The sequence below is a fragment of the Vibrio sp. 10N.247.311.12 genome (assembly GCF_041467515.1).
In the GTDB taxonomy this organism is placed as follows: domain Bacteria; phylum Pseudomonadota; class Gammaproteobacteria; order Enterobacterales; family Vibrionaceae; genus Vibrio; species Vibrio crassostreae_C.
In genome coordinates this window covers 1-57,192 of the sequence record NZ_JBFSUV010000038.1, presented here as the reverse complement: position 1 = coordinate 57,192, position 57,192 = coordinate 1, and the positions used below count along the sequence as shown (strand labels likewise).

The 57,192-nt window shown below is 44.9% G+C and carries 55 protein-coding genes and 1 riboswitch; of the genes, 38 read left to right on the top strand and 17 right to left on the bottom strand.

The window, feature by feature from the left end; translation table 11 throughout:
• Positions 1 to 419: 419 nt before the first annotated feature.
• The 4 genes from AB6E30_RS16520 to hemC are packed head-to-tail and all read right to left on the bottom strand — an operon-like array spanning position 420 to position 4,516.
• On the bottom strand, positions 420 to 1,601 hold the full coding sequence (locus tag AB6E30_RS16520) for a heme biosynthesis protein HemY (protein WP_017063752.1): 1,182 nt from the start codon (positions 1,599 to 1,601) through the stop codon (positions 420 to 422).
• Positions 1,601 to 2,827: a uroporphyrinogen-III C-methyltransferase gene (locus tag AB6E30_RS16515; RefSeq protein WP_017061006.1), complete on the bottom strand. Its 1,227-nt coding sequence runs from the start codon at positions 2,825 to 2,827 to the stop codon at positions 1,601 to 1,603. Before AB6E30_RS16515 ends, AB6E30_RS16520 begins: the two co-directional genes overlap by 1 nt.
• Before the next feature lie 19 nt (positions 2,828 to 2,846).
• Positions 2,847 to 3,575, bottom strand: a complete 729-nt coding sequence (locus AB6E30_RS16510) for a uroporphyrinogen-III synthase (RefSeq protein ID WP_017061007.1) — start codon at positions 3,573 to 3,575, stop codon at positions 2,847 to 2,849.
• Between the two features lie 2 nt (positions 3,576 to 3,577).
• Positions 3,578 to 4,516: a hydroxymethylbilane synthase gene (gene hemC / locus AB6E30_RS16505; protein WP_017061008.1), complete on the bottom strand. Its 939-nt coding sequence runs from the start codon at positions 4,514 to 4,516 to the stop codon at positions 3,578 to 3,580.
• 344 nt (positions 4,517 to 4,860) lie between these two features.
• Here hemC and AB6E30_RS16500 point away from each other — a divergent pair, with 344 nt between their 5' ends.
• The gene (locus tag AB6E30_RS16500; RefSeq protein WP_017066755.1) at positions 4,861 to 7,389 is read left to right on the top strand and encodes a class I adenylate cyclase; all 2,529 of its coding nucleotides are present in this window, start codon (positions 4,861 to 4,863) and stop codon (positions 7,387 to 7,389) included.
• 71 nt (positions 7,390 to 7,460) lie between these two features.
• Here AB6E30_RS16500 and cyaY read toward each other — a convergent pair whose 3' ends face one another.
• Positions 7,461 to 7,775, bottom strand: coding sequence for an iron donor protein CyaY (gene cyaY, locus AB6E30_RS16495; RefSeq protein WP_017061010.1), 315 nt, complete (start codon positions 7,773 to 7,775; stop codon positions 7,461 to 7,463).
• A gap of 75 nt (positions 7,776 to 7,850) precedes the next feature.
• On the opposite strand from cyaY, the gene lptM reads away from it, so the two are divergent.
• The 8 genes from lptM (at position 7,851) to AB6E30_RS16455 (ending at position 17,821) form a co-directional block, all read left to right on the top strand.
• A complete protein-coding gene (lptM, locus tag AB6E30_RS22520) occupies positions 7,851 to 7,967 on the top strand; it encodes an LPS translocon maturation chaperone LptM (protein WP_017063757.1) in 117 nt (38 codons plus the stop codon).
• Positions 7,968 to 8,009: 42 nt separating this feature from the next.
• Positions 8,010 to 9,263, top strand: a complete 1,254-nt coding sequence (lysA, locus tag AB6E30_RS16485) for a diaminopimelate decarboxylase (protein ID WP_017061012.1) — start codon at positions 8,010 to 8,012, stop codon at positions 9,261 to 9,263.
• 11 nt (positions 9,264 to 9,274) lie between these two features.
• Positions 9,275 to 10,105 carry a diaminopimelate epimerase gene (gene dapF, locus AB6E30_RS16480; protein ID WP_017061013.1) on the top strand — a complete coding sequence of 277 codons (831 nt, stop codon included), beginning with the start codon at positions 9,275 to 9,277 and terminating at the stop codon, positions 10,103 to 10,105.
• Between the two features lie 44 nt (positions 10,106 to 10,149).
• Positions 10,150 to 10,848: a DUF484 family protein gene (locus AB6E30_RS16475; protein WP_017061014.1), complete on the top strand. Its 699-nt coding sequence runs from the start codon at positions 10,150 to 10,152 to the stop codon at positions 10,846 to 10,848.
• Positions 10,817 to 11,749: a tyrosine recombinase XerC gene (xerC, locus tag AB6E30_RS16470; protein WP_017061015.1), complete on the top strand. Its 933-nt coding sequence runs from the start codon at positions 10,817 to 10,819 to the stop codon at positions 11,747 to 11,749. The genes AB6E30_RS16475 and xerC overlap by 32 nt, the downstream gene beginning before the upstream one ends.
• A gap of 15 nt (positions 11,750 to 11,764) precedes the next feature.
• On the top strand, positions 11,765 to 12,481 hold the full coding sequence (gene yigB / locus AB6E30_RS16465) for a 5-amino-6-(5-phospho-D-ribitylamino)uracil phosphatase YigB (protein ID WP_050649035.1): 717 nt from the start codon (positions 11,765 to 11,767) through the stop codon (positions 12,479 to 12,481).
• 168 nt (positions 12,482 to 12,649) lie between these two features.
• A complete protein-coding gene (locus AB6E30_RS16460) occupies positions 12,650 to 15,148 on the top strand; it encodes an EAL domain-containing protein (protein WP_372104450.1) in 2,499 nt (832 codons plus the stop codon).
• Between the two features lie 192 nt (positions 15,149 to 15,340).
• The gene (locus tag AB6E30_RS16455; protein ID WP_372104447.1) at positions 15,341 to 17,821 is read left to right on the top strand and encodes an EAL domain-containing protein; all 2,481 of its coding nucleotides are present in this window, start codon (positions 15,341 to 15,343) and stop codon (positions 17,819 to 17,821) included.
• 145 nt (positions 17,822 to 17,966) lie between these two features.
• Here the strand turns inward: AB6E30_RS16455 and AB6E30_RS16450 are convergent, their stop codons facing one another.
• Both AB6E30_RS16450 and AB6E30_RS16445 read right to left on the bottom strand, forming a co-directional pair.
• Complete coding sequence (locus AB6E30_RS16450; protein ID WP_372104445.1) at positions 17,967 to 18,563, bottom strand: tRNA-uridine aminocarboxypropyltransferase; 597 nt, start codon at positions 18,561 to 18,563, stop codon at positions 17,967 to 17,969.
• Between the two features lie 2 nt (positions 18,564 to 18,565).
• Positions 18,566 to 20,110: a COG3650 family protein gene (locus AB6E30_RS16445; protein WP_372104442.1), complete on the bottom strand. Its 1,545-nt coding sequence runs from the start codon at positions 20,108 to 20,110 to the stop codon at positions 18,566 to 18,568.
• A 39-nt stretch (positions 20,111 to 20,149) separates the two neighbouring features.
• Between AB6E30_RS16445 and AB6E30_RS16440 the strand changes: the two genes are divergently transcribed.
• Positions 20,150 to 20,617, top strand: a complete 468-nt coding sequence (locus AB6E30_RS16440) for an EVE domain-containing protein (protein WP_017061021.1) — start codon at positions 20,150 to 20,152, stop codon at positions 20,615 to 20,617.
• 87 nt (positions 20,618 to 20,704) lie between these two features.
• Here AB6E30_RS16440 and AB6E30_RS16435 read toward each other — a convergent pair whose 3' ends face one another.
• Together AB6E30_RS16435 and AB6E30_RS16430 are read right to left on the bottom strand one after the other, a co-directional pair.
• Complete coding sequence (locus AB6E30_RS16435; RefSeq protein WP_372104439.1) at positions 20,705 to 21,532, bottom strand: Cof-type HAD-IIB family hydrolase; 828 nt, start codon at positions 21,530 to 21,532, stop codon at positions 20,705 to 20,707.
• A gap of 182 nt (positions 21,533 to 21,714) precedes the next feature.
• Positions 21,715 to 22,695, bottom strand: coding sequence for an alpha/beta fold hydrolase (locus tag AB6E30_RS16430; RefSeq protein ID WP_017061023.1), 981 nt, complete (start codon positions 22,693 to 22,695; stop codon positions 21,715 to 21,717).
• Between the two features lie 81 nt (positions 22,696 to 22,776).
• Here AB6E30_RS16430 and rhtB point away from each other — a divergent pair, with 81 nt between their 5' ends.
• From rhtB to AB6E30_RS16395, 7 genes are all read left to right on the top strand, one after another.
• Entirely contained in the window at positions 22,777 to 23,394 is a 618-nt protein-coding gene (gene rhtB / locus AB6E30_RS16425) for a homoserine/homoserine lactone efflux protein (protein WP_017061024.1), read from the top strand.
• Positions 23,395 to 23,439: 45 nt separating this feature from the next.
• Positions 23,440 to 24,660 carry an EAL and HDOD domain-containing protein gene (locus AB6E30_RS16420; protein ID WP_372104435.1) on the top strand — a complete coding sequence of 407 codons (1,221 nt, stop codon included), beginning with the start codon at positions 23,440 to 23,442 and terminating at the stop codon, positions 24,658 to 24,660.
• Between the two features lie 99 nt (positions 24,661 to 24,759).
• Complete coding sequence (locus AB6E30_RS16415) at positions 24,760 to 25,101, top strand: metalloregulator ArsR/SmtB family transcription factor (protein WP_017063763.1); 342 nt, start codon at positions 24,760 to 24,762, stop codon at positions 25,099 to 25,101.
• Between the two features lie 173 nt (positions 25,102 to 25,274).
• Positions 25,275 to 26,276 carry an ArsJ-associated glyceraldehyde-3-phosphate dehydrogenase gene (locus AB6E30_RS16410; protein WP_017061027.1) on the top strand — a complete coding sequence of 334 codons (1,002 nt, stop codon included), beginning with the start codon at positions 25,275 to 25,277 and terminating at the stop codon, positions 26,274 to 26,276.
• Positions 26,277 to 26,297: 21 nt separating this feature from the next.
• The gene (locus tag AB6E30_RS16405; protein ID WP_017061028.1) at positions 26,298 to 26,789 is read left to right on the top strand and encodes a cyclin-dependent kinase inhibitor 3 family protein; all 492 of its coding nucleotides are present in this window, start codon (positions 26,298 to 26,300) and stop codon (positions 26,787 to 26,789) included.
• Positions 26,790 to 26,885: 96 nt separating this feature from the next.
• Complete coding sequence (gene arsJ / locus AB6E30_RS16400; RefSeq protein WP_029235838.1) at positions 26,886 to 28,106, top strand: organoarsenical effux MFS transporter ArsJ; 1,221 nt, start codon at positions 26,886 to 26,888, stop codon at positions 28,104 to 28,106.
• 169 nt (positions 28,107 to 28,275) lie between these two features.
• On the top strand, positions 28,276 to 29,289 hold the full coding sequence (locus AB6E30_RS16395) for an acyltransferase (RefSeq protein ID WP_372104432.1): 1,014 nt from the start codon (positions 28,276 to 28,278) through the stop codon (positions 29,287 to 29,289).
• A 60-nt stretch (positions 29,290 to 29,349) separates the two neighbouring features.
• Here the strand turns inward: AB6E30_RS16395 and AB6E30_RS16390 are convergent, their stop codons facing one another.
• Positions 29,350 to 29,679, bottom strand: a complete 330-nt coding sequence (locus AB6E30_RS16390; RefSeq protein ID WP_017061032.1) for a DUF2500 domain-containing protein — start codon at positions 29,677 to 29,679, stop codon at positions 29,350 to 29,352.
• 244 nt (positions 29,680 to 29,923) lie between these two features.
• Between AB6E30_RS16390 and AB6E30_RS16385 the strand changes: the two genes are divergently transcribed.
• The 4 genes from AB6E30_RS16385 to AB6E30_RS16370 all read left to right on the top strand — a co-directional run bounded on the left by AB6E30_RS16385 (position 29,924) and on the right by AB6E30_RS16370 (position 32,964).
• Positions 29,924 to 30,298: a DUF4145 domain-containing protein gene (locus tag AB6E30_RS16385; RefSeq protein ID WP_372104429.1), complete on the top strand. Its 375-nt coding sequence runs from the start codon at positions 29,924 to 29,926 to the stop codon at positions 30,296 to 30,298.
• A 927-nt stretch (positions 30,299 to 31,225) separates the two neighbouring features.
• The gene (locus AB6E30_RS16380) at positions 31,226 to 31,846 is read left to right on the top strand and encodes a lysoplasmalogenase (protein WP_017061033.1); all 621 of its coding nucleotides are present in this window, start codon (positions 31,226 to 31,228) and stop codon (positions 31,844 to 31,846) included.
• A gap of 90 nt (positions 31,847 to 31,936) precedes the next feature.
• On the top strand, positions 31,937 to 32,173 hold the full coding sequence (locus tag AB6E30_RS16375; protein ID WP_017066763.1) for a YecH family metal-binding protein: 237 nt from the start codon (positions 31,937 to 31,939) through the stop codon (positions 32,171 to 32,173).
• Between the two features lie 206 nt (positions 32,174 to 32,379).
• Positions 32,380 to 32,964, top strand: a complete 585-nt coding sequence (locus AB6E30_RS16370; protein WP_102321185.1) for a YhgN family NAAT transporter — start codon at positions 32,380 to 32,382, stop codon at positions 32,962 to 32,964.
• A 117-nt stretch (positions 32,965 to 33,081) separates the two neighbouring features.
• On the opposite strand, the gene AB6E30_RS16365 is transcribed toward AB6E30_RS16370, so the two are convergent.
• Together AB6E30_RS16365 and rsmD are read right to left on the bottom strand one after the other, a co-directional pair.
• Complete coding sequence (locus tag AB6E30_RS16365; RefSeq protein WP_016784000.1) at positions 33,082 to 33,348, bottom strand: DUF1145 domain-containing protein; 267 nt, start codon at positions 33,346 to 33,348, stop codon at positions 33,082 to 33,084.
• Between the two features lie 10 nt (positions 33,349 to 33,358).
• Complete coding sequence (gene rsmD, locus AB6E30_RS16360) at positions 33,359 to 33,961, bottom strand: 16S rRNA (guanine(966)-N(2))-methyltransferase RsmD (protein WP_372104426.1); 603 nt, start codon at positions 33,959 to 33,961, stop codon at positions 33,359 to 33,361.
• 230 nt (positions 33,962 to 34,191) lie between these two features.
• Between rsmD and ftsY the strand changes: the two genes are divergently transcribed.
• The 6 genes from ftsY to glpG all read left to right on the top strand — a co-directional run bounded on the left by ftsY (position 34,192) and on the right by glpG (position 39,844).
• Positions 34,192 to 35,436: a signal recognition particle-docking protein FtsY gene (gene ftsY / locus AB6E30_RS16355; protein WP_102321184.1), complete on the top strand. Its 1,245-nt coding sequence runs from the start codon at positions 34,192 to 34,194 to the stop codon at positions 35,434 to 35,436.
• A 78-nt stretch (positions 35,437 to 35,514) separates the two neighbouring features.
• A complete protein-coding gene (gene ftsE / locus AB6E30_RS16350; protein WP_004736585.1) occupies positions 35,515 to 36,192 on the top strand; it encodes a cell division ATP-binding protein FtsE in 678 nt (225 codons plus the stop codon).
• Complete coding sequence (gene ftsX, locus AB6E30_RS16345) at positions 36,179 to 37,147, top strand: permease-like cell division protein FtsX (protein WP_372104423.1); 969 nt, start codon at positions 36,179 to 36,181, stop codon at positions 37,145 to 37,147. The genes ftsE and ftsX overlap by 14 nt, the downstream gene beginning before the upstream one ends.
• A gap of 177 nt (positions 37,148 to 37,324) precedes the next feature.
• Complete coding sequence (rpoH, locus tag AB6E30_RS16340) at positions 37,325 to 38,182, top strand: RNA polymerase sigma factor RpoH (protein ID WP_017055518.1); 858 nt, start codon at positions 37,325 to 37,327, stop codon at positions 38,180 to 38,182.
• A gap of 440 nt (positions 38,183 to 38,622) precedes the next feature.
• Positions 38,623 to 38,943, top strand: a complete 321-nt coding sequence (gene glpE, locus AB6E30_RS16335) for a thiosulfate sulfurtransferase GlpE (RefSeq protein WP_017061039.1) — start codon at positions 38,623 to 38,625, stop codon at positions 38,941 to 38,943.
• A gap of 58 nt (positions 38,944 to 39,001) precedes the next feature.
• The gene (glpG, locus tag AB6E30_RS16330; RefSeq protein ID WP_017063770.1) at positions 39,002 to 39,844 is read left to right on the top strand and encodes a rhomboid family intramembrane serine protease GlpG; all 843 of its coding nucleotides are present in this window, start codon (positions 39,002 to 39,004) and stop codon (positions 39,842 to 39,844) included.
• A gap of 87 nt (positions 39,845 to 39,931) precedes the next feature.
• On the opposite strand, the gene AB6E30_RS16325 is transcribed toward glpG, so the two are convergent.
• A complete protein-coding gene (locus AB6E30_RS16325) occupies positions 39,932 to 40,339 on the bottom strand; it encodes a flagellar basal body-associated protein FliL (protein WP_372104420.1) in 408 nt (135 codons plus the stop codon).
• 162 nt (positions 40,340 to 40,501) lie between these two features.
• On the opposite strand from AB6E30_RS16325, the gene AB6E30_RS16320 reads away from it, so the two are divergent.
• Positions 40,502 to 41,044, top strand: coding sequence for a chorismate lyase (locus tag AB6E30_RS16320; RefSeq protein ID WP_164091128.1), 543 nt, complete (start codon positions 40,502 to 40,504; stop codon positions 41,042 to 41,044).
• On the top strand, positions 41,045 to 41,899 hold the full coding sequence (ubiA, locus tag AB6E30_RS16315; RefSeq protein ID WP_017061043.1) for a 4-hydroxybenzoate octaprenyltransferase: 855 nt from the start codon (positions 41,045 to 41,047) through the stop codon (positions 41,897 to 41,899).
• Between the two features lie 103 nt (positions 41,900 to 42,002).
• On the opposite strand, the gene plsB is transcribed toward ubiA, so the two are convergent.
• Positions 42,003 to 44,426: a glycerol-3-phosphate 1-O-acyltransferase PlsB gene (gene plsB, locus AB6E30_RS16310; protein WP_017071790.1), complete on the bottom strand. Its 2,424-nt coding sequence runs from the start codon at positions 44,424 to 44,426 to the stop codon at positions 42,003 to 42,005.
• 220 nt (positions 44,427 to 44,646) lie between these two features.
• On the opposite strand from plsB, the gene AB6E30_RS16305 reads away from it, so the two are divergent.
• From AB6E30_RS16305 to dinF, 4 genes are all read left to right on the top strand, one after another.
• Entirely contained in the window at positions 44,647 to 45,009 is a 363-nt protein-coding gene (locus AB6E30_RS16305; RefSeq protein ID WP_017061045.1) for a diacylglycerol kinase, read from the top strand.
• 94 nt (positions 45,010 to 45,103) lie between these two features.
• Positions 45,104 to 45,724, top strand: a complete 621-nt coding sequence (gene lexA / locus AB6E30_RS16300) for a transcriptional repressor LexA (protein WP_019820514.1) — start codon at positions 45,104 to 45,106, stop codon at positions 45,722 to 45,724.
• Positions 45,725 to 45,821: 97 nt separating this feature from the next.
• Positions 45,822 to 46,700 carry a class I SAM-dependent methyltransferase gene (locus tag AB6E30_RS16295; protein ID WP_372104418.1) on the top strand — a complete coding sequence of 293 codons (879 nt, stop codon included), beginning with the start codon at positions 45,822 to 45,824 and terminating at the stop codon, positions 46,698 to 46,700.
• A gap of 117 nt (positions 46,701 to 46,817) precedes the next feature.
• Positions 46,818 to 48,173 carry an MATE family efflux transporter DinF gene (dinF, locus tag AB6E30_RS16290; protein WP_017061047.1) on the top strand — a complete coding sequence of 452 codons (1,356 nt, stop codon included), beginning with the start codon at positions 46,818 to 46,820 and terminating at the stop codon, positions 48,171 to 48,173.
• A 183-nt stretch (positions 48,174 to 48,356) separates the two neighbouring features.
• Here the strand turns inward: dinF and sthA are convergent, their stop codons facing one another.
• Positions 48,357 to 49,757 (bottom strand): Si-specific NAD(P)(+) transhydrogenase, encoded by a 1,401-nt coding sequence (gene sthA / locus AB6E30_RS16285; protein ID WP_017061048.1) that lies wholly within the window; start codon positions 49,755 to 49,757, stop codon positions 48,357 to 48,359.
• Between the two features lie 327 nt (positions 49,758 to 50,084).
• Between sthA and fabR the strand changes: the two genes are divergently transcribed.
• The gene (fabR, locus tag AB6E30_RS16280) at positions 50,085 to 50,726 is read left to right on the top strand and encodes an HTH-type transcriptional repressor FabR (RefSeq protein WP_010438693.1); all 642 of its coding nucleotides are present in this window, start codon (positions 50,085 to 50,087) and stop codon (positions 50,724 to 50,726) included.
• Complete coding sequence (locus AB6E30_RS16275; RefSeq protein ID WP_017061049.1) at positions 50,726 to 51,097, top strand: YijD family membrane protein; 372 nt, start codon at positions 50,726 to 50,728, stop codon at positions 51,095 to 51,097. Before fabR ends, AB6E30_RS16275 begins: the two co-directional genes overlap by 1 nt.
• An 80-nt stretch (positions 51,098 to 51,177) precedes the next feature.
• Here AB6E30_RS16275 and trmA read toward each other — a convergent pair whose 3' ends face one another.
• Positions 51,178 to 52,287 carry a tRNA (uridine(54)-C5)-methyltransferase TrmA gene (trmA, locus tag AB6E30_RS16270; RefSeq protein WP_017061050.1) on the bottom strand — a complete coding sequence of 370 codons (1,110 nt, stop codon included), beginning with the start codon at positions 52,285 to 52,287 and terminating at the stop codon, positions 51,178 to 51,180.
• Positions 52,288 to 52,441: 154 nt separating this feature from the next.
• A riboswitch (cobalamin riboswitch) is annotated at positions 52,442 to 52,647 on the top strand.
• Between the two features lie 39 nt (positions 52,648 to 52,686).
• Between trmA and btuB the strand changes: the two genes are divergently transcribed.
• The 3 genes from btuB to murI are packed head-to-tail and all read left to right on the top strand — an operon-like array spanning position 52,687 to position 56,085.
• Complete coding sequence (gene btuB, locus AB6E30_RS16265; protein WP_017070283.1) at positions 52,687 to 54,504, top strand: TonB-dependent vitamin B12 receptor; 1,818 nt, start codon at positions 52,687 to 52,689, stop codon at positions 54,502 to 54,504.
• Positions 54,505 to 54,552: 48 nt separating this feature from the next.
• Positions 54,553 to 55,218, top strand: a complete 666-nt coding sequence (locus AB6E30_RS16260; protein ID WP_136977508.1) for an adenine nucleotide alpha hydrolase — start codon at positions 54,553 to 54,555, stop codon at positions 55,216 to 55,218.
• 60 nt (positions 55,219 to 55,278) lie between these two features.
• Positions 55,279 to 56,085, top strand: a complete 807-nt coding sequence (murI, locus tag AB6E30_RS16255; RefSeq protein WP_017061053.1) for a glutamate racemase — start codon at positions 55,279 to 55,281, stop codon at positions 56,083 to 56,085.
• Here murI and AB6E30_RS16250 read toward each other — a convergent pair.
• Complete coding sequence (locus tag AB6E30_RS16250) at positions 56,048 to 56,500, bottom strand: RNA-binding protein (protein WP_017061054.1); 453 nt, start codon at positions 56,498 to 56,500, stop codon at positions 56,048 to 56,050. The genes murI and AB6E30_RS16250 overlap by 38 nt on opposite strands.
• Between the last annotated feature and the right edge of the window lie 692 nt (positions 56,501 to 57,192).

The following is a 57,192-nucleotide window of genomic DNA, read 5'->3' as shown; positions in this document are numbered from 1 at the left end:
GACTACTTCTTCTTGAAGATAAAAGCGGCTTTCCCCGGAAAGCCGCGATGAACCTATTTAATTGTTAATTCAACGTGACTTTAAGTGGGCATCTGTCTGCGGGTAAATATCTTTAAGCGCCTTCTCTCAAGCTGATCTCCATTTGTTCTTGAACTTCAAGGTATCACTTTTCTCTATGACTCCTCTCGAACCTCTTATAAGGACTTGTTTATAAGAATGGTAAAACTACGTACAGACACAACTAAAGTCGTTCTCCGTGTGTTTGAGAAGCCCAGTTGAGCAATTTCATGGTTAGTTGGTATTGGGCAGGTAAGGGTTCGATGAGTTTGGTTTATAGCTATTGTAGAAGTTATCTATGGATAAGTAACAGATACAAAAAAGCCGATGCTAGGCATCGGCTTAGTTTGAGACACTTTAAATTAAGCTGGTTGAACTAGAGCGAGCGCTTTACGAGAAACCTCGTGAGCTGCTTTCGTTAAGTTTTGCTTCTCTAGTGCGTCAGATAGGTATCCGTAATCTGAAACATTTGAACGAAGTGCTAGGGCTTTTTCGAAGTGGCTTTGTGCTTCCGCCCACTTCTGCTCTCTTAAGTAGAACTGAGCCAGCGCGCTGTGTGCTTCGGCATTACCACTGTCTTTACTGATTGCACGTTCTAGCATGACCACTACTGGGTGGTGATCGGCTAGATTCAACTCTGGAAGCAACATGTAGAGTTCATTTGACCCACTCTTTGCAATGTTCTCTTTGATCACAGTGAAGGCTTCTGAGTCAGCTTTGCGAGCGATAAGTTGCTTCACAAAGCAGGATACAAGGTGCGAACTTTGTTTCTGTTTTCTTGAAAGCTTGTTCCAATGGCTGATTAAACCTTCGCTACCTTGCTGTTGTGCCACATCATGAAGTAGCCCACATTGTGCTTTCTGTTCTAATTCACGTTGCTCATCAGCTGTTAGAAGTTTGTTCTTAACTAATTTAGGAGTTAACTCTAGCAATGGCTGCCATAACTTCAGTTGCAAGTAAGTGGCTTTTAACAGGCCAAGTACAGCAGTGTTATTAGGGTATGTGCCTTTTAGGGTCGAAAGTGTATCGAATGCAGCTTCGTAGTTTGACTCGCTGATTTGCTGTTTAGCTTTAGTTAGCTCAACCGCTAGTAGAGAGTCGTCCTGTTGGCTAGCAAGCTCGATGTACTTATCTCGCTCACTTGTATTACCTTGTTCGTGTGCCGCTTGAGAAGCGACTAAATAACAAAGTAGAGGCATGTCGTGATGGTTAGCCCAACGAGTTACTTTCTTCTCAGCGCCTTTCCAGTCACCTTCAAGTAGCTTGATAATGCCTTCATTGGTATAACGACGAGAACGTTTCAGCTTACGAACACTGAACCAGTTCCAAGTTGTCGAGCTTGCGTACATAAGCTTTTTAAATAGGTACTCTAAGCCGAATAGAGCCGCTAGAAGAGCAATGACAAAGATAACCAGTGTTGTCACGCTCATCTCAATAGTCTTATTCGCAATTGAGATCAGAACGTAGCCTTGTTGACCAGAGAACTGAGTACCAACAATTAACCCAGCACCTAGAACGAGAAAAAGAAAAATCCAACGAATCATTATTTTTCCTCCGTGGTCATAACGGTGACTTCACGACGTAGGCGCTCACGTATCACATCTGACAACTCATTTTGAGATTCAAGCTTTACAGGGTATTTCACAGAGATGTTCTGTTCACTTAGCTGTTTAATCGCTTTCTCAAATTCAATCACTGAGTTGTTATCTTGGTTTAGATACGCTTTCGACCACTCGCTAGCGGTATTAAGAGCTGCGCTATAGAGTTCACCTTGTTCTTTGTAGACGGCGCGAATCGCGGTTTCTAATTTACCTTTGATGTTTTCACGCAGGTAGAAGTGTTGTTCAGGAGAGAGTAGAGGGATAACTTCGCCATCACGACTACGGAAGGTAATGAAGTTTTCTGAGAAGTCTTTCATCGACGTCATCAGGTTGTTCTGCCAATCATTAATATCTTGCGATACCGCTTTTTTCTCAACAACCGCAGCTTCCGGAAGAATCGCATTGGCAAGCGGCAGTGTATCGACTTGCTGTTGCAAGCTTGTGATACGCAGAACTAAGCCGTCACGGTCGATCAGAGGAATAGTGCGAAGCTTGGTAATGTCATTGGTCATTGATTGACGCAGTGACACTAAGCTCGGGTCATTCAGTGCTGCGATACGTTGATCGGCGCTTTCCATTAACTTGGTTGCGCTAACGGCATCATGCTCGAGGAACAGTTTACGTCCTGCTAGTTTCACAAGGTAATCGGCTTCGGCAAGTAACCAGTCATTCGGGCGGCGACCTTTCACGTCAGCCACTGCTAACTGCAGGCTTTGAATGCTCTTCTGCTGTTGAGATTGCACGACCTGAGTTTTCTCCACCGCGTGTGAGGCTTCCTGGATAGTCTCTTGCTTGATGGTTTGTAGGTCTTTATTTACCGCAGATTGGGTATTTTGAAGTTGTGCTTGAAGAGCGGCTATTTGAGCCGAGTATTCAGCGCTCTTTTGCTGCATTTGAAATGCGATACCGCCACTGAAGATAATTGAAATAGCGATCGCAATAGCGCCTAGTTTGACACCGCGCTTACCTTGCTTTTCTGCTTTCTCTATTTGCTCTTTATGCTCAGCTTGAGGCTGCTCATTTTTAGCGGTATTTGAAGCAGAGGCATCAAGCTTCTGTTCAGGTTGTTTTGTCTCTGTAGAGTCAGCTTTTTCGTTTTCAACAACTACTGGCTGAGTATCTTGTTTCTTTTCAGGTTCAATATGCTCATTATTTTTTTTGCTTGTCATGCTTATTTCCTGTTTCTAGCTAGGGCCGGAGAGCAGCCAGTAATATTTGGTTCGTAGCACTGTGAGTATTGGTCACATTCGAGAAGCCGAGTTGTTGTGCTCGTTCTACAATGCGCTGGCTTGGGACAAATAGATGTCTTGTTGAAAGCCAAGCCAAATACTCATCAGGGGTAATTGAGCAGAGATACTCCAATTGTTCCTGACTAGTGATGACAACTTTGGACGTTTTTTTGTTTATCCATGTTTGATAGGTATTGTGGTCGCTAATAGGAATATATTCTCTACGGTAGGTCTCACAATAAGAGACTTGTGCACCTCGATTGAGTAGAGAATCCCTAATGAGCTCACGCCCACCATTGCCACGTAGTATCAAAATGGACTTATTTTCTACGCCATTAAGTTCAGTAAGTTTAAGAAGATGTTCACTATCACTAACTTGAGGATAGTTTACTTTTTGTTTACAGACTTTGCTTAAAACGTGCGCAGTTTTTTGACCAACGCCAAGATAAAGCGGCGAAGTAGGCCAAATGGATGAGGTTTTTGAAAGGATGCTTTGGGCAGCCGCCACGGCGTGGTGACTGACTGCAATAATGATATCGCTGTTATTAAGCTGGGTGCTTAAATCCGCAGAGTTGGGATTATCCACGATACGAATCAGCGGATGATGGATTGCTTGAACCCCTTCATCCGCTAGTTGTTGGCAAAGCGATTGTCCCTCTGAACCGGGACGAGTCACCAACACTGTCATGATTATTCTTGGTCAACGTAGAGCTTGGTTAAGATTTCTCTCGCGCCATCATCCAGCAATTGATTTGCCAGAGTCACGCCAAGTGCTTCTGCATCTTTGCGAGGGCCAGAGATCTCACCACGAACCATCTTAGAACCGTCCGGTTCACCAACTAATGCACGTAGCCAGATGTTTTCGCCATCTAATAATGAGTAGCTGCCGATAGGAACCTGACAGCCACCTTCTAGGGTAAGGTTCATTGCACGTTCGCACAGTACACGATCAGCCGTGTCTTTATGATTCAGTGGTTCAAGGAGTTTAATCAGACGCTCGTCATCAAGGCGACACTCAATACCAACAGCGCCTTGGCCAACAGCAGGGAGAGACTGCTCTGGTTCGATGAAGCTACGAATACGCTCTTCTAGCTCTAGACGTTTAAGACCTGCAGCAGCCAGTACGATCGCATCGTATTGACCATCATCGAGTTTACCTAGACGAGTACCAACGTTGCCGCGCAGCTCTTTGATAATCAGATCTGGGCGGTATTCTAACAGTTGGCATTGGCGACGCAGACTGCACGTACCCACGACAGCACCTTGTGGGAGTTCGTCGATGTTGTTGTAAGTGTTTGATACGAAAGCGTCACGCGGATCTTCGCGCTCACAAATTGTTACCAGACCTAGACCTTCAGGGAAGTCGACAGGTACATCTTTCATTGAGTGAACCGCTAGGTCAGCACGACCTTCTAGCATGGCTACTTCAAGTTCTTTAACGAACAGTCCTTTACCACCCACTTTAGCAAGCGGAGTGTCTAGGATGATGTCACCTTTGGTCACCATAGTTACCAACTCAACCTCTAAACCAGGGTGAGCAGCTTGCAGTGCATCCCTTACAAAGTATGCCTGCCAAAGGGCAAGAGGGCTTTTTCTGGTCGCGATACGGATTGGTGCTGAATTTGTCATGGTGTTTCCGATATAGGTTCTGTAATAGCCTAATCCTACCATTATGAGGCGAGAATTCTTACTGTTTGATCATTCCATACTTTGATAGCTGAGAGATTTTCATGAGTTCACCAAAATAGTGTGATTAGTATCTCATTTGAAACATGGGCTATTATTAGAAATAGTCAATAAAGAGGACACTACGGCGCCGTGAGTTTAACTTTCTGTCATCAAGGAATTGACCAGTATGACGGGTTCCTTTGCTTTACCATTAAGGGTAAAAGTGTTAAATTGATCACGTTTTGTTGCTCCTTTCGTTCAGTAACTAAACAGAACTGCACTTAACCTCAAACCAAGGACTTACCTTGCAGGCTTACACTCAAACTTTGATTCAACGATTAGACAATCTAAATCAGCAGCGCATTGATCGTGCGTTGGCGTTGATGAATGTGCAAGGCCAGCGAGTATTCAACCTTATTCCCGCACTGCTTCACTTCAATCACCCGATGATGCCTGGTTATTATGACCAACAAGTTCCTTTTGGAATTCGTAGCTTCACGCTTAATGAATTCCAAAAGCAATTTGTCTCTGATACCGAATTAACGCTGGGTGGCAAACTCACCGAGACGGATGAACCAGCAATCCTTGGCTTGTACACCATGGGTAGTACTTCTTCTATTGGTCAAAGCACTTCAAGTGATCTTGATATCTGGGTGTGTGTTTCCCCGGATATGGATGGCGCCTCTCGCGATAGCCTAACCAACAAGTGTCTCTTGATTACCGATTGGGCTGAAACCTTGGGAGTAGAAGCGAACTTCTTCTTGATGGATGAAGAGCGTTTCCGTTCGAACCATTCAGAAGAGATGACCGGCGATAACTGTGGTTCTTCACAGCACTTATTATTGCTTGATGAGTTTTATCGCTCTGCGGTTCGTTTGGCTGGTCAGCGTTTGTTGTGGCAAATCATTCCGCCAGAAATGGAAGAGTGTTACGACGAGTATGTTCAAGGTTTGTGTCAGGATGGCTATCTTGATTGCTCGCAGTGGATCGATTTCGGCAAGCTGAATCGCATTCCCGCTGAAGAGTACTTTGGTTCAAACCTGTGGCAGCTCTATAAGAGTATCGACTCACCGTATAAATCGGTTTTGAAGGCGATCCTGTTAGAAGCCTATTCATGGGAATACCCAAACACCCAACTGCTGAGTATTGATACCAAGCGTCGCTTCTTCGCGGATGAACCGGATCTGTATGGCATGGATAGTTACTATCTGATGCTTGAGAAGGTAACGCGCTACCTAGAGCGTATTAACGACCATACTCGATTGGACTTGGTGAGGCGCTGTTTTTATCTTAAGACCCACGAGAAGTTGTCACGAGATGCGGGCATTGGCTCCGTTGCGTGGCGTCGTGAAGCCTTAACCGAGATGACTAAATCTTGGAATTGGGGACATGAAACCATTGCTGAGCTCGATAACCGCCGTAACTGGAAGGTTGAGCAGGTTAAAGTGGTGCACCATGCACTGCTTGATGCCTTGATGCTGAGCTATCGTAATCTGATTCAATTTGCGCGTCGTAACGACATCACTTCGGCAATCAGTCCACAAGATATCAGCATCTTGGCACGTAAGCTTTACGCTGCGTTTGAGGTCTTGCCGGGCAAAGTGACGCTACTGAACCCGCAAATCTCTCCAGACCTGCACGAACCAGATTTGAGCTTCATCGAAGTTCGTCAGGGTCAGTCGAATAAAGCCGGTTGGTACTTGTATAAGCAGCCACTGGTTGCACACCGCATTCTTGGTCAGCCTTCTCTAGAGCACCATGAGTACTTGAGTAAGTTGGTAGCATGGTCGTTTTTTAATGGCTTGATTACCGAGTCGACACGTTTGCACTCTGTGGTACGTGACGCTCACATCGATATCGATAAGTTCTATCAAATGGTGAGCGACCTGCGTAATACGTTTTCTTTGCGTAAGCGTCGCCCAAGTATGCAAGCACTGGCGAGCCCGTGTGAGATAAGCCAGCTAGCGATGTTCATCAACTTTGAAAATGACCCGACGTCTGAATTAAGTGGTCGTGCATTAAAAGTGGACCTCAAGAACGCCGATATCTTCAGCTTTGGTGAGGAAGGTAAGAGCTTAGTCGGCAGTGTCGACTTAGTTTATCGTAACTCTTGGCATGAAGTACGTACGCTGCATTTCCAAGGTGATACGGCAATGCTGGATGCGCTGAAGACGGTACTTGGCAAAATGCACCAAGATGCTTTACCGCCAGAATCGGTTGATGTGTTCTGTTACAGCAAAAACCTGCGTGGTGTGATGCGTAACATGGTGTATCAACTGCTTGCTGAGTGTATCGACTTACGATTGAAACCGATTGAACCAGAGAAGCGCCGCCGTTTTAAGGCTATTCGTTTAGCTAATAAGATGTTTGGTCTGTTCTTCGAACGTCGTGGTGTGTCGGTACAGATGTTGGAAAACTCGGTCGATTTCTACCGTAGCATCTCAACCAATAAGCTCAAAGGCTCACCTTTACTGATGCTCGATAAAGAGCAAGAGTATCAGCTACCAGAAGTGGTGGATGGTTTTGCGAGTGAGGGCTTGATTCAGTTCTTTTTCGAAGATACCGACAAAGGCTTCAATATTTATGTATTGGACGAGTCGAACCAAGTTGAGGTCTACCACCAGTACAGCGGTGAAAAAGATGAGATGATCGCGAGCGTGAATTCTTTCTACACATCGGTAAAAGATGAGTCGAAGATGTCGTCTAAGTTGATTAACTTTAACCTACCTCAGTACTACCAAATCGTTCATCCTGAAGAAGGCAATTCTTACGTTGTGCCTTATCGTAACGATGCAACTCTAGCTTCTCGGAGCTCAAAGATAGTTAACATCTAGTCTTACTAAGACTGATTGATATTAAAAAAGGAGTGATTGATTCACTCCTTTTTAGTTTTGCTTACAAATGATTAGACCCAATCGATCGCTTCACCTGCGTGCTTCACGCATTCTTCTTTAACCATCTCAAACAGCTCCATGCCCGTCTTTGAACATGTCCACTTGTCGTCAACTAGCTTGAAGTGAAAGCCACCAGATTTAGACGCTAACCAGATTTCTTTCATTGGTTCTTGGCGGTTAATGATGATTTGGCTGCGGTTCTCAAACTCCAGCGTCATCACGTTACCAGTCACTTCGTAATCAATATCTGCCTCTGATTCATCGATAGCTTCTTCGATGTTTTGCATCTGTATATCGACCAGCTGATGAAATTCAGTCTCGTTCATCCTTTCTATCCTATTGCTTTTCCTGAGTGTGGTGCGATTATAGGGGGCATTGAGTTAATAATCACGATATGCAAAATGAAAAAATTAATTGCTGCTCTATTTATGATGTCCGTTATTGGACTTTCTGGTTGTGGTCAAACGGGTCCTTTGTACGATCCTGATGAAGTTCAGCAAACCGAACAATCACAATAAGTGAAAACACGCAGAAATCGTTATTTATAAGGGATAAGAACTTTGGATTACTTCAACTATCAGGAAGATGGCCAGCTTTGGGCTGAGGACGTCGCACTTTCACAACTAGCAGAGCAATATGGTACACCGCTGTATGTATATTCTCGTGCAACATTAGAACGCCACTGGAATGCGTTTGATTCATCGGTTGGTGAGCATCCGCACTTGGTGTGTTATGCCGTTAAAGCTAACTCAAACCTTGGCGTGTTGAATACTTTGGCTCGTTTGGGCTCAGGTTTCGATATCGTTTCTGGCGGTGAGCTAGAGCGTGTGGTTGCTGCCGGTGGCGATCCAGCAAAAGTTGTATTCTCTGGTGTCGGTAAAACAGCCGCTGAAATGAAGCGTGCGCTTGAGTTGAACATTAAGTGTTTCAACGTAGAGTCAGAACCAGAACTAGAGCGACTGAATAAAGTGGCTGGTGAGCTTGGTGTTAAAGCGCCGATTTCACTGCGTATCAACCCAGACGTTGATGCGAACACTCACCCTTATATCTCTACAGGTCTGCGTGATAACAAGTTTGGTATCGCTTTCGACCGTGCTCCTGCTGTTTATGAGTTTGCAAAAACACTCGATAACTTGTCTATCCATGGTATTGATTGCCACATTGGTTCTCAGTTAACGGATATCGAACCTTTCATCGATGCAACCGATCGCCTGCTTGCGCTGATCGACCAGCTACGTGCTAACGGTATCAACATCAAACACCTTGATGTCGGTGGCGGCTTGGGTGTGGTTTATCGTGATGAATTACCACCACAGCCTTCTGACTACGCGAAAGCCTTATTGGCTCGCTTAGACAATCATTCTGATCTAGAGCTGATTTTCGAGCCTGGAAGAGCGATTGCTGCTAACGCTGGTGTATTATTAACGAAAGTCGAGTTCCTCAAGCCAACAGAGCACAAGAACTTTGCCATCATCGATGCAGCAATGAACGACCTAATGCGCCCAGCACTTTACCAAGCTTGGCAGGATATTGTTCCTGTGAGCCCTCGTCAGGGTGAAGCCGTGACTTACGATTTGGTTGGCCCAATTTGTGAGACAGGCGATTTCCTAGGTAAAGATCGTGACCTTGTGCTTGAAGAAGGTGATCTGCTAGCAGTTCGTTCAGCGGGCGCTTATGGCTTCGCGATGTCATCTAACTACAACACTCGTTCGCGTGCGGCTGAAGTGATGGTGGATGGCGATAAAACTCACTTGGTTCGTCAGCGTGAAGAGCTTACGAGTCTGTGGGAACTTGAAAACATTCTTCCGGAGTAATTTTAAGCGTTATGCACTTCCACTTTTCTAAAATGCATGGTTTGGGCAATGATTTCATGGTCGTGGACTGCATTACTCAAAATATTTTCTTTTCTCCAGATTTGATCCGTCGTTTGGCGGATCGTCACACTGGCGTGGGCTTTGATCAGCTACTTGTGGTTGAGGCTCCCTATGATCCAGAAACTGATTTCCATTACCGCATATTCAATGCAGATGGCAGTGAAGTGGAGCAGTGTGGCAATGGTGCGCGTTGTTTTGCACGATTCGTTCGCATGAAAGGCTTAACGAATAAGTACAGCATCAACGTGAGTACCAAGAAAGGTAAAATGGTTCTCAAGATTGAAGAGAATGACCTGATCACCGTGAACATGGGCATTCCTGAGTTCGAACCCGGTAAGATTCCATTCAAGGCCAAGCAGCCAGAGAAGACGTATATCCTAAGAACGGATGTACACACATTATTCTGTGGTGCGGTAAGCATGGGTAACCCACATGTGGTGACTGTGGTTGATGACGTCGACACGGCTGATGTGGACACCTTAGGCCCGCTACTTGAATCACACGAACGTTTCCCTGAGCGTGTTAATGCTGGCTTTATGCAGGTAGTTAACCGTGAAGAAGTTCGCTTGCGTGTTTACGAGCGCGGTGCGGGTGAAACTCAGGCATGTGGCAGCGGAGCGTGTGGCGCAGTTGCAGTGGGTATCACTCAAGGCTTACTGGCTGAGAATGTGAAGGTTCGTCTACCAGGCGGTGACTTACACATTAGCTGGCAAGGCCCGGGTAAACCTCTGTTTATGACCGGCCCTGCAACGCATGTGTTTGATGGTCAACTTTCTTGCTAATAACGACCCAAAACAAATAGATTCATAAAAATAAAGGATAGGTTTTGTCTTACGTTGAAGCCGACGCACTCACCGCAGAAGTGGTCGCGGAATATTTACGTGATAACCCAGATTTTTTCCAAGACCGAAAAGATTTGGTTGATCGCCTTGCTATCAATAACGTTGAGCAGGGCGCTGTTTCTCTGGTTGAGGTTCAGCTTAAACGCCAGCGTCATCGAATCGAAGAGCTTGAAGAAGAGATCACTGGCTTGATGTCGTTGGCAGCAAATAACGATAAAACCTTCTATGAGTTTATGGATCTGCAAGCGCAAGTGCTGAAATGCAGTGACTTTATGCAGGTGATAAAAGCCGTTGAACAAAAAGCGTTAGATCTTGGGCTTAAGGCTCATGTTCGAATTCTTTCGCAATCTGGCTTTTATCAGTTGAGTGCTGAGGGTTACTCTAAGTTTTCGCTTAACCATTTCAATGGCAAAGATGCTTATCTTGGGCGCTTGAGAAAAGCCGACAGACACGATTTGTTTGGTGATTATCCAGTTCCAGAGCTAGGCTCTTATGTAGTACTACCGCTTGCTAAGCAGTCTCCATTGGGTTTGCTCGCCTTTTCTAGTGAAGATGGCGGACATTTCCAACCCCATATGGATACGCTCTTTTTACGCCATTTAGCACTTGTTGTCGCTCATTTGGCGGACACCTTACCTTGGCAGATAAATAATGAGCCTAGAGCCCAAAATACCTCTTCCTAACAGCCTTCAAAAGCCACTTTCTCGCTTCTATGAATATCTCAGAAGCGAGAAGGGGCTCAGCCTACACACCCAACGTAATTACAAACAACAACTTGAAACCATGGCCGGTCATTTAGTCACGCTCGGACTTAAAGACTGGGGGCAAGTCGATGCGGCGTGGGTCAGACAACTGGCCAGCAAAGGCATGCGTGAGGGAATGAAAGCGAGCAGCATCGCGACTCGCTTATCGTCATTGCGCAGCTTCTTTGATTTCCTTGTGTTGCGTGGCGAAATGACCGCCAATCCAGCTAAAGGTGTCTCTGCACCTCGCAAACAACGCCCTTTGCCTAAAAACCTCGATGTTGATGAAGTGGGTCAACTGCTTGATGTGAATGAGGACGATCCATTGTCGATTCGTGATCGAGCGATGATGGAGGTGATGTATGGTGCTGGATTACGACTGGCAGAACTGGTCGGCATCAATCTTAAAGATGTGTTAGGTCGACAAGGCGAAATTCGAGTGATTGGTAAAGGCGACAAAGAACGCAAAGCGCCTTTTTCTGGTTTAGCTAAAGAGTGGGTCGATAAATGGCTCAAAGTTCGTGGTGAATTGGCTTCACCGGGTGAAACTGCGCTGTTTGTCTCTAAGCTTGGGACTCGTATCTCTCACCGCAGTGTGCAAAAGCGCATGGAAGAGTGGGGCAAGAAGCAATCTGTCGCGAGTCATATTAGCCCGCATAAACTGCGTCACTCCTTTGCAACGCATGTGCTGGAATCGAGCCAGAATCTTCGTGCTGTTCAAGAGTTGCTTGGCCATGAAAACATCTCGACGACTCAAGTGTATACCCACTTAGATTTCCAACACTTAGCACAGGCTTATGATCAGGCTCACCCGAGAGCTCGTAAGAAGAATAAAGATTAGATTTAAGGGTTTACTATGCGAATTTATCGAGGGTTAAAGCCCATTAAAGCCATGACCTTTGACTTGGATGACACCCTGTATGACAACTGGCCTGTGATCATGAAGGTTGAGAAAGAGATGGCACAGTGGCTTTATCAAAAGCACCCAGTGTCGGCTTCTTTATCGCTTGAAGAGTGGCAGGGCATTAAGCAGCAAGTCGCATCTGAAAACCCAGCTTTGAAACATGATGTCACCGTGTGGCGTGAAACTCAGATTAAGAGTGGTTTGCTGCAATTGGGTTACTCCCTGCCGCAAGCAAAGCAAGCGGCTCGAGAAGGCATTGAGCATGCCTTGTGGTTGCGTAATCAAGTCGATGTCCCTCAAGAAACGCATCGAGTGATGTCTGAACTTAGCCAGCGTATTCCTCTGGTTGCGATTACCAATGGCAATGTCGACCCTCACAAAATTGGCTTAGGGCAGTACTTTCAATTAATCCTTAAAGCCGGCCCTGATGGCAGAGCAAAACCCTATCCAGATATGTTTGAAAAAGCTCAGCAACACCTAGATTGCGACGCTGAGAATATTCTTCATGTTGGTGATCACCTTAAAACGGATGTCTATGGAGCCAAGCAAAATGGCTTCCAGGCGTGCTGGTTTAATGACACTGGTTCCAATTTATACCGCTCCCCTAAGGCGAGTGTGCTCCCTGATGTTGAAATAGACCAACTTAGCGATCTTATGCGACTAATTTAATGGCTTGGTAAGCTTATTGTGTCGCATTTACGATAGTGAATTGTTACATTAGTCGCCTATAAAAGCCTGATTAGGCTAGGATAATTGGCGACTACTTTTTATCGATTCATTTCAGTCATAGCAGTGGTTGCGGGTTGTTACTTCACTCGATTTTGAACAAGGGTTGGCATGCAAACATTTACATTTCTCGCAAATACTGAGGCGTTATTTAGAGCTCAATTTGATCAGCGAGAATGGTGTGACAGCAAACAGTACCTTATTCAAATTTTCTCAGCACAATCTTCAGATCTAGCTCGTCAAATCGCGGGTGTTGCCCTCAATCGTTTAAACAATGCGACGCTAATTGGTCAGAGTGCTCGTCATGTTATCTGTGATAATTGTCTTGAAAGTGCATGCACCTTAGTTATCATCAGTGAGTTCAACGAAACCCATCTAACTTCTGCGGTCCAGCCTTTTTCCGGCAATCCAAATCAAGACAGCCAAGACTTAGCTTTTCAATTGCGCCTTACAGAAGACACCAAAACGGTCATCAGCTTGTGTGATCAGGTTGAAGGGCGTGATTATCCTATTTATAGCGCTTTTGAAAATTTACCTTACGCCTTGCCGATAGCTGGTGGACTGTGCCATGAGAATGAATTTGGCCGTTGGGTTATGTATAACGAGCAAACCTACCAGCACGCCTGTGTTGCTGTGGCTCTGACTAACCCAAGATTGAAGGTTTGGTCGGACGCGTACTCTGAGTGGAACCCGATTGGGATGAAGTTACGAGTCACACATGCAGTTGGAAATCGCTTATACGCGTTGAACGACAAGCCAGCTATCGAAGTATTCAAACATTACCTTGCGGATGGCAAAGACCTTCCTTTTAGCCAGCTGATGAGCTTTCCGCTTTATCGAGAACTTGGTAGAAAGAAGGGGATCTCGACGCCGCTACGTATTAATGATGATGGCAGTATCGAGTTTGATAGCCCTTGGCATGTCGGTGAAGAGGCGCAGTTTTGTTATAACCACCCATCTCTCACTGCAGAAAAGGTGCGCCACGGGGCCGAGATGCTAGCCATGCATCAGCCTGAATCGGTGATCATTTATAACTGCGTATCTCGACTTGAATTTATCGACAGCAAACTTGAGCTCAAGCCATTTGAAGGGATAGTGAATACATGTGGTGCCTACTGCATGGGGGAGCTATACCGTAATGAAGACCGCCAAGAGATACTGCACCACAGCCTGACTTATATCGCTATGCGCGAGTCTGACGAGATTAAAGAGTTTCATTGTGAAGACTTTCAGTGCGGCTCAACCGTGTCGCCGTTGCTTAACCTTGTCAGAAATGCAGTCGCCGATCTCGACAGTATGAATACTCAGATGGAGAAAAAACTCCATCAACAAGCGCGTCGCTTAACCGAAAGCTATCGCATTGACTCGCGTACTGGTTTGCCGAATCGTATCGTTTTGAAGGAGCGCCTCAATACGATTCTATTTAGTGAACACTTACTCACGTTAAAGCTCACGAATTTCCATCAAGTTAACGAAAAATACGGCTATCAAGTAGGTGACCAGTTACTGCTTGATCTGTCTAATCACTTTATTGAGCGATTGCAGCTTCGTGTCGTCAAAGAGCCTCGCGTGAAGGTTGAGCTATTCAGTATTGGTGTCGGAGAGTGGGCGATTATCTTTAATGCCAGCGTTGGTAGCGCGAAAATAAAAGAAGGTTTCGTTGAGTTCGCCGATGACATCGAACACATAAATTTTGAGCCGTATGGTTTGGCTGATATTGATTACCTGTCAGTTTCTCTGTGTGGTGGCTTTGCTAGTCGTTGTGACTTCTTAACCGACAGTGGTGACGAGATCTTATTGAAAGCGATCGAAGCTCGACGCTATGGAGTGCGTAATAATACCCATATCACCAATGCCAAAGACATTCAGGTGAGCGAAGAGGACCGCAAAGAGCAACTTGGTTGGTTGAGCTGTGTGAGCCGTGCAATTTTAGATCAGAACATCATCACTTACTCACAGCCGATTGTGGAATCGGGTACGCACGAAATGATTGGCCAAGAGTGTTTAGTCAGAATCATGGAGTCGGACGGTACCATTGTGCCACCAGGAAAGTTCTTACCGATCATTGCTGACACCCACCTTTATACGCGCCTTAGTCGACACATGATTAAGAGCACTATTGGCTATATGGCGGATAAGCAGAGCTCGTTTTCTATCAACCTATCCCCACAAGATTTGTTGAGCGACAAGACGCTTGAGGTTCTTGAGGCTGCGATCAGTGGTATGAACGATCCTACTCGACTTGGTTTAGAGGTTCTCGAGTCAGAACAGATTAAAGATTATGGCCGCATGATTGAGGTGTGTGATCACTTCCGTGCGCTCGGGGCGAGAATCATTGTTGATGATTTTGGCTCTGGTTATTCCAACATCGATGAAATCATTAAGCTTGAGCCGCAGATCATTAAGCTCGACGGTAGCTTGATTCGTAATATCGACAAAGACCAAAAACAAAGAAACATCGCTTCTCAGTTGGTTCGTTTGTGCCAAGTGTTCAATGCCAAAACGGTCGCTGAATTTGTCCATAACCAGCAAGTTTGTGAGATAGCAGAGCAAATGGGTGTTGATTATCTGCAGGGTTACTACTTTGGTGAGCCTAAGCGACTGTTTTAGCTGTTAAAGCTTCCAGCATTGTTTAACTACTGGCTATAAAAGTACTGCGCCGCCATTAATGACTGCTTTTTGGCGGAATGAATGATGTCTAACTAAGGTCACATTATTCATAACGCGATCGCAAGTATTCCGTGCAAGCCTTATCTATAATAAGCACAATAATAAATCATTAACGTAACGATTAATGTGAATATGCAGTCGACTTCTCTCCTGATACAAGACATTGAGCAAACCCAACGTGAATTGGAAAAGATAGATTTTCATCAACATGAAAGCCTACTGATTCAGGTGTTTTCGTCTTTCGAGAAAGGTTCTGTTTTGGCTGCCTGCCAAGTGATTCAATCGACTTTTCCCAATGCCAAATTGATTGGTTGCAGTGCTAACCACTACATTAGTCAAGGTGTCATCCTGCACCAAGGTCTTTATCTGATTGTTACCCGCTTTGACGCGACGTCTTACTCTTGTGGTGTTGTCGAATATAGCGAACAACCATTGCTCGATAGCCACGCTATGTGGCAACAGCTTGAGTGCAATGATAATACTCAAAGCATCATCTGTTTCGCAGACCGCTTGCAGATAAATAACCGAGATCTATTTTCAGCGTTTGAGCAGTCGATGTATTCATTACCGATCTGTGGCGGTGCATCGACCATCACAGATAATGGGCGATGGGTGATGTTAGACGGCATTTGCTATGAAAATGCCTATGTGATGTTGGCGCTGCACAGTGTTGAGCTCTCCATCGCTAAGGGTTACTACACTGAATGGAATCCGATTGGTCGAACTTTTCGAGTGACAGGTGCTCAAGAGAACCGGTTGTTGGAACTTGATGGGATGCCTGTTCGCGAACTCTACAATCGTTACCTCGCTGATGGCCTCGAAGTGCCTTTTGAGCAACTGCATAACTTTCCCTTGATGGTCGGTGACCCGAAAGAGCAAAACATTCACTTACCGCTCAAGGTAACGGAAAGTGGAGAGATAGAATTCAGCGGCCTGTTCCAAGTGGGCGATGAGATCCGGTTTTGTTATGACCATCCATCACTGACCTTAGAGCAGATACGACTGGGCGTGCAGCAGATCGCCTCTCATAGGCCAGAACAGTTCTTCATTTATAACTGTACATCTCGTATCGACTTTATTGATGGCAACCAAGAGGTTGAGGTTTTCCAAAAATTGGCCGACAGCTATGGCGTTTACTGCATGGGAGAACTTTATCAAGAGAATGGCCAACAGCGAATCTTGCACCATAGCCTCACTTATCTTGCGCTTAGAGAAGGCGAGGGTAAGGCGGTATTGCCATTAGAGACGCAACCCGCGACCAACATATCCCCTCTGTTTTCATTGATCCGAAATGCACTGCTTGATGTCGATGACATGAACAACAGCATGGCGAGTAAGATTCAGCAGCAAGCCACTGCATTGACGGCAAGCTATCGAATTGATCACCGTACAGGTTTACCCAATCGAAGTGTGCTGCGTGAGAAACTGTCGAAGATGAGCAGTGATAGCCACTTACTAGCTTTGAAGGTCACGACCTTTGGTCAGATCAATGAGAAGTATGGTTATCGAGTAGGTGACAAGCTTCTGCATGATTTGAGTGAGTACTTTCAAAAGGCGCTGTGGCAGTTCTTTGATGAGGGCTGTCAGCTCTACAGTATCGGTATTGGTGAGTGGGCGGTGGTGTTTGATAGTTGGGCGAGCCAAGAACATATTCATCAGCGATTCTCGGAATTTGCCGATCAAACCGAGCATGTGAATTTTGAGCCTACCGGTTTACCCGATATTGATTACTTGTCGGTGTCTATCTGTGCGGGTATCGCCAGCCGTCGAGATTTCCCGACTACCTCTATTGATGACTTATTGTTGAAGGCGATTGATGCGAGGCGCAGCGCTGTCAGCCAGAACAAGCACCTAGTGAGCGCCAAGGCACTCATTCAATTGGAGAAGCATCGCCAAGAGCAACTTGGTTGGCTGTCGTGCGTGAGTCGCGCGGTGCTTAATCAGAATATTGTGGCGTGCTCTCAGCCCATAGTTTCAGCACACAGTCATCAGGTAGAGAGCTACGAGTGTTTGGTTCGAATTGAAGAGGACGGTCAGTTAATTGCACCGGGTAAGTTCTTGCCAATCATTGAAGGAACCCATCTCTATACACGCCTCAGTCGTCAGATGATAACGCGCACCTTCGATTTTATGAGTCAGCGAACCGATTCGTTCTCAATTAATTTAGCGCCACAAGATTTCAGCAATGAGAAAACCATTCTTCACCTTGAACAAGCGATCAAGAAAATCAGTCACCCACAGCGTATTGGCTTGGAGGTGTTAGAAACGGAACAAATTCAGGATTACGGTCGCTTGATTGAGGTGTGTAATCACTTCCGCGATCTTGGTGTGAATATTATTGTTGATGACTTTGGTTCGGGCTATTCGAACATTGATGAGATATTGAAGCTAGAACCACAGGTGATCAAGCTTGATGGCAGTTTGATTCGCAATATTGATAAAGATAAAAAGCAGCGCAAGATCGCTCAGCAGTTGGTGAGCTTATGCCAGATTCTGAATGCTAAGACGGTGGCGGAGTTCGTTCATAATGAGCAGGTGTGCCGTATTGCTGAAGACATGGGGGTCGATTACTTGCAAGGGTATTACTTTGGTCAACCTCAGCGTTTGTTTTGATGGAGCGAGCGTTTCACGTGAAACACTGGTTGGCTCAATAACGAAAATACGATGTAAAAAGGGTGAGCTTATGGCTCACCCTTTTTGTTTTTAGTGTCTGTCTCGTCCCGAAATGTGTTTTTACCTTCCCGCGCGCCTGCTTGGTCTATTTGAGGGCGTGGCCACATTTGTCGGCGTGGAATACTTTTAGATACTGTTGGTAGTAGTCATCAATGAGCTTGGCAGGTTCGCTTTCACCTAAAGATTTGAGTAACTCAATACCCACTTCGCAAGTACACAGATGGCCACTGTCTTGGTTGCGGCGCAAGGTGTATGAAGATTCGCTGGTAATATCGAGGTGAACTTGCGGAACGGCTTGTAACCACGAGCTCTTGTTAAGCATCTTCTTCGCTTCTTGCCATGTGCCATCCAAGATGATGAATAGCGGCTTACGGCTCTGGGCTTGGGTCATTACAGCTTGCTGGCACTCGACACTTTGATCACTTGGGAATAAAAGAAACGGTTGTCGTGTTTCATCGTCAAGCAGTGCGATGAGCTCCGCTGGTGGTGTTTTCCTTTGCCATACAATGGACTGACACTGATCAAGGGATTGCTGAAGCAGCTTCCCTGTATTGGTATCGCGTGACAGTTCATTCTCATGAGTGAGCAGTACAAGATCGATTTGGCTTGCGACACTAGGTATCAGGTGACAAATACATTGGTGAGTGAAGCTACAACCATGGCAAGCTTGTTGGTTACTCATGTTTACAACTTAACTCCACTTTGTGCGGGTGAGATACCATCAGCAAACAAAACCACGTCGCTGATATCAGCATCATCTGCAACTGGAGCGACACTTGGGTTTAGCGGGTAGCTGACACCAGAGTATGAAAGTGTGTGTTTCGCCGGTGTTGCACCGCCGCCACTGACATTGAAGATCAGATCCTGCCAGCCGTGGTTTTGCGATTTACCTAAGCGTATGTCGCCCTTAACCAGTGTCACTCGGCTATTGAAGCGCCAGTTATCTTGATGGTTTTCGAAAATTAGCAGTGTACAGCCACCAGAACCACACCAATCGAGTTGGGCGAACAGCTCTTCTTTACCGTCGCCGTTGAGGTCGTAGGTTAACCAGCGGTATTTAGTGTCGTCAGGTGAGCTGTTGTTGATCTTAAAGTATTCGCGGATCGCTTGGTCGACTTTTGGATCAAGTTGATCGCTGGAGTTCACCTGCTTTGCGGTTAGATCAACGTTAGTGGTGGTGTTTACTTGTGCTTGCGCACTCTTAGCTTCGAATAGCACCAGACCGCCATTGGCAATCGGATACACCACGTTGCCCACTTTCTCTTTTTCAGCGATTAGCTTGCCATTATCGAGTGTGAAGATGCGCTCGGAGATCAAATATTGTTGCTGGTGGCGAGTCATAACCACTTGTACCTGATTTTGGTTCAGTTGCTGCCAGAAGCCTTGTTCAACAATAGAAGGGTCTCCATTGCTGTATGAATAAGTCGTGATAGCACTGTGGTCATTGTTGAGTTCAAGGTTGATAGAGAACCCTGAGTTTTGCGTTGAGCTAGCGAAGTAGAGTCCGCTCCAGTCCAGCGTTGGATCTTGGTTAGAGACCGTCGCACAGCCATTGTAGTTACTGTCATTGAGGTTAAGCTTGGCATGCCATCCATAGATAGAATCGCTCATGCCGTCGCTACAGCTCTCTTTCGTAAGGTTGAGTTTGCCTTGTGCAGCTTTACCTTCTAATTGGTAGTCACGGCTGCTCGATGTGGTGCGGCTTGATTCAATATCGAGGGTCTGTGGCTGTTCGCCCATCTTGGTGTATTTCAGCTGGTCTTTATCGAAGGTTGCTGACCAGAGGGGTTCATTACCAAATACTCGTGTTGAGCGCAGCGGTTGGACGCAGCGATCTGGGTTCTCTGCGGTTAGGATGTTCACTTGGTCAACCACGAAACGCGCTGTGAAATCTGCGTTATAACCCGTTTGGCTCGGCACGGTTAGGTGACCAATCAGCTCGCCATATAAGGCTTGGTAAGGTCTCGTTGAGAGCCCTTGTGCTTCTAACGCTAACTCTGGAGATAAGTCTAACCAGTATTGTTGTTGGCTACCGCAAGGAGTGAAGGTTCGGCTTTCATGGCCAACCACCACCTGACCACGCATGATGAAGGTTTGCGGTTGAATGCTCAGTGGCTCATCCAAGTTTGCTGGGGGCTGTTCAGGTTGTTGCGGCGTATCAGGTGCCGTAACACAGCCTTGCAGAGCGAACGCGACTAGCCATGTCACTGGGTTTTTCATTACCTTCATGTTATATCTTCCTCGGAGCAACCGTTAATTGGATTTATTATGGCATATTGGTTATTTAAAACAGAACCCGACACCTTCTCTATTCAGACTCTTAGAGTACAAAAAACCTCTTGTTGGGAGGGTGTACGCAACTATCAGGCTCGAAACATGATGCGTGATGACGTCAAGCTTGGCGATCTGGTGATGATATACCACTCATCATGTAAAAAAGTTGGCGTAGCGGGGATCGCTAAAGTAACCAGAGAAGCCTACCCAGACCACTTTCAGTTCGACCCTGAGAGTGATTACTACGATCCTAAGTCTTCACCCGATAACCCACGCTGGATCATGGTGGATGTCGAGTTTGTGCGAGTGACTGAGCGCTTGATTCCTTTGGTTACGCTTAAAGCCATGCCTGAACTCTCCGAAATGCCCTTGGTGAAACGCGGTAATCGTTTATCGATCATGCCGGTTACCGAACAAGAGTGGCAGGCAATCTTAAGCAAAGAAGTGTTAGGTTCTCGATAGCGTTAGAGAGAGCTTTTTACGTAAGGTTCAAAAAAGGCAGCCAGTTGGCTGCCTTTTTATTTATTCAGATCTGTTCAACGAGCGAGATTAGAGCAGATGCTTTTCTAGGTAGTGAGCAACGGCATCGTCTGCGTTACTGCCAATCACTTCATTGTCAGGTAGTGCTTTCATCACTTTCTCATGTGATGTACCCATGATTAGACCTTTACCCGCCATAGCCAGCATCTCAGCGTCGTTCATGCCATCCCCAAAGGCAACACAGTTATCCAGCGTTAGGTTCAGGGATTTCGCAACAGCGTCTAAAGCGTGGCCTTTAGATACTTCAGCGGCCATTACTTCCAGACACCAAGGCGTTGAGAAGGCAACGTTTAGCTTGTCTCCAAATGCTTCTTTTAGCTTTTGCTCAAACGTAACTAGATATTCGTGGTCTTGCTCTGGGTGAGTGAAGAAAACCTTGGCAATGCCGTCGTTCGGCGCATTGTCTGCTTCAAAGCGCTTGTAGCTGAAGCCAGACTCACTGTGGAACTTAGCCAGCATTTCATCTTCACGATCGAGTAACCAATCTTCATTCTGGTACATGTGAATGAAGATGTTTGGATCTTGGCGCACAATATCAATAACCGGTTGAACGAGCTCTTGAGGTACGTTTTGGCTATACATTAGCTGATCATTCTGGTCGTGTACGCGAGCACCGTTTGATGTGATCATGTAGGCCGGAATCCCTGCGATTTGACGAATCCCAGCTACATCGACGTGATGGCGACCCGTTGCGAAGATGAAGGTATAACCTTGGTCGTGTAATTTCTTAAGCGTTAGCTTGGTAAAGTCGCTTAGCTGATGGTTGGGAGCCAAAAGCGTACCATCTAAATCAGAAGCAACAATTTTCACGGAATCTTTTAGTGCAGGAATACTCATTTAACCCTCATTGCAAAATGCTTAACCAATATTGACGCTAGCCAGCGCTAGAATCGTTTTAACTACAATATCTCTAGGTAGAAATTGTATGCCAAATTCATGCAAGAAAAGAGGGCAAAGCTCACTTACTTCTCTTCCTCTTTAGCGCTTATTTTCTTGGTAGGTTGCTTAGCCTATTAGCTCTAGGCGAAAAACTGATTGATCGCATCCAGTGTTTGATTGCGATATTCATCCTGCTCAAACAACACCTCATGCCTAGAACCCTCAATCAACTTAAACTGACAATCAGAGTTGGTTTTCTTCAGCTTAGAGATGAACTTTACTTGAGCACTGTTACTGACAATCTTTTCATCCCCAGCTTGAATCAATAGCAGAGGGATCTTGATTTGACGAGTTTGTTGAATTGCTTGCTTGGCGGCCATTAACCCTTGCCACACCCAACGCGTGCTTGGTCCACCCACCTGCAAAGATGGAGACTCGTCATATAAGCGGCGGAACCACTGATAGCGAACCTTACTGTGGCTCAGTAAGTTGTTTTCAAAAGGCTTCGAATAATATGCTTGCTGGCCCGGCGCGTAAGTTGGCTTGGCATAAAAAGCGGTAAGCACTTGTCCAACGATCATCGCGATAGGTTTCAGGTACCACTCGGTATTGATACCAAACATCGGAGCGCACAGAGTCACCTTATCAAACGGGTGGTCTGGATGGGTTTGTAGGTAGCGAGTGGCTATGGTGCTGCCCATTGAGTGTGCGAGCAGGTAGCGATTGGAATACTTACTGAGATCAAAACTGGCAATGACGTCAGACATGTCAGATTCATAATCATCAAACTCATGAATGTGACCAATGTCAGAGTCTGTTACCATACGTTCAGACTGGCCTTGACCTTGGTGGTCAAATGAATAAACGTCATAGCCTTGTTGATAAAAATCATAAAAGATTTCTTGGTATTTTTGGCAGCATTCGATACGGCCATTTGAAATCACAATAGCTTTGCTGTGCTTTTCTGAGGTGAGGCTGCACCAGTACAGTTTCTTTTTACCAGACGATGTTAAAAACCCCTCTTTTCTTTGTTGCCAAAGAGCGTTGATCGGGTGTTTAATCGCATGATCGAACTGAGGTTCTTGAGTGTAAGGGAAGGTGGCTTCGCTGTGGTTTTCCATGGGAAATTACCTGAACTGATGCGTGTGAGAGCTTTATTGCTACTAATGTTGTTAGATTAAAGAACTAGTAAGGAAATGCAAATGGATACTCATGTTTGGCTTGCTTATGTTGTCACAGCGATTTTGTTTAGCTTGGCTCCGGGCTCGGGTACCGTTAACTCAATCAGTAATGGGCTTAGCTATGGCACTAAAAAGTCACTCGCATCAATTGTTGGCTTACAGCTTGGTCTTGCGTTTCACATTATGCTGGTGGGCGCGGGTATCGGTGCACTCGTTGCTAAGTCTGCGTTGGCGTTCACCATCATTAAGTGGGTCGGCGTGGTGTACTTACTTTGGTTAGGTATTCAAAAGTGGCGTGATAGCTCGAGCCTAGTAGCATCTGAAGAAAGCTCTACTCTGTCGAGTGGCAAACTGCTGAGAAACGCTGTGCTTATCAACCTAACTAACCCGAAATCAATCGTGTTTTTGGTGGCTTTGTTTCCTCAGTTTATTGACCCTACACAACCTCAAGCACCTCAGTTATTAGTGCTAGGTGTGACGACAGTATTCATTGATAGCGTTGTTATGTTGGGTTACACCTCATTAGCGTCACAAATGGGACGTTTTATTCGCTCTGATCGCATAATGGGTAAGATAAATAAAATATTTGGTGGTATGTTCATGGGCTGCGGTGCTTTGCTAGCTGCCGCGAAAGCTTAGATTAAGCGACTGAGTTATAGTTAAACCAATCAGAGTTATCAAGAAATGACCGCTACATACGTTGCTCGACAACCTATCTTAAATCGCAAGAGGAATACACTCGGCTATGAGTTGTTATTTCGCGATGGAGAAAAGAATGCGTACCCAGCGCATATTGAGTCTAATCGAGCAACGTATCGTCTGATTGTTGAGAACTTCTTGTCTGTTGGTCTTAACCCTTCTATTCCATCTTCACGCTGCTTTATCAACTTCCCTTATCAAAGTTTGATTCGTCGACTGCCCTTAAGTTTGCCGAAAGATAAGGTGGTGGTAGAGATTCTGGAAACCTGTAAACCAACAGATGAATTGTTGGAAGCGGTTAAAGACCTTTACCAAGCGGGTTACATGATTGCCCTAGATGATTTTACTTCGACCCCAGAATGGGAACGTTTCCTTAAATACACGCATATCGTAAAGCTCGATATTATGCAGATGGGTTTGGATGAAGCGTGTGATTTGGTTAGGGCGCATCAAGGGAAGAAGTTTAGCTTTCTGGCTGAAAGAGTCGAAACTGAGCAAGAGTTTAAGCAAGCGAAAGAGGCGGGTTTTAAGTTCTTCCAAGGGTACTTCTTCAGCAAACCTGAAATCATCAAGACCAAGTACATTAGCCCTGAGCAAGTAATTGCTATGGAGCTGTTCCAAGAAGTGTGTAAGCCGGAAGTCAACTTCCAACGTGTCGAAAGCATCGTCGCGAAAGATGTCGCCTTGTCGTATAAGTTACTGCGTTTTGTGAATACCATGTCACCTCGCCTTGAGGTTACCATCTCTTCATTCCGCCAGGCTTTGGTATATCTAGGTCAAGAGAAACTGAAAATGTTTGTCTCGTTAGCCGTCGCCTCTTATGTGTCCGATAAAAAGCCTAAAGAGCTGTATGGATTGTCTCTACAGCGTGCTCAGTTTTGTCAGCGTATGTCTCGCTATCAGGCATTTGAAGGGTATAGAGAACAGGCCTTTATGATTGGCTTATTCTCCTTGTTGGATGCTCTGTTGGACTTGTCGTTAGATAACTTAGTCGAGCAGTTGCCGCTGTGTAAAAGTATCAAGGTTGCTCTATTACGTAGAGAAGGGCCATATGGTACCTTGCTCGCACTTGAAGAGAGCTTTGAGCATGCCGATTGGCAACAGATTGATGAGCACTGCGCCGATTTAGGATTAAGCGTGGATCAGGTTAAAACGGAGCTTACTGAAGCGCGCCGTTGGAGCCATACCGTGACCAACAAGCTCTGATATTTCTTCGTTAAACTTTTATGACAATTGAAACGCACGCCTTGACGTGCGTTTTTTTATATCTAAGATATGTGCATATCCATATATGAGTATGTTTTTATGCTTCCTCACCAATTTTTTAAATTACTGTCCGATGAAACGCGAGTGCGTTGCTTAATGTTGATAGTTCGCAATGAGTGCTTATCGGTTGGTGAGTTGACTCAGGCATTGCAAGAAAGTCAGCCAAAGGTTTCACGCCATCTTGCGCAGCTGCGTTCAAACGGTGTTTTGATTGATGTTCGCCAGGGGCAGTGGGTGTTTTACCGCCTGTCACAAGATTTACCAGGTTGGATGCTAAAGTTAATTGACGACCTTATTGCATCGAACTGTTTGAAAACTGAATACCAGCAAGATATTGAGCGCTTAGAGTCGATGAACTCACGCCCAGTATGTTGCGTTTAAATACATTAAAACTTAATGCCGAAATAGTTGTAGTTGCAGCTAGGCGACAAGTGAACTTATCCCTATGAGCATAGTGGCTCTATGTAATTAGGGCGGCCGGCGCTCCGGTAAGTGAACGTAGTCAACAACGCTGCGGCTTCAAATATGAAGGCAATTAACTGAGAGAACAGAAAATGACAGTCAAAGTAGGTATTAATGGTTTTGGTCGTATCGGCCGTCTAGCACTTCGCGCAGCATTCGATTGGGATGAGCTAGAATTTGTTCAAATTAACGATGTTGCTGGCGACACAACAACACTGGCCCACCTTCTAGAATTTGATTCAGTTCAAGGTCGCTTTCACCACGAAGTAACTGCAGAAGGCGATGAGATGATCATCAACGGTCAGCGCATCAAAACCACACAAGAGCGCGACATCGATGCGATCGACTGGTCTGGTTGTGATGTGGTTATCGAAGCGACAGGTGTTCACCGTAAGACCTCTTTCCTAAACAAATACCTAGAGCAGGGCGTGAAACGTGTTGTGGTATCGGCGCCAGTGAAAGAAGAAGGCATCGCAAACATCGTTGTTGGTGTGAATGACAATATCTTCGACCCTGCGGTACACAAAATCGTAACGGCAGCGTCTTGTACAACGAACTGTATCGCGCCAGTGGTTAAGGTGATCAACGAGAAGCTTGGTATCGAGAACGCAGCCTTCACCACTATTCACGATTTAACTAACACGCAAACTATTCTTGATGCGCCGCACAAAGACTTACGCCGCGCACGTGCATGTGGCATGAGTCTTATCCCAACAACAACGGGTAGCGCTAAGGCGATTGTTGAGATCTTCCCTGAGCTAGAAAACCGCATCAACGGCCACGCAGTTCGTGTACCGCTAGCGAACGCTTCTCTGACAGACATCATCTTCGAAGTGAAGCAAGACACCACGGCAGAAGAAGTTAACGCGATGCTGAAAGAAGCGTCTCAGAATGAACTAAAAGGTATTCTTGGCTTTGAAGAGCGTCCACTGGTTTCTATCGATTACAAAGGCGACCAACGCTCAACAATCGTGGATGCACTATCAACGATGTTGGTCGGTAAGCGCATGGTTAAGATCTACGCTTGGTACGACAATGAGATGGGTTACGCAACACGTACCGCTGAGCTTGTTCGTACCGTTGGCCTTGCTTAATAAGAATCTGGAGAAGATATAATGATACATCCAACATGGCAACTAGACCTAGAGCAAGGTGCGCTAGTGCTTACTCCGTGCCCAGGCACAAAAGAAGCAACGCTTGATGCATCACTGGCTCAGCTAAAAGAGCAAGGCGTTGAAGCTATCGTGACAGCACTTGATGACCATGAGCTTGCAAGCAAAGACGTGGCGGCACTTGGTGAAAAAACACGTGCGTTAGGTATGCAATGGTTCCAGATCGAAATTGAAGACGACTGTGCACCGGGTGCTGGTTTTGCTGCGAAGTGGCAAGCAGCTAGCCCTGAGCTACATAACATCGTCGATAACGGCGGCAAGGTTGCAATGCATTGTATGGGCGGCTCTGGTCGCACTGGTTTGTTCGCAGCTCACCTACTGTTAGAAAAAGGCTGGGATTTGAGCAAGGTAGTTCAAGAGGTGCAGGCACTGCGTCCAGGTGCCTTCACTAAACCTATCCAGGTTGAATACATTAATGGCGTAGCGAATAGCTAATAGTCATCAGTGTTAGACAGGGAGCTTTTGGTATCTGGAGTGTTGAACTTATCATGATCCAAAAGCTCTTTTTGTTTAGATTGCAGAGATAGCGTTATGTTTTCAAATCTAAGTAAGAGCGTTCGCCAATACATGTTGGTGACTTTTAACTACTGGAACTTCACCATTACTGATGGTGCACTTCGCATGTTGGTGGTTCTGTATTTTTACGACCTTGGCTACAGTTCGTTAGAAATCGCCTCACTGTTCCTTTTCTATGAATTCTTTGGTGTGGTGACTAACCTAATCGGTGGCTGGTTAGGGGCGCGTCTTGGCCTCAATAAGACCATGAACATTGGGTTAGGCATGCAAGTCGTCGCCTTGGGTATGCTCGCGGTGCCAACGGCAATGCTGACCATTCCTTGGGTCATGGCGGCGCAAGCCTTGTCTGGTATCGCTAAAGACCTCAATAAGATGAGTGCCAAGAGCTCAATTAAGACTCTGGTTCCTGATGAACAACAAGGCGCGCTTTATAAGTGGATTGCGATTCTGACCGGATCTAAGAATGCGCTTAAAGGGGCAGGCTTCTTTATTGGTGGTTTACTGCTTTCAACGATTGGCTTCCAATACGCCGTGCTCGCGATGGCAGCCGTGTTGGCATTGGTCTTCGTTGGCAGTGTGTTGAGCTTAGAAGCGGACATGGGCAAAGCGAAAACCAAGCCTAAGTTCAAACAGATCTTCTCTAAGTCTGAATCCATCAACATCCTATCCGCAGCACGTATGTTCCTGTTTGGCGCTCGTGATGTGTGGTTTGTGATTGCTTTGCCGATTTACCTAGGCAGTGTGTTTGGTTGGGATCACTCATGGGTTGGCGGTTTCTTAGCTGCTTGGACTATCGCTTATGGCTTTGTACAGGGCATAGCGCCGAAGATTACTGGTAAAGCTCAAGGTAAGGTGCCAGATGGCCATGCCGCGCTGTTATGGGCTGGTGCGCTGGCTATAGTGACCGCTGCTATCGCTTATGCGGTACAGATTGGCTGGCAACCCGAGTTAGTTATTATCGGTGGCTTGATGGTGTTTGGTGTCATCTTTGCGGTGAACTCATCACTTCACTCATATTTGATTGTGAGTTATGCGAAAGGCGATGGCGTTTCTCTTGATGTCGGTTTCTACTACATGGCAAACGCGATGGGCCGTTTGATTGGCACGATATTGTCGGGCTTGGTATTTCAAATGGCAGGTTTGTCTGCGTGTCTGTGGGTTTCCTTCGCATTCTTGGCGATAACGACGGTGATCTCTCTCCGTTTACCGAAAGTGCCGCAAATTTCAGCGGCATAAGCTTCAGCCACATGAGCCTCATTTGTGAGAGCTCAAGTCGCAGAAGCTAGAGTCGTATGAGCTAAATTCGCGATAAGTATCTCCTTTAACACTAAGCTGACTTGGTATTTATTCCGGTCAGCTTTTTTATTGCTATAGTAGAATGATTTAATATTAATCAGGCATTTACATGAAGCAGCGAATTCTCTTTTTTGATTTAGCACGATGTGTCGCGGCCGTAGCGGTTATCGCGATTCATGTTTTGGCGCCTTATCGCAATGAGTTGGGCACTATTCCTTTCGGTGAATGGCTTACTGCCATTACGGTAAACGGTTTCAGCCGCTGGGCAGTACCTGTGTTCATTTTGATTACTGGCGCACTGATGCTCAGTGATCAGCGCCCGTTTGACGCCAAATACTACCTCAAGCGTCGTTTGGGCAAGGTACTGATACCTTTCATTGTCTGGTCGCTTTTCTATACCTATCTGTCGGGCTGGTCGGCAATGGGCTTTGATGCCGACGTCAGTTGGGACGTGTTGCTTAATAGCTACCATCATTACACCTATTACCACCTTGGTTTCTTCTATTACTTCATCCCACTCTATTTTGTGATTCCGTTCTTGCAGATCATGGTTAGAAAGTACGGTGATAGATCGGTCTATGCCTTTACGGCGGTATGGTTGTTCACAACATTGCTGTTCTTACTGAAAATCGATGGCCCTTGGAGTCACGAATTGTGGTTGTACACCGGTTACTTAGCATTGGGTTACTTGCTCTATAAGATTGTGCCACTTAACAAGATGACAGTTGGCATGAGTGTGTTACTGGGTGGGCTAGCGTTACTAACCACGGTTTACATGGTGGTTGATGCAAGCTTGGTAGCAGAAGAGTACACGGTAGGGCGCTGGCTATCTTACAAAACGTTGAATACCGTATTAGCCGCGAGCATGGTGTTCATGGTATGCCGTTACTATGGTGAAGGCCTGTCTGAGAAGAGTAACCAAGTGGTTGGCTTTATCAGTAAGCACAGCTTAGGTATTTACCTGCTGCACCCGATTTTCTTGTGGCCGATGAAAGAGTTTGGTTGGTACCAAGGACATCCGGCATGGGTTATTCCATTATGGATTGTGATCAGCGGAGCTGGCGCATTATGGATGAGCTGGTTGGTGTCTAAGTCAGAGAAAACGCGTTGGTTATTGCCTTAGCGGTGATTGCTAAGGCTTTCTGATGGATTGCTTAGGGACGACAGTTGAAGCGGCTGACGTTTAGCGCTTCAACGCAAAGTGTAAGAACTTATCGCCTTGGTAGGTTAAGGTTCCTTTGTCGCCAGGGTTAAGGGCGTGGAAATAGTGGATGCCGACTTGGAATTCTCGCTTCGGACCAACCACACCACGTTGAACGTAAATCCAGTACTCTTGATCTTCTTGGCCCGGTTCTGCGTCAGGAAGGTCGATCGATTGTTTGTCTAACACCGTGACATTCACTTTCTTCTCTGGCGCATTTTCACCTTGCGAGTGTTTTCGATAGAAACCAATAAATACCCAAGCCGCTAGAGCAGCGAGAGCAAAGATGGCAAAAAAGAGTGAATTAGGCATATAACCTCCATGTAGTCGTGATGGTTATTCTAGTCTTTCAGGCAATAGGGATATGTGTTTAAAGCCGTTATTCGTGAACTGTTGTAAGCCAAGCTGATTATTTTTCGGCAGACATCACATTTAATGGTCAGTTTGGGATAAAGCATTGTTATTTATTGTCTCTTTCTCTCGTAAATAACAGTGATTTTGTATAAGAATAGGGAAATGCTCGACTAGAATTATAGTGTGGAGCGGGAGGGCTAAGATGACCGATATTGAAAAAGTGGTGACAAGAACTCGCAATATAGAGAAATTATTGAGGCTTCAATATCATGCCGAAGGCGAAGGATTGCATGAGCTTGTAACAAGCTGTGAAGAAAGGCTACCGCACGATATGGTGAGCAAGCTGCGCTATATCGCAACGTGTCGTAATAAGGTAGTCAATGAACATGAGGCTAAGTTGGAAGACCAATATAAGTTCATCATGATGTGTAACGACTGTGAGAAGGAGCTGACTCCACGTAGTGGTCGTTTTATCTGGCGAGTTGCGATCTTACTGATGATGGCAATGACTTTAGCTGCCGCAGGTTTCTATTATGCGAACTGGGATGTGCTAACACTGCATCTGTTTTCGAAGTGAAAAAATTGAACAAAAAAAGGGACGCTCATGGCGTCCCTTTTTTTATCTGTAACTTGCTTAGTACATCATCGGTAGTGTCATTAGACCTACAACTACCGCGATCATTACAAGTCCTTGTCTTTGCGAAGATGAAATCATAACACTACTCCTAAATTTGGTTGTCTCTCGCTATGTTTTAAAGAATAGCACTACTTATGGCCTTAGATCAAGAATTACTTTCGAAAGCTTTAAAAGTAGTAGAAAACTATGAGTTTTTGGCTTGTTTGGCAGTGTTTAACTGTGTTTTATGGTGTGTTCTTAATTTGTTCGTTGTGATTTATGTTTGTTCTAATTTGATTTAACTTGTTGTTTTGTAATGGTTGTTTTGTGTAATTTATATTGTTAAAGGTTGTTAAACTGTATTAATAGAGGTTGGTGGTGGCTAGGTTGGTTTTGGTTGGTTTTTTAAGTTTTCGGCTTGGTTTTTGTGGCGATTTTTACCGGAGGCTTGAAATAACCTGACAAAACTGGGCGTTAAAAAAGAAAACTGGCTACTTTACAAGTCTAGGCTTGGTTGGCGTTTTTATTTTCCTATTAATCTTGAGTTTGTTTATTTAAGTTATTGTTATTATTTACTTTAAATGTGGTTATTTTAATTTTTTAAGTGTGGTATTTTACGGAATTAGGCCGGTTTTGGTGGGGTCGATAGGTTAGAATTGGCCAAAATTCAAGTATGGCGACTCTAATGCCAGTTTGAATGGGTTTTATGATGATTCGTTCTAGTTTTAAACGAATGGCCATTGTCATGGTGGTAATTGTTACGACTTCAATCTAAAGAGACTCTTTTTAGTGGAAGCGTAATCAAGATCCAATTTTGAGGGGCTGAGGCTTTACATCAACACTCGTGTGCCTAGACTGGCGACGATTTAAAGCAATAGGGCAAGTGGTATGTGGAGTTGGTTAGCGGTTTCCTTATCTGGTATCGGAGCAATAGCAGGAACGAAACATGGACATATCGGTCAGGCCTTATCGTATAAGGTATTTACCTTTGTATTATTAGCGACAATTGCTTTAACTCAGTCGGTTGTGGCTGACTTTACCTATTGGATAGTTGCGGGGTTGGCTATCTCTGCGATCGCAGATGTGCTTCATACTCTCACTCAAAAACGCCCTCTGCATTTTGTCTGCTTCTTATTGGCTCAACTCTGTTACAGCAAAGCTTTTTGGTTACAGCTATCAGGTGAAATGGTTTGGTGGTTGTTCGCGCTGTTATTGGCAGCTTGCGTTGTTGCTTTCTTTTTACTGCTGCCACGCTTAGACAAACTCGTTTTTCCCGTGGTCATCATGGGCATTGTGCTTATTCAGTTAGCATGGGCTTCTGGTGAGGTTTGGCTGCTGGATCCTCAGTTATCACACGCGGTCGGTTTTGCTGGCTGTAGCGTGCTGCTCCTTTCGGCCTTAGCTTATGCGCTAAACAGTTACCGCAGCCCAATCAAGGGCGCTTACTTTTGGGTAACGGGCAGTTACTTTCTCGCACACGCATTCATCGTCGCATCGATTACTATTTAGGGTAGAGCTCTCTCAAGCCTGAGCTACATCAAAACGGCGTTGCTAAAACTCGGTACTCTACGTGTAATTCATTAAACATGAGATTGAGTTATGACGACTGAAATTCACGCACACAACGTTTTAAACCTGCTTAGTGAAAAGCCACTGACTCGCGAAGAGCTAACATTAGCGCTTGCTCAAACCTATGGCGAAGAAGCTCGCTTCCATACTTGTAAGCTCAATGGTCTGGATTTAGATAGCCTGTTGAAGTTTTTCTTGAAGATGGAAAAGGTTGTCGTTGTCGATGATAAGCTTTGCACTAACCGCGAACGTGTGTGTAATCACTAATTCTTAGTGGCTTGTTTTATTCGTGAATAAAGAGTGGGTGCATGTTTCGGCTCCACTCTTTTCATTACCTTTCAATCTGCTTTCGCTAATTTGCCTTCTTATAACATCCCCTTTTAAAAGCATCAGTTAACCCGCTTATCACTGCGTTCGAAAATCAATGTTGAGGCTGCTATACTCCGCGCACTTACGCTTTTCGAGACAAACTTATGGAAATCTTATCTGCAGCAACCATGCTGTTTCTTATCATGGACCCGCTTGGCAACTTGCCAATCGTGCTCTCTATCCTTAAGCATATTGACCCGAAGCGTCGCCGTATTGTTCTGATTCGTGAGCTGATGTTCGCACTGGTTATCTTGCTGCTGTTCTTATTTGCGGGTCAAAGCATCATGAACTTCCTGCACGTGCAGCCTGAAACCTTGAGTATCTCTGGCGGTATTATTCTGTTTATTATCGCGATTAAGATGATTTTCCCAAGTGCGGGTAGTATTACTGGCCTCGCGGCGGGTGAAGAACCGTTTATTGTGCCGATGGCGATCCCAATGATTGCTGGCCCTTCAGTGATTGCGGCATTGATTCTGTTGTCGACACAGCACCCTGACAATATGTTAGAGCTTTCAGGCGCAGTGATGCTGGCTTGGGGTGCTACCTTCTTTATTCTGATGTTTAATGGCTTCTTCCTGCGAGTGCTGGGAGAGAGAGGTCTTAAAGCCATCGAACGCTTGATGGGCTTGTTGTTGGTTATGCTGTCGACGCAAATGTTCCTCGATGGTGTGAAAGGCTACATGGGCTAACATCAATATCATTGCTGAATAAAAAAACGCCGCTCAAATGAGCGGCGTTTTTGTCTCTACTGTTTCTGTCATGATGTTTTCTGTAGCTAAGCGTTTTATATCTGGGCTTAAGCTCGATTACATCATGTGTTTGCGTCGGATATCGAGTAAGGCGAAGACACCGAAAATCAATATTGACCACTTCTCCCAACGTGACATCTCGATCTTGTCGCCGAAAGCACCGATGAAAATCAGCATCTGCAGGCCGTGCATGAAGAACAAGAATGCTGTCATGATATAAAGCGCAATCGCAGCATTACCCGGGAACGGGTAGAAAATATTTACGATCAAGATAAACCAAACAAAGGCGATGGCTGCTTTTGCTAGTGGAAGCAAGAACTTCATTCAATAACTCCTATTCTTCAGTAATTCGATTGAACAGTCGGTAGCTTGACTGTCCGGTGGTCTTATCGCGATGCAATTCCCAGTTCTCTGGCATAGCTTCGAGTTTCAGTTCTTTCTCTGTCTCGATGTAAATGATGGCATTGTCTGCAAGCCAACCGTTACTCTCAAGCAGTTGTACTGTTTCTGCCAGTAAGCCTTTGCGAAATGGTGGATCAAGGAAAACCATATCGTAAGGAGTGCCTGGTTTCTTAAGGAAAGAGATAGCATCAGTATTCACGACATTAATGTTGTCTGCCTTGAGCTCTTTCGCGTTATCAGAAAGCTGTTTAGCCGCCTTTTGATTCATTTCGAGCAGTGTCACCATTTTGGCTTGGCGAGAAGCTGCTTCAAAACCTAGACCGCCAGAACCGGCAAATACATCCAAGCAAGTTGAATGTGGGATATCTTGAGCCACCCAGTTAAAGAGTGTTTCTTTTACTCGGTCAATGGTTGGGCGTAATCCTTCTAAATCATGAACAGGCAGCTTTCTACCTCTCCATGAGCCACTAATAATTCGAACAAAGCCTCCGGATGGCTTTTTTTGTGATGTGTTTTGCTGGCGACGTCTTACCATAGATTTTTTGACCGCTAATAAAGTGATACTATACCGAGCCCAATTTAAGTGGGTTCGTGTATTAAATAAATTTGCAATGACAAAGTGTATCAAGCTAAAAGCAAACTTATCACTGCTTTGTCATTTTTCTTTACTATTCGTTTGTACAAGCTTGTATTGTATAACAATAGCAAAGAGTCGACGTGTATTAAGTCAATACAGCTAATTAGTAGATCTAGGAAACTCCTCTGATGACGGAAAAAAAGAAGCGCGGATTATTATCGTGGCTTGGTTTTGGTGAAGAAGAACAAAGCCCAAAAACTCAGAATGAAGCGAACGTAGAAAGCGTTGAAGATCAAACTGAAGTTGAATCACAAGTTGAGGCTGAACAGGTCGCGCCTGAAGCTGAACAAGTTAAGCCAACTGAATCTGAGCAAGCGCTTGAAGAAGCTCAACAAGAGCAGCAACCTGTCGCAGCAGAAGCAGAAGCAGAAGCAGAAGCAGAAGCAGAAGCAGAACAGGAAGAAGTGGCAGTTCCTCAAGCTAAGGTTGAAGAAGTACAAGAGAAGCCGACAGAAAGCTTCTTTGCTCGTCTTAAGCGCAGCCTAAGCCGCACTAAAGCAAACATCGGTGCTGGTTTCTTTGGTCTGTTCAAAGGCAAGCAAATCGATGAAGACCTGTTTGAAGAGCTAGAAGAGCAACTTCTGATTGCTGACGTGGGTATGAATACCACGGTTAAGATCATTGAAAACCTGACAGAAAAAGCATCTCGCAATGACCTAAAAGACGGTGAAGCGCTTTATGGTCTGCTCAAAGAAGAGATGGCAGACATCTTAAGCCAAGTGGAACAGCCACTGGTTGTTGATACCACTAAAACACCTTACGTTATCTTAATGGTGGGTGTGAACGGTGTAGGTAAGACAACTACGATCGGTAAGCTGGCGAAACAATTCCAAAATGAAGGCAAGAAAGTGATGCTAGCAGCGGGTGATACCTTCCGTGCTGCAGCCGTTGAACAGCTTCAGGTTTGGGGTCAGCGTAACGATGTGCCAGTTATCGCTCAACACACTGGTGCGGACAGTGCGTCTGTTATCTACGATGCGATTGAAGCAGCGAAGGCTCGTGGTGTTGATGTTGTGATTGCTGATACAGCCGGTCGTTTGCAGAACAAGAGCAACCTGATGGAAGAGCTACGCAAGATCGTTCGTGTAATGAAGAAGATTGATGACTCTGCGCCACACGAAATCATGCTAACGCTCGATGCAGGTACAGGTCAGAACGCTATCAGCCAAGCGAAGTTGTTCAGTGAAGTGGCTCCAGTTACGGGTATTACACTGACTAAGCTAGATGGTACGGCGAAAGGTGGTGTAATTTTCTCAATTGCTGACCAGTTCCAGATTCCAATCCGCTACATTGGTGTGGGTGAAGGTATTGATGACCTGCGTCCATTTGAATCTAAAGACTTCATTGAAGCACTATTTAGCCGCGAAGAGTAACGCGAGTAGCAAAGTGGTTTATCCTTAATCTGCTACCGTTTTTAAATTTGATATGAGTGATCGTAAGAGGAATTTTCGGTGATCAAATTTCAGCAAGTGAGTAAAGCCTACCGAGGTGGAAGACAAGCGCTCCAAAAAGTGGACTTTCACCTGAAACGTGGAGAGATGGCTTTTTTGGGTGGGCACTCTGGGGCTGGTAAAAGTACCTTGCTGAAGTTGATCTGCGCGATAGAGCGTCCAACTGATGGACGTGTCTGGTTCAACGATCACGATATCACTCGTATCCCAGCCAAAGACATTCCTTTCTTACGCCGTAATATTGGGATTGTTTTTCAAGACCATCGCCTGCTGATGGACCGTTCGATTTTCGATAACGTCGCTCTGCCTATGCGTATTGAATCTATTTCTGAAAACGAAATAAAACGCCGAGTCAGTGCTGCGTTGGATAAAACCGGTTTATTAGATAAAGCCCGTTGTTTGCCAAGCCAACTTTCTGGTGGTGAACAACAACGCGTGGGTATTGCTCGCGCCGTGGTTAACCGTCCAACTCTGCTTTTAGCCGATGAGCCTACCGGTAATCTAGACCCTGAATTATCTAACCGTGTGTTGCGATTATTTGAAGAATTCAACCGCGCAGGTGTGACGATCATCCTAGCGACGCATGATATCGGGTTAGTGAACACTCGCCCTCAGTACCGCCATCTTGAATTAAACCAAGGATTTTTGAGTGAGGTTGAAGACTATGGCCGCGAATAAGCGCATCAAAAAACCTCAATCTAATCGAGCAGCAAACCGCGCTTCAAGCGACGGCTTCTTTGTTGTTCACTGGAAACAAGCCAAGTCATCGTTCTCGCAAATGTGGCAGCGCCCGTTAGGCAACTTACTGACCCTTGCGGTGATCTCTATGGCGTTGGCGATGCCAGCTTGTTTGTACCTATTAGGTAAAAATGTAGGGGAAGTGGCGCAAGATGTCACTAGCCCGTCACAAATAAGTGCTTATGTAGAGGATGGTATTCCTGAGCCACGAGTAATGGTGCTTAAGGATGAAATCGAAAGTTGGGATCAAGTTGAGCTCGTGGAGTACATTTCTCCGCAGCAAGGGCTTGCAGACCTCAGCCAGTATTCTGGTTTTGAAGACGCCTTAACCATTCTCGACGATTATTCACTGCCAGGTGTGCTGGTGATTACGCCAAGCGTGCACAGCGATACCTTAATTAAAGAGCTGGCAGGCACAGTTAAACAACAAGAATTAGTGACCGATGCTCGCCTAGACGAAGATTGGTTAGCGCGATTAGATGCGATCAAAGCATTAGCGGCTGTCATCGTGATTACCTTAACGGTATTGATGCTGGGCGCGGTATTTCTGATTATCGGCAATACACTACGATTTAATGTGTTGGCGCATAAAGAAGAGATTCAAACCATGAAGCTGATTGGTGCGACCGACAGCTACATTCTTCGACCATACCTTTATGCTGGGATGTGGTTTGGCGTTTTAGGTTCGATTAGCGCTTGGGTAATGACGGCATTGATTACCGTATTGCTGAACAGCGCGGTGGATGACTTGGCTCAGCTATACGACAGCCACTTCCGTTTAATTGGCCTGAGTTGGGATGAATCTTTACTGCTTTTGATCGTCGGAACTCTGCTTGGTAGTGTGGCTGCAAAGCTTTCTGCACAGCGTCACCTAAAAGAAATTGAACCAGTTTAGGTGAATAGAGTCATATTTAGACGAAAAATAGGCACTTCTTAACCAGTTTTTGCCTTGTATAGACGAATTGATTATGCATAATTACTTCCCCCTCCTTGAAACCTGTTCATTTTAGGTTCAAGATTGTAGGGTTTTAATAGATGTATTACTCCAGATCAGAGATTGATGAGGAACCGAATGGCAAACCAAGCGTATCAAATGGCTTTAGTCACACAAGATAGTTTAGATAGCTATATCCGCTCAGCGAACAGCTACCCTATGCTGACTCCTGAAGAGGAACGTGGACTTGCAGAGCGATTACATTACAAAGGTGAGATCGACGCTGCGAAAGGCTTGATCCTTTCCCACCTAAGATTCGTGGTGCACGTTGCAAGAGGCTACTCTGGCTACGGGCTACCAATGGCTGATCTCGTCCAAGAAGGTAACATCGGCTTGATGAAGGCTGTTAAGCGCTTCAATCCAGAAGTTGGTGTTCGTCTCGTCTCGTTTGCTGTTCACTGGATCAAAGCTGAAATCCATGAATACGTTCTACGTAACTGGCGTATCGTTAAAATTGCGACCACTAAGGCACAGCGTAAACTGTTCTTTAACCTTCGTAAGTCTAAAAAGCGTTTGGGTTGGTTCAATAACGGTGAAGTTGAGACGGTTGCTCGTGAACTGGGTGTTGAGCCTTCAGAAGTTCGTGAGATGGAATCTCGCTTAGCAGCACAAGATGCGACGTTTGAAGCGCCTATGGACGATGACGATGGCGGTTCTGCTTACACTGCTCCAGTTTACTACCTAGAAGACAAGGCGTCAGACGTTGCTGAGACGGTTGAAGCGGCTAACTGGGAGTCACACACCAATAATCGCCTAGGGCTAGCACTAGCAAGCTTAGACGAGCGTAGCCAACACATTGTTCGCTCACGTTGGTTAGACGACAACAAGGCAACCCTGCAAGACTTAGCGGATACCTACAGTATCTCAGCTGAGCGTGTTCGCCAGTTAGAAAAGAATGCGATGAAGAAATTGAAACAAGCCGTTGGTGATTTCTAATAGCATCTAGTTTCTATTAGCTTCTACTTTCTAGTAGAGCTAACAAATAGCTGAATTTTGAAAAGGCCGAGATCGAGAGATCTCGGCCTTTTTGTTTTGGATCGATTTCTCAACTTTTGCGATCGAAATTTGCAAAATGATTTTGTGGATAACTCTGTGAGAAGTTTATTCGTCAGCTATCTAAAAGCAGTGTGTAGTAAGGCTTTGACGGGGTTTTTCGAGTGGGGATATGTTTCAGTTAACCCACAGTTAGATCAGGATCATTACTACATGTTGTGGATCTATTTTTGAAAAGACACTTTATTCACGCAATTCACAGATTTATCCACAAATGGTGTAAAAGTGATCGCTGGTGGATAACCTTATTAAGTGGATGTGAATGTTAGCCTTGGGATAGGTTACAATGGCAGCAAAGTAAATCAGTATAAAAAGAGAAAGTCATGGACCAGTTTAAACATATCGATGTTAAAGGCGCTCAAGCCCTCATCGAACAAGGCGAAGCTCGACTTGTCGATATACGTGACCCGCAGTCTTTTGCGGTTGCCCACCCAAAAACAGCCTACCACCTGACTAACGATACGATGGTGTCATTCATGGATGAGGTTGAGTTCGAACAACCTATCTTAGTGATGTGCTACCACGGCATCAGTAGCCAAGGTGCGGCACAATATTTAGTGAACCAAGGCTTTGAAGAGGTATATAGTGTTGATGGTGGTTTCGAAGCTTGGCATCGTGCTGAACTTCCAGTGATCGCAGGTTAATGACTTTCATCACCTGAACCGCCTCAAGCATCCCTCATAGAATGAATAGGAAGTAACAATGATTAGATTGATGGTGTTAGACAATCCACGTCTTGCTCAAGCATTTATTGATTATATGGCCTCTCGTCAGATCCCTATTCAGATGTCTCCAGAGGGAGAAGGGCGTTTTGCTCTTTGGCTTCTTGATGGCCAATTTCAGGTTGAAACCGAAGCTGAGCTGAATCGTTTTCTGGCTGAGCCCAATCATAAGCGCTATCAAGCTGCATCTTGGGACATGGCAGAGACCAGAAAGAGCAACTTCCATTACCACACGCCAAGCTTCATGGGCATGATCAAAGCCAAAGCAGGCCCAGTGACACTAAGCCTGATGTTGGTGTGTGTGGTGATTTTTGCGCTGCAACAGATCGGTTTTGGCCAAGCTATTTTCAATGCCCTACATTTCCCAGCGGTGGATGGACAGCAATGGCAGCTGTGGCGTTGGTTGAGTCATGCCGTTCTACATTTCTCTGTTATGCACATCGCATTTAATATTTTGTGGTGGTGGCAGCTAGGTGGAGACATTGAGAAGAAACTTGGCAGCCTCAAGCTACTTCAGATCTTTGCTGTCTCTTCTGCGCTTTCAGGTGCTGGGCAGTATTGGGTTGAAGGGGCGAACTTCGGTGGTTTGTCTGGTGTTGTGTATGCCTTGGTTGGTTACTTATGGGTGGTTGGTGCGAAGGCGCCACAACTTGGTTTAGGTATCCCAAGACAGATTGTCGGCTTTATGTTGGTGTGGTTGGTGCTTGGGTACATGCAGCCATTTATGGCTATCGCCAATACGGCGCATTTAGCTGGTCTAGCCGCTGGTGTGATTATTGGCTTTATCGATGCGATGAAAGCACCAAGCTCGGCAAGAAGCTAATTCATATCTTCTAATGAGTAGCCAAACGATAGAGACAAAAAAAGCGGCCAGATGAGCCGCTTTTTTATTGGGATTCGTTTTACATCATTACTGATAAAGGTATTTGGTAAACAGTAAGTCAGCAATCAGGGTTTTACCTGTCTCTGGAAGCAAAATCTTGTTGAGGTGTTCAACTAAGGATTTTCTTAAGTCTTCACGGCCAGATAGAGATTTAATGGTTTCTTCGTTTTGTTTGCCAAGCAATTCAATCACCGCATCGCGAATCAGTGGTTGGTGATGCTCAATAGCGGCCAAGTCGCTACTAGTTGCCACCATGATGTCGAGGCGAACCTGAATGTAGCCCAGTTTTTTACCTTTAGTGTAAAAATTGGTGGTCAGGTCTGGCTCTAGCGTGAAGTAGGCGAGTTTAGCTGCCGACTCCTCTTCCGCGAAACTTGATGCTGAAAAGAGTAGGGTAATCGCAAGAAATATTTGGGCTACATAACGTTTGTGCATATTTGTGACTTTTCTTTAGTTTATTCGCGATATTCGAAACGCATTAGTCTTGTTACAATGAGCGGTCTAAATCTAAATACGTTTACAATTCGAAGAACGCTTTAATTTTGTTCGAAAGTTGAAGCTTTATTGTACGTGTAAAGTCACCTATTGAATACTAGTATGAATCAGCCAATATCGCTGTATCTTAATTCGTTAATGAATGTAGATTGGCAAAGTACAGAAACATTTGATTTTCCTAATGAAACCACCAAAGAGTGGCTGATGGAGCAAGGTTCTCTTTCCCGCAAGTTGGGGAAGTGCTGTCAGCACCTGTCTGTTGAGTTGCTTCATAATCAAGTTGTAGAACGCTCAATGCTGCAACAAGACGAGGAACATCTTTTATCATCGTTTGATTGCTTACTGCGTAAAGTGATTTTAAAGGGTGATGACGAACCGTGGGTGTTAGGTCGAACCTTGATTCCCCGAGTCACATTAGAAGATCATCAGCACTCAGACCTTTCTCAACAAGGTAATGTCCCGCTTGGATTGACCGTTTTCAGTGCTGAGAACGTGGAGCGAGATGCGCTGCAAGTCGGTTGGGTTATCGCAGGCGATGAGCGATTACTCGCGCGTCGTTCTCGATTATGGATGAACCATAAACCGATGCTTGTGGCAGAACTGTTTTTACCAACATCACCCATTTACTCTAAGGAGAGTGTGTAAATGCTTGCCACCAAAGCGAAGGCGTATTGGCAATTAACGCGAATGAATCGCCCGATTGGTACCCTATTACTCCTTTGGCCGACCTTGTGGTCACTGATTATCGCCGCACAAGGTATGCCTGATTTTGATGTCTTGGTTGTTTTTGTACTCGGCGTGGTGTTGATGCGTTCAGCTGGCTGTGTGATCAATGACTTTGCGGACCGTAAAGTAGATGGTCATGTTAAACGTACCAAGCAGCGTCCATTACCCTCAGGTTTGGTTTCCAGTAAGGAAGCGATTCTGCTCTTTTTAGTGCTAGCCGTAGTTTCATTCTTGCTGGTACTCACCATGAATCCACTGACCATTAAGCTCTCATTTATTGGTGTGGGTCTGGCGTTCATTTACCCTTTCATGAAGCGTTTTACGCATCTTCCACAGTTGTTTCTTGGCTTAGCGTTTAGTTGGGCGATACCAATGGCTTGGGCGGCACAAACCAATGAACTGCCAAGCATTGTGTGGTTTGTCTTCGTGATTAACGCGTTGTGGACGATTGCTTACGACACGCAATATGCGATGGTTGACCGAGATGATGACTTGAAGATTGGTATTAAATCGACGGCTATTTTATTTGGTCGCTTCGATAAACTGATTGTTGGCTCTTTGCAACTCGTCACCCTAGCGATGCTGATTGCGTTAGGCATGCATTACCAACTAGGAGATACCTTCTATTGGGCACTGTTGGTAGCGGGAAGCTTATTTGTGTATCAACAACACCTGATGCGCCACCGTGATCGAGACCTTTGTTTCCAAGCCTTTCTAAACAACAACTATGTTGGAATGGCAGTGACAGCGGGCTTGTTCATTACCTTCTGGTAATCATCCGCTTTTCGAGTTAACGAATGCTAAAGAAAAAGGCACCCATTGGGTGCCTTTTTTGATCGCGTTTGGCCTCGCTATTCAAGAGACACCAAGCTGATGATTACTCCGCTTGGTGGATACTCTCTTGAATCGTCAAACGTACTTCAGGGTAAAGCATTGAGTAGAGAAGCTTAGCGAATTGCTGAGTCTTGTCTAAATCACAGTTACCATCGTTATCCAGATATTGCTGTTGTTTCAGAGTTGCGAACATCGACGCAAACACGCCTTTATCGAAGAACTCTGGTGCATTGATGCCTTGCAGACGACCAAGTCGCTGTGCAATGTCTTGGCTCTTCTGTTCAAGATCGGATTTATCCAGATCAGGGTTCTCTGCTAACAGGTTCAAAGCAATAGAGTAGCGTTGTAGCGTTTCTGAAATCGTACGACCTAACAGCATCAGTGCTTGGCTGTTTGATTGGTTGATGGTGACTTCATTATCAGAAACCACAAGCATACCTTGGTTAACCAGCTCTTCAATGATGTTAGAAACCACGCCTTCAAGCTTGTCTTCGTCGTAGCTTAGGAACAGCTCTTTCTTCAAGAACGGGTAGATAGCAGCAACGTTCTCTTGGATCGCGTCAATTGATAAACCGCGTTGACGAATAGTCATCTGTGCAATTAACGATGGCAGAGCAAACAAGTGAATGATGTTGTTTCGGTAGTAGGTCATCAGAATTGACTGGTGACGGTCTAGCGAAATGATGTCGCCCATTGAGTCTGATTCAATCAAGAACTTGTTCAGTGATTCAGCATGTTTTACTAAATCTTCAGCGCTGTCTTTTGGCACAGTGAACGTTGCCGAATATGGAACATTCTTAAGCAGAGACAGGTAGCAATTAATCTGAGAAACCAAAGAGTCACGAGACAATGCGCGCTGTCTTGAAGCCAATAGTGCCGTTGCACAAAGGGTCAGGGCATTGGTCGCTGCCGCATCGTTAATGTGCGTCATCATTTTGGTCGCCAAGTCATTAACCACCGGGTTCATCCATTGTGGTTTGCTAGTGCCCATTGGGTCGATGTCTTTGGTCCACTCAGGTGAGTGTTCATTCAGGTATTGGTTCAGTTGAATTGGCTCACCGAAGTTCACGTAGCCTTTACCAAAGTTACGCAGCTTACGAATGGTACGAATCACTAAGCTCGCGTTTTCTTTCTCTTTACGCTTACCACGAAGTTCTTTTGCGTAAGTCGCCACTTCCATCACGTGCTCGTAGCCGATGTACACAGGAACCAAAGTCACCGGGCGATTCATGCCGCGCAGCATCGCTTGAATAGTCATCGCCAACATGCCGGTCTTCGCTTGCAATAAACGACCTGTACGAGAACGCCCACCTTCACTGAAGTACTCTACTGAGTAACCTTTAGCGAACAACTCCGCTAGGTATTCACGGAAAATCGTCGAGTACAGCTTGTTGCCTTTGAAGCTACGACGAATAAAGAACGCACCACCATGACGGAAAATAGGACCGGCAGGGAAGAAGTTCAGGTTGATACCCGCAGCGATGTGCGGCGGCACCATGCCTTCATGATAAAGCACATAAGAAAGCAGTAAGTAGTCCATGTGGCTACGGTGACAAGGCACGTAAACAATCTCGTGACCATCTTGAGCCAACTTACGAACCGTTGAAGCGTTGCTGATATGCAGGCCTTGGTACAACTTATTCCACAGCCAACCAAGAATCTTCTCACCACGCTTGATCAGCGAGTAAGAGAAGTTCGCAGCAATCTCGTCCATAATGTCTTGAGCTTCTTTGCTCGCTTTCTCGATCGAGATGTTCTTTGCTTGTGCTTCGTCTTCAATCGCTTTTTTGATCGCTTCTGATTTTAACAGGCGATCAAACAGAGCTTGGCGGCTTGGCAGGTTAGGGCCTGATGCTGCAAGCTTTTGGCGAGAGAAGTGAATACGTGCCACGCGCGCCAGTTTGTGCGCGATGGTGCTGTCGGTGCCGTGTGAGTTGGCCATGTAACGCAGAGAAACCACAGGACTAAAGCGAACCAAGCAGTCACGACCGGCTAGCAATACCGCTTTTGATTTCTCTAAGCCGTTCATTGCCTGTAGGTAAGGCTTCTGGTTATTCTCTTTACCAGGTTTGCGCCCCCACAAAACGGTAGCAGGGATAACTTGAACATCGAGTTCAGAGTCGTCGGCGTGCAGTGAAAGCAATTCAGAGAACACTTCAATTGAAGAGCTTGGTACATAATCATCGTCTTGCAGCAGAGTTTTGCGAGAAGAGATGAAAACGTAGCGTTGCAGTGATTTGCCGTTGATTTCAAGCTTGCTCAACGGATCAGGTAGGCCTAATTCAAGTGCATGTTTTTGCAATGTAAGAATGTCGACACTTGAGCGAAACGGTAAGGCGTATACAATAGGTTTGCTCAAATCAATGTTCAAATCCTCAACAGGGTTTGAAGGAATTGATGTGCCCTTTACCAATACGGATAAAGGTAGCTTCATTAATGAACGTGAAAAAGATTGTCCAGAAGACATATAGGTTCACTGCCTCAATAGTTATTTCAATGTGCTGAAGCGTATCTCTATTTCTCTGATAAAAAGGATAAATCCTATGAGTGAAATAGGGATAAGCCTAGGCGTAAATTTAATCGATGCAAGAATACCAGAAACTGGTCTAACCTTTTAATGGAAATAGTCATATTGCCGTTAAGTTTGTGGAAAATCATTCATCGACTGATTGAGTATAGGGTTAAAAATGACCAAAAAATCAAACACCGGATTCAAACGCATCATCAAAGCAGCAGGCTTTTCATGGCAAGGCATTACGAGTTCGTTTAAAAATGAGGCTGCATTTCGACAGGAAGTGTTCATGGCGGTCGTGCTTATTCCGTTGGCATTTTACCTAGATGTAAGCCAAGTTGAACGAATCTTAATGATCTCATCGGTGGTATTGGTGATGGTTGTCGAGCTAATCAATACCGCGATTGAAGCGGTTGTCGACCGAATCGGCAGTGAACATCATGAGCTTTCTGGGATGGCTAAAGATGTCGGTTCGGCAGCAGTTTTCATCTGTTTGGCACTCGCAGGTTATGTGTGGCTAGAGATCCTGTTTTTGTAATTTGCTAAAAATGAACTAAAAACAACCAATTGCTTTGCTTTTGTTCAGTTACTGGATATACTCACAGTCAACTGTATAAAAAGACAGGTGAATCATGAAGCCGTTAACGCCCCGCCAGCAACAAGTCTTTGACCTTATCAAAGGTAAGATCGAAGATTCCGGTATGCCACCGACACGTGCAGAAATCGCGCGTGAACTAGGCTTCCGTTCTGCTAATGCTGCAGAAGAACATTTGAAAGCTCTTGCTCGTAAAGAAGCGATTGAGATTATCCCGGGTGCGTCTCGCGGTATTCGTATTTTGCTTGAAGATGCAGCAAACGAAGAGCAAGGTTTACCATTAATCGGTCAGGTTGCCGCTGGTGAGCCTATCTTGGCTCAAGAGCATGTAGAAATGCATTACCAAGTTGATCCAGGCATGTTTAAACCACAAGCTGACTTCTTACTTCGTGTAAATGGCGAAAGTATGAAAGACATCGGTATTATGGATGGTGATTTATTAGCTGTTCATAAAACACAAGATGTACGCGATGGTCAGGTTGTAGTGGCTCGTGTCGATGATGATGTAACGGTAAAACGCCTAGAACGTAAAGGTTCAACGGTTCTGTTACATGCTGAAAATGAAGAGTTTTCTCCAATCCATGTCGATCTAGAATCTCAACACTTGTCTATTGAAGGGCTTGCGGTTGGTATTATTCGCAACACCGACTGGATGTAGTCAGTACAAATAGCTTATTGATATTTATTCTCAATAACTTGTCATTGTAATTGATATTCATTATCATCTTCTTTGTCGAGATACAAGGAAGATGATGATGCCAAACCCAACCAAACCTCAAATGAAGCCGCTTACTCGTAAGCCGCGCTCCTCTGTTCAAAAGGCTTCTTCTGAACAAGGGTCTGTACATCAAGAATTCCAAGTTCCGACCAACCTCGTTCAACATCTTTGGTTTCGTAGTCGTGAAAGCCTAGCCGATGATGGTCTCGTTTATGATCCTATCGCAGCTCAAGCCTGCAAGCGTTGCCAGCTCGCACCAGAATGTCTTACCGGTGAACTCGACCAACAGCAACTCCTTTACGCGACACTGACTCAACTTTGTGATTCTCAAGTTCAACAGTTTTTATCTCATAACCCAGATGCTTGGATTATTAACGTGGGAGCAGGGCTCGATACCCGTTTCTACCGTTTAGATAATGGCCGCTGTCATTGGGTTGAGTTAGATGTAACCGAGAATCTGCTTTGGCGACAACGCTTGTTCCACAAAAATGAACGCTATCGCTTAGAGTGTGGCTCTGTTGATGACCTAACTTGGTTGGATGAACTTAATATTCCAGAACAAGCCTCGGTGATGGTGGTGTGTGAACATGCTTTGCTGGATTGTAATGAACAACAGACCGCGAACTTCATTCAGTCTTTGAGCCGCTACTTTACTCATGCACATGCGTGTTTAGTCTTAGCTGGAGATAAAAGCTCAAGTACGTTGGGACAAAAGCTTGGTTCAGGAAAGTATGCTCATGGGTTGTCTTCACCAATAGACAGCGTTCTTAATTGGCTGCCATGGGCACAATGGGTAAAAGCGTTTTCTCCACTAGACCAAAAATGCAACCGTTGGAAATTGTGGCAGCGACTTCTTTGTAAGATCTCTCAGGTCAAAAAGCGTTTAACGCCGCAGTTAGTGCTCGTTAAGTGGTAACCCTAGTGGTTCTGTATTTCGAGTAACTGAGTACATAGCCGGTATAAGTAAAATTCCACAACATAGTGAAAGCCCACCCACTAGGTTAAACTATCGCCTCTAATCTAAGAGGTGATCGTGAAGTTATTTAATCCCCAAACTATTTTTCAAACGCTATCCAATCAGGCGATGCATAAAAAAGTGCTGTTGCTCGCGATCCCGATGGTTCTCTCTAATATTACTGTTCCACTGTTGGGCTTAGTCGATGCGGCGGTTATCGGTCACCTAGAGCACTCTTGGTATTTAGGTGGTGTGGCGCTGGGCGGCACAATGATCAGCGTGACCTTTTGGTTGCTTGGTTTCCTGCGTATGTCGACAACAGGGCTAGCTGCACAATCTTATGGTGCGAATGATGGCAAGCAACTAGGCTTAGTTTTTGTGCAAGGCGTGACCATGGCCTTAGGGTTTGCTGGTGTCTTTTTGCTTTTACACAGTTTAGTCGCCGATTTAGTTTTCTCATTGAGTAGCGCCAGTGATCAAGTTAAGCACTATGGTCAGCAATATTTCTCAATCCGCGCTTGGAGTGCACCTGCCGCGCTGACTAACTTTGTGATTCTAGGTTGGCTGCTCGGGACTCAAAACGCCAAAGCGCCAATGTGGATGGTGATCATCACCAATATCACCAATATCGTTTTGGATATCGTTTTTGTTATCGGCTTAGGGTGGCAAGTGGAAGGTGCTGCATTGGCATCTGTAATGGCTGATTATGCCGGTCTAACATTTGGCCTAATTTGTGTTTACCGAATCTGGGCGAAGAAGCAGTTACCATCGCCATGGGATCTGCTTAAGAAAACCAGCCAAGGTTTGAGTCGTTTCGTGAAATTGAATCGCGATATCTTTCTTCGTTCATTATGCCTACAAGCGACTTTCACTTTCATGACCTTCCAAGGTGCAAGCTTTGGCGATGATGTTGTTGCGGCCAATGCCGTGTTGATGAGTTTCTTGATGATCATCTCTTATGGGATGGATGGCTTTGCCTACGCAATGGAAGCGATGGTCGGTAAGGCGATAGGCGCGAAAGACAAAGATGAGCTGAACCAGTCATTGATTGGAACTTTCTTCTGGAGCTTCAATATTTGTTTGGTACTGACCATAGTGTTCGCACTCGTTGGCTCGAGCTTAATCAATATGATCACCACAATCCCAGACGTGAAGAGTCAAGCCGAGGTGTATTTACCGTGGTTAATCGCAATGCCATTGGTGTCTATGTGGTGCTTCTTGTTGGATGGTATTTTTGTTGGAGCAACCAAGGGCAAGGATATGCGCAATAGTATGTTTGTTGCGACCTGTAGTTTCTTCGCGATTTTCTATTTAGCATCAGGTTTAGAGAACCATGCACTGTGGTTAGCGATGCTGAGCTTTATGGCAATGCGCGGAATTGGTCTTGGTGTGTTGTTTGTTTCTCAGTGGAAGAAAGGGGAGTTTCTCGCTTAGCTCTGAGGGGTCTGTTTGTGGAGAGTAAATGAGGCTGTACAGGTAAAGGGGTATTTAGAACATCATGATCTAATTACTATCAATGCCTTAATATTCAGTGTTTTAAATAAAAACAGCAAGCGCGTGGCTTGCTGTTTATGTATTTGGCCTATGGGTGGTCAAATACTCCTATTGGTTCTTTATCTAGAATAAACGGTTAAGCCCGTTGAGTGCTGCAACACGATAAGCTTCCGCCATCGTTGGATAGTTAAAGGTTGTATTCACAAAGTACTCGATGGTATTTGCTTCACCTTTCTGTTCCATGATCGCTTGTCCGATATGGATGATTTCAGCGGCACGCTCACCAAACACGTGGATACCTAAAATCTCTTTGGTTTCGCGATGGAACAGAATCTTCAAGCTACCAATGTCTTTACCCGCAATTTGAGCACGAGCTAGGTGTTTGAATGAAGAACGTCCTACTTCATACGGTACTTTAGCTGCGGTAAGTTCTTGCTCGGTTTTACCAACAGAACTGATCTCCGGGATGGTGTAGATGCCGGTTGGAATGTCTTCGATAAGGTGGCGTTCAGCTTCACCTTTCACAATTGCTTGAGCCACAAATCGACCTTGGTCATAAGCCGCGCTTGCTAGGCTAGGGTAGCCAATCACATCACCGACAGCGTAAACATGGTCAACATTGGTTTGGTAATTGGTATTTACTGAGACTTGCCCACGCGAGTCCGCTTCTAAGCCAACAGCACCAAGGTTCAGTTTATCGGTATTACCCGTTCGGCCATTGGCATACAGTAGGCAATCAGCGCGCATCTTTTTACCTGACTCTAGGTGAATGATCACGCCATCATCAGTGCCTTCAATTTTCTCAAAGGTTTCATCGTTGCGAATCACGACACCGCTGTTCCAGAAGTGATAAGAAAGTGCATCTGAGGTTTCATTGTCTAGGAATGACAACAGACGGTCACGAGTATTGATAAGATCGGTTTTTACACCCAAACCGCGGAAAATCGACGCGTATTCACAACCAATAACGCCAGCACCATAGATGATGATGTGTTGCGGGTCGTGTTTAAGAGAAAGAATCGAGTCACTGTCGTAGATACGTTCATGCAGGAAGTCGACGTTATCTGGTTGGTAAGGGCGAGAGCCTGTCGCGATAACAAATTTGTCTGCACTGTAATGTTCTTCAGTGCCATCGCTTTGCATTACCGAGACAGTGTTGGTATCGATAAAACGTGCAGTACCAAAGACCAACGTGCACTGGTTGCGGTCGTAGAAGCCTTGGCGTAATCGAGTCTGCTTGTCGATAACCGATTTGGCATGCCCCAAAATGTTAGAAAACGTTGAGTGTATGCTTTTGTTGTTCTGACAAAACAGCGGATTACTGTTGAATTCGATAATACGACTTACGGCATGACGCAGTGCTTTTGAAGGAATTGTTCCCCAGTGAGTACAACCACCACCAACGCTGCTCTCTTTCTCAATGATTGCAACGTTCAACCCGGCTTTGGTTAATCCCATCGCTGCCCCTTCTCCTCCGGGGCCACTACCAATTACGATTACATCAAAGTGGTTGGAGTGCGGCATAGATATCTTCCTTGTTATATTTGATTAACATTGCTTTAGCGAGATTTTAACCGATTCTGTTCTCGGGTACATGAAAAGGGCATCAGAGAGTCGGTGGGATCACGCAGTGTTATCGAAAAAATAATATTTGGTATGTCGTATGTCTCCAAATGACAGCGTGGATATTGAAATTTTTTCTTCGAACGTATTTACTTCGGTACGTGAACAAAGAGGTATGTTTAGTGTCTTATATAACCAGAGTGCCTTATATAAATAAGTGATTCGCGTTATATTGAATAGAGTATTAGACATGCCTGTTTAGGCTGTAAAAGAAGAAATTGATAAAGTATGAAACCAATGGGCATTCGCGCACAGCAAAAAGAAAAAACTCGTCGCAGCTTAATCGATGCAGCATTTAGCCAACTCAGCGCCGATCGTAGTTTTTCCAATCTAAGCTTGAGAGAAGTCGCTCGTGAGGCTGGAATAGCACCGACTTCCTTTTATCGTCACTTCAAAGACATGGATGAGCTTGGCTTAACCATGGTTGATGAAGGTGGCTTACTGCTGCGCCAGTTAATGCGTCAAGCTAGGCAACGCATAGTAAAAGAAGGCAGTGTGATTCGTACATCGGTTGAAACCTTTATGGAATTCATTGAAAGCAGCCCTAACGTATTCAGACTGTTATTGCGAGAGCGCTCAGGAACTTCATTTGAGTTTCGTGCAGCGGTAGCTCGTGAGATACAGCACTTCTCTGCTGAGTTAACCGAATATTTGATAACGACTGGCATGACACGAGACGAAGCTTTTACTCAAGCTGAAGCCTCCGTTATCTTGGTCTTCAACTCAGGGGCAGAAGCATTAGATTTAGATCGACGTCAGCGAGATGAACTGGCTGAACGCTTGATCATGCAATTGCGAATGATGGCCAAAGGGGCTTTTTGGTATCGTAAAGAACGTGAACGTAACCGATTAAAAGGCGGGATTGAATAATGTCGAATGAAAATAATACTGTAAACCGTGGTTCAGAAAGAAAGACACTCGTACTTGCTGTTATTGCCGGTGTGTGTGGTGATGCTCTGTTATCTTGGGTAACAATGAGCGAAGTGGGCTTCTCTATTTTCCCACTGATTGCTTTAGTCTTGGCTGTACAAGCACTTTACCAAGAGTACCTAACTAACCCAGTATCTGAAGATATTCCACTAGTAGGTTTGGCTTGTTTCTTTGTAGGTGCATTTGGCCACTCGGCTTTTGTGAAGGCACAACACCCTGATGCTGGCTCAAACTTCTTTGCGATTATTGTCGCGATGTTGCTTCTTGCATGGGTAGGTAAGAAACTCGGCTTTATCGGCAAAACTGCTTAAGCTGATTTAGAAATTAAAAAAACGAGCCAATGGGCTCGTTTTTTTGTATCTGCTGTTTGGCTTAGACCTGAAAGCGATACTTACGCTTTACGCTCTAGGAATACGCCAGCTTCCATGTGGTGCGTGTAAGGGAACTGGTCAAACAGAGCAAAACGAGTGATGTCGTGCGTTTCGCTTAGGATGTCTAGGTTCTCTTTCAATGTTTCAGGGTTACAAGATATGTACATGATACGCTCGTAGCCTTGAACCATCTTACAAGTATCAACATCCATACCTGAACGCGGTGGATCAACAAAGATAGTGTTGCAGTTGTAGCTCTTAAGATCGATGTTCGCTTGCTGTAGACGACGGAACTCACGCTTGCCTTCCATTGCTACAGTAAAATCTTCTGCAGACATACGGATGATCTGAACATTTTCAATGTTGTTCGCAGCGATGTTGTATTGCGCAGATTCTACTGACGGTTTCGCCAGTTCAGTTGCCAGTACACGCTCGAAGTTTTGTGCTAGCGCTAATGAGAAGTTACCGTTACCACAGTAAAGCTCAAGTAAGTCGCCTTTGCTGTCTTGAGTACAATCGACAGCCCATTCCAACATTTTCTCTGCCACTTTGCCGTTGGGTTGAGTAAAGCTGTTCTCTACTTGTTGGTAGATGTAGCTATCACCATTCACATCTAGCTTTTCAATTACGTAGTCGCGGTCCAGTACGATTTTCATCTTACGCGCACGGCCAATCAGGTTTAGGTTAAAACCTTCATCGTTTAATTGCTGCTTAAGTGCTTTAGCATCTTGAATCCACTGTTCACCTAATTGACGGTGGTAAAGCAATGACACCAAAATTTCGCCGCTTAACGTAGAAAGGAAGTCTACTTGGAATAGCTTGTGGCGCAGAGAGTGGTTGTCCTTCATTGCATCTGTTAATAGAGGCATTAGGTCATTGATAAGACGGCTAGCTGCAGGGAACTGGTCTACGCGGTATTTTTCTTTAGTCTCTTGATTGAACATGACGTAATACATATCGTCACCTTCATGCCACACGCGGAACTCAGCACGCATGCGATAGTGTTGTTCTGGAGATTCATACACTTCCAGTTCAGGCACATCATATTCTGAGAACATTTCTGTAAGACGCTCTGTCTTTTCTGCCAGTTGTTCTTGGTAGCGTTGCGGGTTTACATCTAAATTCGCCATTGTTATGCCTTTTGCTGTCGTGCTTTTAAATCAAGAGCGCAGATTTTATTCAATCACAGGCGCTTGTCCAGTGTTGAGAGCCATTCAATGTAAATCGACCATGAAAACTATAGCTTATAACTATCTTAGACTAGACAAATGATTCATAGGTCAATACTATCTTCGGCAAGCTGGTGTCATTTAGATGTATAGATGGCTGAAGAGGGAATCTGGTGTAAATCCAGAACTGACGCGCAGCGGTAAAAGAGAACGAGTATTCATAAGACACTGCAAATAGCTTTTTGTGGGAAGTCGAATATTAGGTAACCATAAGGGTTGTGCTCTTGAGTCCGAATACCTGCCAGCGGCTAAACCATGACATGTGGTTTGGTAGGAATTTACGCGATTTAGGATCACAACATGAACAAATCCCTTTTAGCGGTTGCTGTAGCATCGCTGCTTTCACCTATCTCCAATTTACACGCCCAACAAGCATCTGCCGACGAAACCATGGTGGTTACGGCTAACCGTTTTGAGCAAAGCACGGAAAGTGTTGTCGCTCAAGTTGAAGTAGTAACACGCCAAGATATCGATCGAATTCAAGCTAAGTCTCTAACAGATGTGTTTAGACGATTGACGGGTATTCAGGTTTCACAAAATGGAGGCCGAGGACAGCAAGCTTCGATCTTTGTTCGTGGTGCTAACTCTGATCAAGTGCTTGTTCTCATTGATGGTATTCGTTTTGCGCGAGCTGCAAAGGGTGGTGTCGATTTTAGCCAGTTACCAATTACATTCGTTGACCGAGTGGAATACGTTCGAGGAGCTCGTGCCGCTATGTATGGCTCAGAAGCTATCGGCGGTGTTATCAACATTATTACTGTTGCAAACTCTGACAATGAAAAAACGGCAGTTAGTGCAGGTTTAGGAAGCTTAGATTACCAAGAGCTGAGCTTTGTTAGTGGTACTAAGGTCGGTGAAAATGGTCACTTGAACGTATCTGTTGGTTACGATTCCGATGAGGGATACAACGTTCATCCATTACCAGGTGTTAATGATGGTGATCGCCATGGTTTTGAATCACGCAATGCTCTAATTGGTTATGTTCATAATTTTGATCAGCAATGGAGTGGCTTCGCGAATTTCCGTATGTTTGAAACCATTTCTCAGTACGATGGTTCATTTGGTACAGACCATTCTTACAAAGAAGCTGAAGTTCAAAATTCGACCTTTGCTACTGGTGTTAAATATAGTGGCAGTGAACTTAAGTCTGATTTCTTAGTTAACTATCAGAATCAAGATAACTGGAACTACGAACAGTCTTTAGGCAAGAACTCAGCGTCAGCAACATCTGATGAGCTTGAACAGCTAAATGTTCAATGGGTGAATTCATACAAACTAACGTCGTCACTGACTCTTAGTGGTGGTGTAGATTGGCGTGATGAGGCTTATATTGTTAAGCCTTCGAATACTGAATACGACAGAACGAATGTTGCGTACTTCGCTGCATTAAACGCAGATGCGGATAAAGTGTTCGGAGAACTGAGTCTTCGTGTTGATGACAATGAGCAGTTTGGTACAGAAACTACTTACAACACAGGGTTAGGCTATCGTTATGCTGAGTGGCTTGTTGTAAAAGCAGCTTATGGCACATCCTTCAAAGCACCTAACTTGTATCAACTATATAGCTACTACGGTAATGCACAGTTAGAAGCTGAAAAGGCAGATTCATTTGAACTGACTTTTGGTGGCTTAATCAAGGATGTTGATTGGTCGATTACTGGCTATGACACGAACGTCGAAGACTTAATTGATTACAACTACGCGACAAGTAAGTACTACAATACCGATGGCGAAAGCCAATTACGTGGTGTGGAAATGGTCGTTGGATTTGATACTAGCTTTATTAACCACCAAGTGAGCGCTAATTTCCAAGACCCAGAAGATCAATCTGGTGAGCAACTGATACGCCGAGCTAAGAAGATTTACAAGTATAATGCAGTGGCTAGTTTCGATGATGTTGATGTTTCATTAGGTTTCCAATATGTAGGTGAGAGACCGGACTTCTCTGAAGATCTCGCAGCGTATAGCTTGTTTGATGTTTCAGTGAACTACTATGCGAATGAAAACCTTACTTTAAATGGTCGAGTGGATAACTTAACTGACGAAGAGTACGAGACTGCTGGTGGATACCCATCACCAGAGCGTACATATTACGTGAATGCTACTTACCAATTCTAATTATCACCTAAACCGCCTTCGGGCGGTTTTTTCTTATTGGGTATATCAATGAAAAAGAAAGTCGTCATAAGTTGGTCGTCAGGCAAAGACTCTACATTAACCCTAGAGCGTTTGCTTGAGAGTGCTGAGTATGAAGTTGTTGCTCTTTATACTACCTATGTTGGAGATGAAGTCCCTTTCCAGGTAACTCCTATTGATGTCGTTGCCATGCAGGCACAATTAATCGGTTTGCCACTCATTACCATAGAGCTTCCTGAAGTGTTCCCGAGCAATGAGATTTACCAAAGTACGATTGTCTCAGCATTGGAAGGGTCTTGCTTATCAATTGATGCGGTCGCATTTGGCGATATGTTTTGCAATGGCATTGCCGACTATAGAAAAAGCTATATAGAACCGGCTGGCTGGGAGTGTGTGTTTCCACTAATGGGAGAGAGTAGCCAAACTCTGGCTCAAGAAATCATAAATAGAGGAATCGAAACCTTTCTCGTCACAGTTGATAGCGATGCATTAGACATGAGCTATTGCGGGAAAGAATACACGCCTGAACTAATAGACAGTTTGCCAAGTCACGTCGACCCATGTGGAGAAGATGGTGAGTTCCATACCTTAGTCACGTCAGCGCCATGCTTTAAAGGTAAGCTTAAGATAGAGCTAGAAAATGTAGAGCAGGGTGAGCGCTTTGGGCATCAACGCTACCGAGCTTGCATTATGTAGAGTGATGATTGGCGAAAACTAGGTGAAGGGGTATCATTGCTGCGGAACTTATTACAGGTAATGGTTGTGTCGGAAAGCATACAAAAAAACATATTGGTCTTTGATTCTGGAGTTGGCGGTCTGTCTGTATATAAAGAGATAAGCCAGTTACTACCCAATCACAACTATATCTATGTATTCGATAACGAGGCTTACCCTTATGGTGAGCTCGATCAGCAAGTCCTCATTCAGCGAGTCCAAAGTATCGTCGCCAGTTTTGTGGCGAGTCACGCTATTGATATCGTGGTGATAGCTTGTAATACGGCCAGTACGATAGTCCTGCCGACACTTCGCGCTAATAACCTTATCCCTATTGTCGGCGTAGTCCCGGCAATCAAACCTGCTTCGTTACTGGCTAATAAAGCGGTTGGCCTTATTGCGACTCCCGCGACGATTACTCGTGAATACACACACGAGCTCATCAAAAACTTCTCGAGTAATAAAAGAGTAGAGCTGTTGGGTTCTACTCGGCTGGTGGATATGGCCGAAGATAAACTCAGAGGCGAGGAGATTAGCCTTGAAGAGTTACAGCAAATCCTTCAGCCGATGATCAACACAATTGATGTGGCTGTATTAGGATGTACTCATTTCCCATTGATCAAATCAGAGATTCAACAAGTACTAGGTGAAAGTGTAGTGCTGATAGATTCTGGTAAAGCGATAGCTAAGCGGGTTCAAGATTTGTTGGGTTTGGAAAGCGTTAATAAAGAAGGGGGAGTACGTGAAGTTTTTTGTAGTGCACTTCCTAAAAAAGAAAGTGCACTAAATAGTATGTTAAAGCAGTTAGGGTTTAGCTCAGTTCAGATTCGTCCGCTTCAGGATGTTTAGGATCATTTGCAACACGTACTTTTAAAGTGCGTTGCATGTAATCTTTATCGTTAAGTGCAGAGATTGCATGATTCACATCATTACTTGCCATAACAACAAATCCAAAGCCTCTTCTTTTACCAGTACGTTTGTCTTTCATTAAACGTACTGCAAATACTTCACCATGCTCTGAGAATAATTCACGTACATGTGATTCGTTCGCTTTGTATGGAAGGTTACCCACATAAAGTGTTTTGGTTGAAGCCTTAGGTTCTGAATCTGATTTTGAGTCGGTGCTTGAAAAGTTAACAACAAAAGCGGAAGCCAAGACACCAAGGATAAAGGTAATTGCAGGCGATATATCTACCTGAGAGAAAACAATGCCGCCTAATACAGCCAGTGCGACAATTAACAACATCGATTTTTTTGAGTTCATATCGGAATACTACATATTAATAAACGAAATAGACGCATCTACCATTAACAAAATAGACACATGAATCTTACGTTCATGGCTTCCATTTTTCCAATGTATTGCTGTGATACGTCTCAAATGTTTAGTTTTTATTCGAAAAATGCGGATCTGGTGGCTTTTTAGGCGAACAAAACTTTTATTTCAAAAAGCCCTTGTGCTCCATCTCAATCTCTCTATAATGCCGCCTCACCGACACGGAGTGAGACGAAAGTCACACAGCGAAATCGGTAGAGAAAAAGAGTTTGAAAATAACCCTTGACTCTCAAAGTGGTGCAGGTATAGTACGCACCCCTAGCGACTGAGATGTGAATCACAAAACGCTAGCGCTCTTTAACAATTTAAACCTATCAATCTGTGTGGGCACTCGTTGATGAATATCAAAACGTTTTATCTTCTCTTTTAATTAAGAGAAGTAAAACAGATTCCTCGGAATCAACTTTGGTTTCAATGAACTGAGTGACCAATACGAATAACTACTTTCTCTTGTAGAAAGAAGGTATTTGGCACAGTCAATTCATTATCTTTCTGTTGGAAAGATAATAGCTTTAGAATTACTTTTTGTAGTTTTGAAGTCAGTATTCATTGAGCCGACAAAATCTTAAATTGAAGAGTTTGATCATGGCTCAGATTGAACGCTGGCGGCAGGCCTAACA

Bases quoted from the DNA above. Each gene is read 5' to 3' on its own strand.
- murI (WP_017061053.1), top strand. From the start codon at position 55,279: ATGGTTGTGTCGGAAAGCATACAAAAAAACATATTGGTCTTTGATTCT.
- AB6E30_RS16520 (WP_017063752.1), bottom strand. From the start codon at position 1,601: ATGATTCGTTGGATTTTTCTTTTTCTCGTTCTAGGTGCTGGGTTAATT.
- AB6E30_RS16275 (WP_017061049.1), top strand. From the start codon at position 50,726: ATGTCGAATGAAAATAATACTGTAAACCGTGGTTCAGAAAGAAAGACA.
- btuB (WP_017070283.1), top strand. From the start codon at position 52,687: ATGAACAAATCCCTTTTAGCGGTTGCTGTAGCATCGCTGCTTTCACCT.
- AB6E30_RS16390 (WP_017061032.1), bottom strand. From the start codon at position 29,679: ATGCCTAATTCACTCTTTTTTGCCATCTTTGCTCTCGCTGCTCTAGCG.
- AB6E30_RS16250 (WP_017061054.1), bottom strand. From the start codon at position 56,500: ATGAACTCAAAAAAATCGATGTTGTTAATTGTCGCACTGGCTGTATTA.
- AB6E30_RS16445 (WP_372104442.1), bottom strand. From the start codon at position 20,110: ATGAAGGTAATGAAAAACCCAGTGACATGGCTAGTCGCGTTCGCTCTG.
- AB6E30_RS16435 (WP_372104439.1), bottom strand. From the start codon at position 21,532: ATGAGTATTCCTGCACTAAAAGATTCCGTGAAAATTGTTGCTTCTGAT.
- lptM (WP_017063757.1), top strand. From the start codon at position 7,851: ATGAAAAAATTAATTGCTGCTCTATTTATGATGTCCGTTATTGGACTT.
- AB6E30_RS16510 (WP_017061007.1), bottom strand. From the start codon at position 3,575: ATGACAGTGTTGGTGACTCGTCCCGGTTCAGAGGGACAATCGCTTTGC.
- trmA (WP_017061050.1), bottom strand. From the start codon at position 52,287: ATGGCGAATTTAGATGTAAACCCGCAACGCTACCAAGAACAACTGGCA.
- sthA (WP_017061048.1), bottom strand. From the start codon at position 49,757: ATGCCGCACTCCAACCACTTTGATGTAATCGTAATTGGTAGTGGCCCC.
- ftsY (WP_102321184.1), top strand. From the start codon at position 34,192: ATGACGGAAAAAAAGAAGCGCGGATTATTATCGTGGCTTGGTTTTGGT.
- AB6E30_RS16325 (WP_372104420.1), bottom strand. From the start codon at position 40,339: ATGCACAAACGTTATGTAGCCCAAATATTTCTTGCGATTACCCTACTC.
- AB6E30_RS16410 (WP_017061027.1), top strand. From the start codon at position 25,275: ATGACAGTCAAAGTAGGTATTAATGGTTTTGGTCGTATCGGCCGTCTA.
- AB6E30_RS16455 (WP_372104447.1), top strand. From the start codon at position 15,341: ATGCAGTCGACTTCTCTCCTGATACAAGACATTGAGCAAACCCAACGT.
- AB6E30_RS16375 (WP_017066763.1), top strand. From the start codon at position 31,937: ATGACGACTGAAATTCACGCACACAACGTTTTAAACCTGCTTAGTGAA.
- fabR (WP_010438693.1), top strand. From the start codon at position 50,085: ATGAAACCAATGGGCATTCGCGCACAGCAAAAAGAAAAAACTCGTCGC.
- AB6E30_RS16365 (WP_016784000.1), bottom strand. From the start codon at position 33,348: ATGAAGTTCTTGCTTCCACTAGCAAAAGCAGCCATCGCCTTTGTTTGG.
- AB6E30_RS16515 (WP_017061006.1), bottom strand. From the start codon at position 2,827: ATGACAAGCAAAAAAAATAATGAGCATATTGAACCTGAAAAGAAACAA.
- AB6E30_RS16415 (WP_017063763.1), top strand. From the start codon at position 24,760: ATGCTTCCTCACCAATTTTTTAAATTACTGTCCGATGAAACGCGAGTG.
- AB6E30_RS16295 (WP_372104418.1), top strand. From the start codon at position 45,822: ATGCCAAACCCAACCAAACCTCAAATGAAGCCGCTTACTCGTAAGCCG.
- AB6E30_RS16305 (WP_017061045.1), top strand. From the start codon at position 44,647: ATGACCAAAAAATCAAACACCGGATTCAAACGCATCATCAAAGCAGCA.
- AB6E30_RS16460 (WP_372104450.1), top strand. From the start codon at position 12,650: ATGCAAACATTTACATTTCTCGCAAATACTGAGGCGTTATTTAGAGCT.
- AB6E30_RS16320 (WP_164091128.1), top strand. From the start codon at position 40,502: ATGAATCAGCCAATATCGCTGTATCTTAATTCGTTAATGAATGTAGAT.
- arsJ (WP_029235838.1), top strand. From the start codon at position 26,886: ATGTTTTCAAATCTAAGTAAGAGCGTTCGCCAATACATGTTGGTGACT.
- AB6E30_RS16385 (WP_372104429.1), top strand. From the start codon at position 29,924: ATGACCGATATTGAAAAAGTGGTGACAAGAACTCGCAATATAGAGAAA.
- AB6E30_RS16420 (WP_372104435.1), top strand. From the start codon at position 23,440: ATGACCGCTACATACGTTGCTCGACAACCTATCTTAAATCGCAAGAGG.
- AB6E30_RS16450 (WP_372104445.1), bottom strand. From the start codon at position 18,563: ATGAGTAACCAACAAGCTTGCCATGGTTGTAGCTTCACTCACCAATGT.
- AB6E30_RS16395 (WP_372104432.1), top strand. From the start codon at position 28,276: ATGAAGCAGCGAATTCTCTTTTTTGATTTAGCACGATGTGTCGCGGCC.
- rsmD (WP_372104426.1), bottom strand. From the start codon at position 33,961: ATGGTAAGACGTCGCCAGCAAAACACATCACAAAAAAAGCCATCCGGA.
- AB6E30_RS16370 (WP_102321185.1), top strand. From the start codon at position 32,380: ATGGAAATCTTATCTGCAGCAACCATGCTGTTTCTTATCATGGACCCG.
- AB6E30_RS16260 (WP_136977508.1), top strand. From the start codon at position 54,553: ATGAAAAAGAAAGTCGTCATAAGTTGGTCGTCAGGCAAAGACTCTACA.
- hemC (WP_017061008.1), bottom strand. From the start codon at position 4,516: ATGACAAATTCAGCACCAATCCGTATCGCGACCAGAAAAAGCCCTCTT.
- AB6E30_RS16405 (WP_017061028.1), top strand. From the start codon at position 26,298: ATGATACATCCAACATGGCAACTAGACCTAGAGCAAGGTGCGCTAGTG.
- xerC (WP_017061015.1), top strand. From the start codon at position 10,817: ATGAGCCTAGAGCCCAAAATACCTCTTCCTAACAGCCTTCAAAAGCCA.
- AB6E30_RS16440 (WP_017061021.1), top strand. From the start codon at position 20,150: ATGGCATATTGGTTATTTAAAACAGAACCCGACACCTTCTCTATTCAG.
- glpG (WP_017063770.1), top strand. From the start codon at position 39,002: ATGATTAGATTGATGGTGTTAGACAATCCACGTCTTGCTCAAGCATTT.
- lexA (WP_019820514.1), top strand. From the start codon at position 45,104: ATGAAGCCGTTAACGCCCCGCCAGCAACAAGTCTTTGACCTTATCAAA.
- dapF (WP_017061013.1), top strand. From the start codon at position 9,275: ATGCACTTCCACTTTTCTAAAATGCATGGTTTGGGCAATGATTTCATG.
- AB6E30_RS16430 (WP_017061023.1), bottom strand. From the start codon at position 22,695: ATGGAAAACCACAGCGAAGCCACCTTCCCTTACACTCAAGAACCTCAG.
- glpE (WP_017061039.1), top strand. From the start codon at position 38,623: ATGGACCAGTTTAAACATATCGATGTTAAAGGCGCTCAAGCCCTCATC.
- ftsX (WP_372104423.1), top strand. From the start codon at position 36,179: ATGGCCGCGAATAAGCGCATCAAAAAACCTCAATCTAATCGAGCAGCA.
- rpoH (WP_017055518.1), top strand. From the start codon at position 37,325: ATGGCAAACCAAGCGTATCAAATGGCTTTAGTCACACAAGATAGTTTA.
- yigB (WP_050649035.1), top strand. From the start codon at position 11,765: ATGCGAATTTATCGAGGGTTAAAGCCCATTAAAGCCATGACCTTTGAC.
- rhtB (WP_017061024.1), top strand. From the start codon at position 22,777: ATGGATACTCATGTTTGGCTTGCTTATGTTGTCACAGCGATTTTGTTT.
- cyaY (WP_017061010.1), bottom strand. From the start codon at position 7,775: ATGAACGAGACTGAATTTCATCAGCTGGTCGATATACAGATGCAAAAC.
- ubiA (WP_017061043.1), top strand. From the start codon at position 41,045: ATGCTTGCCACCAAAGCGAAGGCGTATTGGCAATTAACGCGAATGAAT.
- plsB (WP_017071790.1), bottom strand. From the start codon at position 44,426: ATGTCTTCTGGACAATCTTTTTCACGTTCATTAATGAAGCTACCTTTA.
- AB6E30_RS16380 (WP_017061033.1), top strand. From the start codon at position 31,226: ATGTGGAGTTGGTTAGCGGTTTCCTTATCTGGTATCGGAGCAATAGCA.